At 63.6% G+C, this 57,671-nt stretch carries 43 protein-coding genes and 1 riboswitch (2 of these 44 only partly in view); of the genes, 15 read left to right on the forward strand and 28 right to left on the reverse strand.

What is annotated here, in order from left to right; translation table 11 throughout:
• The 6 genes from ccoG to ACVNHC_RS01060 all read right to left on the reverse strand — a co-directional run.
• A protein-coding gene (gene ccoG, locus ACVNHC_RS01035; RefSeq protein WP_206110548.1) for a cytochrome c oxidase accessory protein CcoG crosses the window boundary here: on the reverse strand, window positions 1-1,282 show its 5' portion. Its footprint begins 176 nt before the window's first position; 1,282 of the gene's 1,458 nt are visible here — the first part of the coding sequence; it begins with the start codon at window positions 1,280-1,282; its stop codon lies off the left edge, out of view.
• A 233-nt stretch (window positions 1,283-1,515) separates the two neighbouring features.
• Window positions 1,516-2,394 carry a cytochrome-c oxidase, cbb3-type subunit III gene (ccoP, locus tag ACVNHC_RS01040; RefSeq protein WP_058897709.1) on the reverse strand — a complete coding sequence of 293 codons (879 nt, stop codon included), beginning with the start codon at window positions 2,392-2,394 and terminating at the stop codon, window positions 1,516-1,518.
• A 3-nt stretch (window positions 2,395-2,397) separates the two neighbouring features.
• A complete protein-coding gene (locus ACVNHC_RS01045) occupies window positions 2,398-2,553 on the reverse strand; it encodes a cbb3-type cytochrome c oxidase subunit 3 (protein ID WP_019962961.1) in 156 nt (51 codons plus the stop codon).
• A gap of 10 nt (window positions 2,554-2,563) precedes the next feature.
• Window positions 2,564-3,298 carry a cytochrome-c oxidase, cbb3-type subunit II gene (ccoO, locus tag ACVNHC_RS01050; protein ID WP_058897710.1) on the reverse strand — a complete coding sequence of 245 codons (735 nt, stop codon included), beginning with the start codon at window positions 3,296-3,298 and terminating at the stop codon, window positions 2,564-2,566.
• 15 nt (window positions 3,299-3,313) lie between these two features.
• Window positions 3,314-4,969 carry a cytochrome-c oxidase, cbb3-type subunit I gene (gene ccoN, locus ACVNHC_RS01055; protein WP_050470924.1) on the reverse strand — a complete coding sequence of 552 codons (1,656 nt, stop codon included), beginning with the start codon at window positions 4,967-4,969 and terminating at the stop codon, window positions 3,314-3,316.
• Between the two features lie 234 nt (window positions 4,970-5,203).
• Complete coding sequence (locus tag ACVNHC_RS01060) at window positions 5,204-6,286, reverse strand: AbrB family transcriptional regulator (RefSeq protein WP_186424283.1); 1,083 nt, start codon at window positions 6,284-6,286, stop codon at window positions 5,204-5,206.
• 205 nt (window positions 6,287-6,491) lie between these two features.
• Between ACVNHC_RS01060 and hemN the strand changes: the two genes are divergently transcribed.
• A complete protein-coding gene (gene hemN / locus ACVNHC_RS01065; protein WP_186392568.1) occupies window positions 6,492-7,856 on the forward strand; it encodes an oxygen-independent coproporphyrinogen III oxidase in 1,365 nt (454 codons plus the stop codon).
• A 152-nt stretch (window positions 7,857-8,008) separates the two neighbouring features.
• Here hemN and ACVNHC_RS01070 read toward each other — a convergent pair whose 3' ends face one another.
• The 6 genes from ACVNHC_RS01070 to mscL form a co-directional block, all read right to left on the reverse strand.
• A complete protein-coding gene (locus ACVNHC_RS01070; protein WP_208977681.1) occupies window positions 8,009-8,725 on the reverse strand; it encodes a helix-turn-helix domain-containing protein in 717 nt (238 codons plus the stop codon).
• A 352-nt stretch (window positions 8,726-9,077) separates the two neighbouring features.
• Complete coding sequence (locus ACVNHC_RS01075; protein ID WP_208975598.1) at window positions 9,078-9,416, reverse strand: response regulator; 339 nt, start codon at window positions 9,414-9,416, stop codon at window positions 9,078-9,080.
• Window positions 9,417-9,574: 158 nt separating this feature from the next.
• Window positions 9,575-10,171 carry a response regulator transcription factor gene (locus tag ACVNHC_RS01080; RefSeq protein ID WP_050470921.1) on the reverse strand — a complete coding sequence of 199 codons (597 nt, stop codon included), beginning with the start codon at window positions 10,169-10,171 and terminating at the stop codon, window positions 9,575-9,577.
• Window positions 10,172-10,210: 39 nt separating this feature from the next.
• The gene (locus ACVNHC_RS01085) at window positions 10,211-11,383 is read right to left on the reverse strand and encodes a two-component system sensor histidine kinase NtrB (protein WP_457166210.1); all 1,173 of its coding nucleotides are present in this window, start codon (window positions 11,381-11,383) and stop codon (window positions 10,211-10,213) included.
• Window positions 11,384-11,476: 93 nt separating this feature from the next.
• The gene (locus ACVNHC_RS01090; RefSeq protein WP_019962971.1) at window positions 11,477-12,700 is read right to left on the reverse strand and encodes a pyridoxal phosphate-dependent aminotransferase; all 1,224 of its coding nucleotides are present in this window, start codon (window positions 12,698-12,700) and stop codon (window positions 11,477-11,479) included.
• 117 nt (window positions 12,701-12,817) lie between these two features.
• On the reverse strand, window positions 12,818-13,243 hold the full coding sequence (gene mscL / locus ACVNHC_RS01095) for a large conductance mechanosensitive channel protein MscL (protein WP_050470918.1): 426 nt from the start codon (window positions 13,241-13,243) through the stop codon (window positions 12,818-12,820).
• Window positions 13,244-13,488: 245 nt separating this feature from the next.
• On the opposite strand from mscL, the gene ACVNHC_RS01100 reads away from it, so the two are divergent.
• Complete coding sequence (locus ACVNHC_RS01100; protein ID WP_050470917.1) at window positions 13,489-17,016, forward strand: PAS domain-containing hybrid sensor histidine kinase/response regulator; 3,528 nt, start codon at window positions 13,489-13,491, stop codon at window positions 17,014-17,016.
• Here the strand turns inward: ACVNHC_RS01100 and ACVNHC_RS01105 are convergent.
• Window positions 17,006-19,480, reverse strand: coding sequence for a putative bifunctional diguanylate cyclase/phosphodiesterase (locus tag ACVNHC_RS01105; RefSeq protein ID WP_457166211.1), 2,475 nt, complete (start codon window positions 19,478-19,480; stop codon window positions 17,006-17,008). The genes ACVNHC_RS01100 and ACVNHC_RS01105 overlap by 11 nt on opposite strands.
• 295 nt (window positions 19,481-19,775) lie before the next feature.
• Window positions 19,776-20,450: a response regulator gene (locus ACVNHC_RS01110; RefSeq protein WP_050470915.1), complete on the reverse strand. Its 675-nt coding sequence runs from the start codon at window positions 20,448-20,450 to the stop codon at window positions 19,776-19,778.
• Between the two features lie 389 nt (window positions 20,451-20,839).
• Between ACVNHC_RS01110 and ACVNHC_RS01115 the strand changes: the two genes are divergently transcribed.
• Complete coding sequence (locus tag ACVNHC_RS01115) at window positions 20,840-21,829, forward strand: alpha/beta hydrolase (RefSeq protein ID WP_457166212.1); 990 nt, start codon at window positions 20,840-20,842, stop codon at window positions 21,827-21,829.
• Window positions 21,830-21,880: 51 nt separating this feature from the next.
• Window positions 21,881-22,750: a thioesterase gene (locus ACVNHC_RS01120; RefSeq protein WP_457166213.1), complete on the forward strand. Its 870-nt coding sequence runs from the start codon at window positions 21,881-21,883 to the stop codon at window positions 22,748-22,750.
• A gap of 318 nt (window positions 22,751-23,068) precedes the next feature.
• Here ACVNHC_RS01120 and ACVNHC_RS01125 read toward each other — a convergent pair whose 3' ends face one another.
• From ACVNHC_RS01125 to ACVNHC_RS01140, 4 genes are all read right to left on the reverse strand, one after another.
• Window positions 23,069-23,890, reverse strand: coding sequence for a hypothetical protein (locus tag ACVNHC_RS01125; RefSeq protein WP_457166214.1), 822 nt, complete (start codon window positions 23,888-23,890; stop codon window positions 23,069-23,071).
• 118 nt (window positions 23,891-24,008) lie between these two features.
• On the reverse strand, window positions 24,009-24,620 hold the full coding sequence (locus tag ACVNHC_RS01130; RefSeq protein ID WP_457166215.1) for a DsbA family protein: 612 nt from the start codon (window positions 24,618-24,620) through the stop codon (window positions 24,009-24,011).
• A 66-nt stretch (window positions 24,621-24,686) separates the two neighbouring features.
• Complete coding sequence (locus tag ACVNHC_RS01135; protein ID WP_457166216.1) at window positions 24,687-26,333, reverse strand: cisplatin damage response ATP-dependent DNA ligase; 1,647 nt, start codon at window positions 26,331-26,333, stop codon at window positions 24,687-24,689.
• A 115-nt stretch (window positions 26,334-26,448) separates the two neighbouring features.
• On the reverse strand, window positions 26,449-28,422 hold the full coding sequence (locus tag ACVNHC_RS01140) for a methyl-accepting chemotaxis protein (protein WP_457166217.1): 1,974 nt from the start codon (window positions 28,420-28,422) through the stop codon (window positions 26,449-26,451).
• A gap of 403 nt (window positions 28,423-28,825) precedes the next feature.
• On the opposite strand from ACVNHC_RS01140, the gene ACVNHC_RS01145 reads away from it, so the two are divergent.
• The gene (locus ACVNHC_RS01145) at window positions 28,826-30,874 is read left to right on the forward strand and encodes a DEAD/DEAH box helicase (RefSeq protein WP_457166218.1); all 2,049 of its coding nucleotides are present in this window, start codon (window positions 28,826-28,828) and stop codon (window positions 30,872-30,874) included.
• A gap of 271 nt (window positions 30,875-31,145) precedes the next feature.
• On the opposite strand, the gene ACVNHC_RS01150 is transcribed toward ACVNHC_RS01145, so the two are convergent.
• Together ACVNHC_RS01150 and ACVNHC_RS01155 are read right to left on the reverse strand one after the other, a co-directional pair.
• On the reverse strand, window positions 31,146-31,568 hold the full coding sequence (locus ACVNHC_RS01150) for a DUF4440 domain-containing protein (protein WP_050470907.1): 423 nt from the start codon (window positions 31,566-31,568) through the stop codon (window positions 31,146-31,148).
• A 47-nt stretch (window positions 31,569-31,615) separates the two neighbouring features.
• Window positions 31,616-32,656, reverse strand: coding sequence for a ligase-associated DNA damage response exonuclease (locus ACVNHC_RS01155; protein WP_457166219.1), 1,041 nt, complete (start codon window positions 32,654-32,656; stop codon window positions 31,616-31,618).
• Window positions 32,657-32,811: 155 nt separating this feature from the next.
• Here ACVNHC_RS01155 and ACVNHC_RS01160 point away from each other — a divergent pair, with 155 nt between their 5' ends.
• Together ACVNHC_RS01160 and pdeM are read left to right on the forward strand one after the other, a co-directional pair.
• Window positions 32,812-35,337 carry a ligase-associated DNA damage response DEXH box helicase gene (locus ACVNHC_RS01160; RefSeq protein ID WP_457166220.1) on the forward strand — a complete coding sequence of 842 codons (2,526 nt, stop codon included), beginning with the start codon at window positions 32,812-32,814 and terminating at the stop codon, window positions 35,335-35,337.
• Window positions 35,334-36,065, forward strand: coding sequence for a ligase-associated DNA damage response endonuclease PdeM (gene pdeM / locus ACVNHC_RS01165; RefSeq protein WP_050470905.1), 732 nt, complete (start codon window positions 35,334-35,336; stop codon window positions 36,063-36,065). The genes ACVNHC_RS01160 and pdeM overlap by 4 nt, the downstream gene beginning before the upstream one ends.
• Window positions 36,066-36,084: 19 nt before the next feature.
• Here the strand turns inward: pdeM and ACVNHC_RS01170 are convergent, their stop codons facing one another.
• From ACVNHC_RS01170 to ACVNHC_RS01180, 3 genes are all read right to left on the reverse strand, one after another.
• Window positions 36,085-36,819 carry a TIGR02186 family protein gene (locus tag ACVNHC_RS01170; RefSeq protein WP_457166221.1) on the reverse strand — a complete coding sequence of 245 codons (735 nt, stop codon included), beginning with the start codon at window positions 36,817-36,819 and terminating at the stop codon, window positions 36,085-36,087.
• A gap of 50 nt (window positions 36,820-36,869) precedes the next feature.
• Window positions 36,870-37,799, reverse strand: a complete 930-nt coding sequence (locus ACVNHC_RS01175; RefSeq protein ID WP_050470903.1) for a sulfite exporter TauE/SafE family protein — start codon at window positions 37,797-37,799, stop codon at window positions 36,870-36,872.
• Between the two features lie 119 nt (window positions 37,800-37,918).
• Window positions 37,919-42,250, reverse strand: coding sequence for a peptidoglycan-binding protein (locus tag ACVNHC_RS01180; RefSeq protein ID WP_457166222.1), 4,332 nt, complete (start codon window positions 42,248-42,250; stop codon window positions 37,919-37,921).
• Window positions 42,251-42,620: 370 nt separating this feature from the next.
• Here ACVNHC_RS01180 and ACVNHC_RS01185 point away from each other — a divergent pair, with 370 nt between their 5' ends.
• The 5 genes from ACVNHC_RS01185 to ACVNHC_RS01205 all read left to right on the forward strand — a co-directional run bounded on the left by ACVNHC_RS01185 (window position 42,621) and on the right by ACVNHC_RS01205 (window position 49,314).
• Window positions 42,621-43,085, forward strand: a complete 465-nt coding sequence (locus ACVNHC_RS01185; protein WP_050470901.1) for a MerR family transcriptional regulator — start codon at window positions 42,621-42,623, stop codon at window positions 43,083-43,085.
• A 240-nt stretch (window positions 43,086-43,325) separates the two neighbouring features.
• The gene (locus ACVNHC_RS01190) at window positions 43,326-45,116 is read left to right on the forward strand and encodes an acyl-CoA dehydrogenase C-terminal domain-containing protein (RefSeq protein WP_122519506.1); all 1,791 of its coding nucleotides are present in this window, start codon (window positions 43,326-43,328) and stop codon (window positions 45,114-45,116) included.
• 83 nt (window positions 45,117-45,199) lie between these two features.
• Window positions 45,200-45,838 (forward strand): glutathione S-transferase family protein, encoded by a 639-nt coding sequence (locus ACVNHC_RS01195; RefSeq protein WP_457166223.1) that lies wholly within the window; start codon window positions 45,200-45,202, stop codon window positions 45,836-45,838.
• A gap of 24 nt (window positions 45,839-45,862) precedes the next feature.
• Window positions 45,863-47,071: an acetyl-CoA C-acetyltransferase gene (locus ACVNHC_RS01200; protein WP_094462236.1), complete on the forward strand. Its 1,209-nt coding sequence runs from the start codon at window positions 45,863-45,865 to the stop codon at window positions 47,069-47,071.
• A gap of 23 nt (window positions 47,072-47,094) precedes the next feature.
• Complete coding sequence (locus ACVNHC_RS01205; protein ID WP_457166224.1) at window positions 47,095-49,314, forward strand: 3-hydroxyacyl-CoA dehydrogenase NAD-binding domain-containing protein; 2,220 nt, start codon at window positions 47,095-47,097, stop codon at window positions 49,312-49,314.
• Window positions 49,315-49,692: 378 nt separating this feature from the next.
• On the opposite strand, the gene ACVNHC_RS01210 is transcribed toward ACVNHC_RS01205, so the two are convergent.
• Complete coding sequence (locus tag ACVNHC_RS01210) at window positions 49,693-51,351, reverse strand: lysine--tRNA ligase (RefSeq protein ID WP_457166225.1); 1,659 nt, start codon at window positions 51,349-51,351, stop codon at window positions 49,693-49,695.
• 225 nt (window positions 51,352-51,576) lie between these two features.
• On the opposite strand from ACVNHC_RS01210, the gene ACVNHC_RS01215 reads away from it, so the two are divergent.
• The gene (locus tag ACVNHC_RS01215) at window positions 51,577-51,990 is read left to right on the forward strand and encodes a tellurite resistance TerB family protein (protein WP_050470895.1); all 414 of its coding nucleotides are present in this window, start codon (window positions 51,577-51,579) and stop codon (window positions 51,988-51,990) included.
• Window positions 51,991-52,012: 22 nt separating this feature from the next.
• Here the strand turns inward: ACVNHC_RS01215 and apaG are convergent, their stop codons facing one another.
• The gene (gene apaG / locus ACVNHC_RS01220; protein ID WP_019962998.1) at window positions 52,013-52,405 is read right to left on the reverse strand and encodes a Co2+/Mg2+ efflux protein ApaG; all 393 of its coding nucleotides are present in this window, start codon (window positions 52,403-52,405) and stop codon (window positions 52,013-52,015) included.
• Window positions 52,406-52,575: 170 nt separating this feature from the next.
• A complete protein-coding gene (locus ACVNHC_RS01225) occupies window positions 52,576-53,778 on the reverse strand; it encodes an O-succinylhomoserine sulfhydrylase (protein WP_457166226.1) in 1,203 nt (400 codons plus the stop codon).
• A gap of 40 nt (window positions 53,779-53,818) precedes the next feature.
• Window positions 53,819-53,898: riboswitch (SAM riboswitch) on the reverse strand.
• 141 nt (window positions 53,899-54,039) lie between these two features.
• Between ACVNHC_RS01225 and ACVNHC_RS01230 the strand changes: the two genes are divergently transcribed.
• On the forward strand, window positions 54,040-55,134 hold the full coding sequence (locus tag ACVNHC_RS01230) for a 2'-deoxycytidine 5'-triphosphate deaminase (RefSeq protein WP_457166227.1): 1,095 nt from the start codon (window positions 54,040-54,042) through the stop codon (window positions 55,132-55,134).
• A 74-nt stretch (window positions 55,135-55,208) separates the two neighbouring features.
• On the opposite strand, the gene ACVNHC_RS01235 is transcribed toward ACVNHC_RS01230, so the two are convergent.
• Window positions 55,209-55,856, reverse strand: coding sequence for an alpha/beta fold hydrolase (locus ACVNHC_RS01235; protein ID WP_457166228.1), 648 nt, complete (start codon window positions 55,854-55,856; stop codon window positions 55,209-55,211).
• Between the two features lie 104 nt (window positions 55,857-55,960).
• Complete coding sequence (locus ACVNHC_RS01240; RefSeq protein WP_457166229.1) at window positions 55,961-56,719, reverse strand: transporter substrate-binding domain-containing protein; 759 nt, start codon at window positions 56,717-56,719, stop codon at window positions 55,961-55,963.
• Between the two features lie 467 nt (window positions 56,720-57,186).
• On the opposite strand from ACVNHC_RS01240, the gene ACVNHC_RS01245 reads away from it, so the two are divergent.
• On the forward strand, window positions 57,187-57,671 hold the 5' end (the start) of the coding sequence (locus ACVNHC_RS01245; protein WP_457166485.1) for a glycosyltransferase family 2 protein. Its footprint extends 1,282 nt past the window's final position; the window shows 485 of its 1,767 coding nt (coding positions 1-485); it begins with the start codon at window positions 57,187-57,189; its stop codon lies beyond the right edge, outside the window.

Genomic DNA, 57,671 nt, shown 5'->3' on the forward strand with positions numbered 1-57,671 from the left:
AGTGGTCGATGCCGATTGCCTCGACCCTTGTGCCGCCGGGCATGCCTTCAACATTGAGCATGAAGGTGCGTTCATGGTTCTGCTTGTTCAGCAGGCGCACGGTGAAGCCGTTGCGCACCGAGCCGTCATTCTGCTGGACGAAGATCGGGTTGCGGTCATGCAGCACGCTGATCCCGGCAAAGTCCCGGCTGAGCAGCGCATAGAGCATGATGGCACCGGTGATGGCGATGACTGCCGCATAGATGATGGTGCGCGGACGCACGATATCATAGGTCGGGTCCTTGCCTTCCAGCCGCCGCTGGATGTTCTCGTCCGTGTCATAGCCGATAAGGCCCGTGGGCTTGCCGACGCGGGTCATCACCGCATCGCAGGCGTCAATGCACAACCCGCACTGGATGCAGTCGAGCTGCAGGCCGTTGCGGATGTCGACGCCCGTCGGGCAGACGTGGAAGCACTGGGCGCAATCAACGCAGTCACCAGCCGGCTGGCCAAGCGCCGCCAGTTCCTTGTTGCGCTTCAGCGGTCCGCGCGGCTCACCCCGGTCCCAGCGGTAGGTGACGTTCAGCGCCTTTTCGTCCGTCAGCGCCGCCTGAATGCGCGGCCAGGGGCACATGTAGATGCAGACCTGCTCGCGCATGAAGCCGGCCAGCAGATAGGTGGTCGCGGTCAGGATGCCGATCCAGATATAGGCACTCAGCGGTGCCTGGAAGGTGGCGAGTTCATAGACCAGCGTCGGCGCATCGGAGAAATAGAGAACCCAGGCACCGCCGGTCCACCAGGCGATCATCAGCCAGGACACATGCTTGGCGGCCCGCTTGCCGAATTTCGACAGGCTCATCGGCGCCTTGTCGAGGGCGATGCGCTCGCGCCGGTCCCCTTCGATCTTGCGCTCGACCCAGAGGAACAGGTCGGTCCACACCGTCTGCGGGCAGAGATAGCCGCACCACAGACGCCCGGCGACCGCGTTCATCAGAAACAGCGCCAGTGCCGCAATGATCAGCAGACCGGTGAGGTAATAGACCTCCTGCGGCCAGATTTCGATGAAGAAGAAATAGGCGCGCCGCCCTTCGAGGTCGACCAGAACGGCCTGACCGGGTGCATTCGGCCCCCGGTCCCAGCGGATGAAGGGAAGGAAATAGTAGATACCCAGCGTGATGAACAGGAGCGCCCACTTGATCTTGCGGAAAGTTCCCTTGACCGCCATCGGATAGATTTTCCTGGCGGACGCAAACCACTCTTCTGGCTCTCCGCCGGCTCCGCCGGCATTTGGCTCGACACGCATCTTTCCGTCCTTTCGTCCCGGTTTCCGGCCCCAACGGCACCCGGGCGATTCCGGGTGCAGCGCGAGGGCGCAGACCCAGGTTCATGCTGACCTTCAAGGCACACTAGACGGCGCGGACGCTTCGGGCCTTGAGCCTGATCAAATGCGGCAATATGTCAAAGGCCGGACGCTTGCGCGCCCGGCCTCCGGTTTTCTGCAGTTCTGCTCCTGGCCGCGCGGGCCGGGGGGCGAGGTTACTCGCCACCACCGAAGGAGTGGACGTAGACGGCCAGCGACTTGATGGTCGCGGGGTCCAGACGGCCTTCCCAGGCGGGCATCACACCATGGCGCGGGGCATTGACCTGCGCCTTGATGGCCTGAACCGACTTGCCGAACACGTAGTTCGCCGAAAGCAGGTTCGGTGCACCCATCTCGCGAATGCCGGCGAGATCCTCGCCATGGCAGGATGCGCAGTTGTCCTGATAGACGACCTCGCCCGCAGCCAGATCCACACCCGCTTCCGGCTCCAGCCCGGCGCGCGCAGCGACGAAGCTGGAAACCTGATCGACTTCCGTCTTGTCGAGCAGTCCATCGCGGCCGAAGGCCGGCATCTCGGCGAACCGGGCCTCATCATGACCCGACCGGATGCCGTACTGCAGCGTCGTGTGGATGTCGTCCAGGGTGCCGCCCCAGATCCAGACGTCGTCCTGCAGGTTCGGATAGCCCACGGCGCCTGTACCGCCGGAGCCGTGGCACGGGGCACAGTTGTCACCGAAAGCTGCACGGCCATTCGCCATGGCGAAGTCCAGCAGTTCCGGCTTGGCGGCGATCTCTTCCAGGCTTGCGTCATTCAGCCCCGCACCCAGCTGGGCACGGGCGGCCTGACCGGCCTCGACAGCCGCCAGCGCGTCTGCACGCTGGCTGTTGCCAAGGACGCCCGCGGTGTAACCGCTGAGCAGCGGCCAGGACGGATAGACCACCCAGTAGCCGATCGCCCAGACGATCGTGGCGTAGAAGACATAGAGCCACCACTTCGGCAGGGGATTGTTGAGCTCCTTGAGCCCGTCCCACTCGTGGCCTGTCGTTTCGACGCCGGAGACAGCATCGATCTCCTTCTTGTGATTGTCGCTCATCTGTCAGTCCTCCCGGAACGGGATCTTGGAGGCCTCGTCAAAGCGTTCTGCATTGCGGGGCCAGAGGGCATAGGCGAGCACACCTGCAAACATCAGCACGAAGTAGATCGTGCCACCCGTCTGGGCGAAGCTGGCCAGGGTCATGTAGGTCTCGTTCATGTGAGCCTCCTCAGCGCAGGTTCGCCTTGTCGTCGTAGATCGTGAAATCCACGAGCGTGCCAAGCATCTGCAGATAGGCGATGAGCGCATCCATTTCCGTCAGGTCCTTCGGATTGCCGTCGAAGTCGCGGACAACAGCCTTGGGATAACGGGCCAGGAATTCATCGACACCGTCCGCATCCGGATTGGCCTGGATGGCCAGATCAGCGGCTGCGTTCTCGATCATTTCGTCCGTGTAAGGCACGCCGACGATTGCATTCACCTTCAGGTGGTCGGCAATGCCACGGGTGTCGAGCTTGGCCGTCATGAGGAACGGATAGCCCGGCATGATCGATTCCGGCACGACAGAGCGCGGGTTGATCAGGTGATCCCTGTGCCAGTCGTCGGAGTACTTGCCGCCGACGCGGGCCAGATCCGGACCCGTGCGCTTGGAGCCCCACTGGAACGGATGATCGTACATGGACTCCGCCGCCAGCGAGTACTTGCCGTAACGCTCCAGCTCATCACGCATCGGGCGGACCATCTGCGAGTGGCAGAGGTAGCACCCTTCACGGATGTAGATGTTGCGGCCGGCCAGCTCGAGCGGGGAGTAGGGACGCATCCCTTCCACCTTTTCGATCGTGCTCTTCAGATAGAAGAGCGGGACAATCTCGACGAGACCGCCGATGGAGACCATCAAGAGGATGCCTACAAGAAGAAGAATAGAGTTCTTCTCGAAGATTTGGTGTTTTGCCCAGGCAGACATTGATTGCTCTCCCCCTTATTCGGCCGGAGCCAGATTGCCAGCCGTACCGGCTTCAGCCGCTTCGGCCTCGCCGTGACGGACGGTCATCCAGAGGTTGAAGGCCATGATCACGGCGCCGATCACGAAGAGCGCACCACCGAGAGCACGGATGACGTAGTAGGGGAACATGGCGTCGACGGTTTCGATGAACGAGTATTCAAGGAAGCCCATCTTGTCGTAGGCGCGCCACATCAGGCCCTGCATGATGCCCGACACCCACATGGCGCAGATGTACAGGACGATGCCCATGGTCGAGAGCCAGAAGTGCCAGTCCACCAGCTTCAGCGAGTAGAGGCCCTTCTTCTTCCACAGCCAGGGAACCAGGCAGTAGAGCGCACCGAAGGAGATGTAGCCCACCCAGCCCAGAGCACCGGAATGCACGTGGCCAATGGTCCAGTCGGTGTAGTGCGACAGCGAGTTCACGGCACGGATGCTCATGAGCGGGCCTTCGAAGGTCGACATGCCGTAGAAGGCAACCGACACGACCATCATGCGCAGCACCGGATCGGTCCGCAGCTTGTCCCAGGCACCCGACAGGGTCATCAGGCCGTTGATCATGCCGCCCCAGGAGGGCATCCACAGGATCACGGAGAAGGTGGCGCCCAGCGTCGAAGCCCACTGCGGCAGAGCCGTGTAGTGCAGGTGGTGAGGGCCAGCCCAGATGTAGATGAAGATCAGCGCCCAGAAGTGCACGATCGACAGACGGTAGGAATAGACCGGCCGTTCGGCACGCTTGGGCACGAAGTAGTACATGATGGCGAGGAAGCCGGCGGTCAGGAAGAAGCCCACCGCATTATGGCCGTACCACCACTGCACCATCGCATCCTGCACGCCAGACCAGACGATGTAGGACTTGGTCCCGAACACCGACACCGGAATGGTGGCGTTGTTGACGAGATGCAGCATCGCGATGGTGACGATGAAGGCCAGGTAGAACCAGTTCGCCACATAGATATGCGGCTCCTTGCGCTTCCACAAAGTGCCGAGGAACAGGAACAGGTAAGCCACCCAGACGATGGTCAGCCACAGGTCAGCGTACCATTCCGGCTCGGCATATTCCTTGCCCTGCGTCGCGCCCAGCAGGTAGCCCGTGCCGGCAATGACGATGAAGGCGTTGTAGCCGAGAATGACGAACCAGGGCAGGATCTTGCCGGGCATACGGGCCCGGGATGTGCGCTGGACCACATACATGGATGTCGCCAGCAGCACGTTGCCGCCGAAGGCAAAGATCACCGCGGAGGTGTGCAACGGACGCAGGCGCCCGAAATTGGTCCAGGGCAGATCGAAATTCAGCGCCGGAAAGGCCAGCTGAAGCGCGATGATGAGACCGACGGTGAAACCGGCGATGCCCCAGAACATGGCAGCCACGGTGCCGAACTTGACCGGCCCCATGTTGTAGTTCGGCTTGCCGCCGATTTCCTGCGGGATCTCGATCCCGCCGTCATCGAAGTAGTTCTTGAAGATGATGAAGGCACCGGCAGCAGCGAACAGAGCGCCGATTGCCGTATGGAATGCCATCACCTGGTCGTAAGTCTTCCCTGCCACGATCAGGCAGGCGAAGGCGAGCAGCACAAGGAATAGGGCGAAGGCCCCTTCCTCGAGCGATATGAGTTTGGCCTTTGATTGTGCCATTCTTCCGCCCCAGTCTTGAATGCCGCTGGCGAGGGAAGGGCCAGCAGTCCGACGCTGACCTTGCACATGGGATGGGGCCAGACGCGTTGATTCAGATCAACGGGGCGGAAAGGCTTCGGTTTGATGGCAAAAAGGTATCAGGCGGGAAGGCCGTGAGAGTGCCGCAAGGCATTTATCCCGGGCGCAAGCAGCCATCCGGCCCGGCTGGACGCTGCAAAGAGGGGAAAGCCTTGGTTACGCCCCGCCGCGCGGGCTGCGGCCAAGCACGGCAAGGGTCACGGGCGGGAGAATCAGGATCAACGCAATATAGCGGGCCAGCTGATGGGCAGCGACAAAGGCCGGATCCATGTCGAGCAGGTAGGCCAGCAGCATCATCACCTCCAGCCCGCCCGGCGCATAGGCCAGCAGCACCTGACCGGCCGGAATGCCCAGCGTCAGCGCAATGGCCAGCGCCCCCACCACCGACACCGTGAGTCCCGCAGCGAAGGCTCCGACGGAGGCCGCCAGAAGGCGCAGCAGCATGGCCGGGGAAATTTCGCAGAAACGGATGCCGATGGAAGCGCCCAGAATGACAAAGCAGGGAATCAGCGCCCAGTCCGGCACATGCGTATCCAGAAAGCCCGTTCCGCTCGCCAGCGCGCTGGCAAAGAACGCCCCCGTCAGCCAGCCACCCGGAATGCGCAGCCGCACCGCTGCAAAACTGGCCGCAACGCAGATGACAAGGCCCAATGCCGTGTCCTGAAGCGGCACGGGAGCGGCCTCAGCGCTGCCGCCCATCCCTGCCCCGCCCGCTTGCCCGATGAAGAGCGGCAGAGCTGCCACCAGGAAGAACAGCCGGATGATATGGGCCGTCGAGAAACGCGTCACATCGGTCCTGCGGTCGGAGGCAACCGCCATCACGAAGGTCAGGGCACCGGGGATGGCGGCAAAATAAGCCTCTTCTTTCGTCCAGCCGCAAAGCTGGCGGAGGAAGACATAGGTCGCAAGCATCACCAGTGCCACGACGACGGCAAGGCCTGCGAGCGAAACCGGCCAGTCGCCGATGCGATGCACCACGTCCGGCGTCACGCCGCTGCCCATGGTCATGCCCAGCAGCGTGTAGAGCGGCGGTTGAATGCCGGTTGGAAACTTCGCCCGCAGCCCGGCAAAGGTGGCGGCGGCAACAACGATCATCGCGCCCGAGAGCCAGGCCGCAGGCAGGCCGAGCCAGTTGAACCCGGCCGCGCCAGCCCCGCCGATGGCAATCGTCAGGCAGAATTGCGCCAAGGCTGTCCGGCGGGAAACGGTTGGTTCGGCGTCGATCTGGCTGGATGTCATCTGGCTGGTCGCGGATCAGGAAATCAGGGGGCTGGCAGGCATGCCATGTCACTATAGCGGCCTGCGGCAGGCCAACCAGTGCATTTGCAGCCGGGCTGAACCCTTGCACCTGCGCGCATGACGCATGGCTTGAAGCTGCAACACACCTCCAGGAACGTTGAGCAAGATCAAGGTTCCTCTCCCGGACATCTGCCAGATTGCGCTCATGAGCGACCATCTTGCCCGATATGCGGCCCGTAACGTGCCGCGCTACACAAGCTACCCGACCGCACCGCACTTCAGTGCGGAGGTGACACCCGGCCTTTACGGCAGCTGGCTGGCTGGCCTGCCTGAAGAGACGGACCTGTCCCTCTACCTGCATGTGCCCTATTGCCGGGAGCTGTGCCACTATTGCGGCTGTCACACCAAGGCGACCCGCAAGGACGCGCCTCTGGTGCAATATGCCAAATCGCTGGAAGCCGAGATCGAGCTGGTCGCCGGGCATCTGGGCGCCCAGCGGCGCGTGCGCCACATCCATTGGGGCGGCGGCACGCCGAGCCTTTTGCCGGAAGCAAGCCTGCTGGAACTCTCCGGCATGATCCGGGTGCTGTTCGATCTGACGCCAGATCTCGAACACGCCATCGAACTGGACCCGCGCTATGTCACCCGCCGCCTAGCGCTGACGCTGGCCGTGATGGGCATCAACCGCGCCAGCCTCGGCGTGCAGGACCTGAACCCGGATGTGCAGAAGGCCATCGGCCGGGTGCAGTCCTACGAGGTGCTGCAGGCAGCCGTCGATCACCTGCGGGATGCCGGACTGGATGCCCTGAATTTCGACCTGATGTATGGCCTGCCGCTGCAGACGCGCGACACGATTCTGGACACCGTGGCCCGCTCCGTCGCGCTGCAGCCTTCACGCATCGCCCTCTTCGGCTATGCCCATGTGCCCTGGATGAAAAAGCATCAGCGGCTCATTGACGAGACCACCCTGCCCGCGCCGGCCGAGCGCCTTGCCATGGCCGATGCGGCGCGCGAAGCCCTGATGGATGCGGGCTATGTGGCCATCGGCCTCGATCATTTCGCCCGGCCGGACGACAGCATGGCGATTGCACTTGCGGAAGGCCGTCTGAAGCGCAATTTCCAGGGTTACACCACCGATCAGGGTGAAGCGCTGATCGGCCTCGGCGTCTCCTCCATCGGCCGGCTGCCTGCCGGTTTTGTGCAGAATGTCAGCGACACGGGCACGTGGCAGCGCATGGTGGAAAACGGCCAGCTGCCGGTCAACAAGGGCTTTGCCCTGTCCGATGATGACCGGGCGCGGGCCGATATCATCGAACAGCTGATGACGTCCTATACCGTGGACGTGGCCCGGATTGCCGAACGGCATGGCCTGCCCCTCAGCCACTTCAGCGAAAGCCTCGCAAAGCTGGAGGAACTCAGCTCAGACGGGCTGCTAACCTGCAAGGACGCCTGGGTGAAAATCACGCCGGAAGGCCGGCCTTATGTGCGGATCGCGGCGGCTGCCTTCGATGCCTATTTCGGCAAGGCCGCCCCCAGCGCCGTGGTGCCGCGCCACTCGATGGCGGTGTGAGGATTGGAAAGGACGCCCAACCAGACAGCAGGCTGGGCCAGGGCAGGAAGCGAGGGCGGCGCCCTGTTTTTGCCCGCAGAAACGCCAACAGCCAGTCCTTGCGGACTGGCTACAGGGCTTACAATGATCGATGGGGTCTTGTGCTTGTCTGATCAGTGCTTGCCGGTGAGCTGGCAGACAGCGCAAACCCGGTTGAGGCGGATCTCGTCGTTGCGCTCCAGCGTGATGAGGCCGCGGCGCTTCATATCCGAGATCACACGGCTGACTGTTTCGATGGTCAGACCAAGGTAATCGGCAATTTCCTGGCGGGTCATGTGCAGCTTGACCTGACGGCTGTCCGGCAGGCCGTCTTCCACCGGCCCCATGCAGTTGTTGCCGCCGCGGTCCGGAACCAGATGCATCAGGAAGCTGGCGACACGCTCGGTTGCCGACTTGCGGCCAAGCAGAACCGCGTGTTCATGCAGATGCTGCATCTGCGTGATCAGGCATTTGGTCAGCTGGCGCTGAATGTCGGGAGAGACTTCGATCTGGTGCAGGTCCAGCGTGTGGACGCAGGCATCGGTCAGGGTTTCAGCTGTGCAATCCTGCTCTTCACCGGCGGGCATACCGAAGATATCCCCGGCGCGCAGCACCTCGACCACCTGACGGCGGCCATCGGGCAGCAGCTTGAACAGCATCACCGTGCCGCGGCCAACCTCGAAAATGCGGTCGGCAGGGTCACCCTGGTAATAGATCACATCATGCGGCTTGTAGCTCACGCTCTTGGCGCCAAAGCTGGCGAAGTGAGAGGTGACCTCAGGGGCAGGAACGCGGGATGCGATGGTACCGGCCATGGGTGATCTTGTGAGACTGCGTTCCAGATAAGCCATGTTTCCCTCCTGTGGCTTTCAACCCGCAAGGAAACACGGCACGGGTTTCCCCATGCACCACGTTTCCGGCAACCTGCCCCGTCCGGCGGGCTGCCTGTATTGCTGCTGATGGTGACAAACTATCTTGGAGATTTGCAGGGCGAAATCCGGTCGAGTGCGTAAGGCCTTATACTCAGGACAGGATGACGCATCCGTAGAATTCAGTAGTGTAAGGGAGTTGTACTCCGCCTCTCAGAGGGGAAACACCACAAAGCAAATAAATCCGGCAGCAGATCGCAACCGGGGAATTGATACAATTCCACTTCACAAGACAAAATAAACGCAGGATTTTGTCGCGGCTGCAATTCCGCCTTCAAAGATAAGGCGCCAGCTCTTCTTCGGACAGAGGCTTTCGCAGGAAGGCAAAGGGATTGATGCCGCTCAGCATCTCCCGCAGGCGGTTCCCCGGCTGTCCGGAGATGACAATGACCTTGGGAGGGTCGCGGAATTCACCCAGCCAGCGCACCACCTGTGCGCCACTGACACCGGGCAGGCCCAGGTCGACAATCACCAGGTCGCCGGAAACCGGCGGCTCGCCTTCAAAGAAGGACTCTGCGTCGGGGTATACGACCGCTTCGTGACCCATTCCCTCCACGAGAATGGACAGCGCGTCCGATACCCCGAAATCATCTTCGACAATGTGAACTGTCACGCAAATGGTCCACGATAGAGCGTGTGCATTGGGCACTGCTCTCTTTATACGGCCCTTTTGCCCAATATGATCTACGCACTATTACGAGGGATCTGAATCAAATTTTTGCAATCGATGTCATCAGCCCGCATTGCAGGAGCGGGCTGATGACATTCGTTTCAATGAGCAAGCACGATGCGGACGAGATCCGCCGCGTTCTTGGCGCCGAGTTTCTCCATGATGCGGGCGCGGTGCACCTCGACCGTGCGAGGGCTGATGCCCAGCTCCCGGCCGGCTTCCTTGTTGGAAGCCCCTGCCGTGATCCTGCCCAGAACCTCGCGCTCACGCCGGGTCAGCAGTTCAGCGCCGGGGAAGCTGCCGGTCTCACCATTTGCAGGTGCCCCCTTGTTCCGCTGCGCCTCGATGCCCTCGCGCACACGGGCAACCACCGTGTCGGCGTCAAAAGGCTTCTCAATGAAATCAAAGGCACCGTTGCGGATGGCCTCCACAGCCATCGGGATATCGCCCTGGCCGGAGATGATGAAGATCGGCGCTTCATAGCTGTCCGCGCTCAGGGCCTTCAGCACGTCAATGCCGGAACGGCCCGGCATGTGCACGTCGAGAATGACGCAAGCCGGAACACGCTCCTTGGCAACCGTGACGAAGCTGTCCCCGTCCTCGAAGGTTTCGACCGAAAAGCCCTCCATCTCGAACACGACAGACAATGCATCGCGCACGGCGGGATCATCATCAACGATGTAGATGGCTTCGGTCATCCCTAAAGTCCTCTTTCTTGCGTATAGCCCAAGGGCATATCACGACTTGCCGTCAGCGTGACGATCTGGATCAATATTGCAATTAATAGGAAGGCGGAGAACGAACGTTGCCCCTTCTCCCTCGGCAGCTTTTTCAAGGCTCAGATCACCGGCGTGATTCTGGGCGATGGTCCGGGAAATGGCGAGGCCAAGCCCCAGCCCCTTGCGTTTGTGGCCTGAGAAGGCGCGGAACAGTTCCGGAACCACCTCGGAGGGGACCCCTGGCCCGCTGTCCTGGACGCGGAACTCGATGTAATCGCCATGCCGCTCCACTTTGAGCCGCACGGTCTTTTCCGGCGAGCCCTGCACCGCCTCGCGGGCGTTGCGCAGAAGGTTGACCAGAACCTGGCGGATCTGCACCGGATCGATCGGCAGTTCCGGCAACTGCGGCTGGATTTTCATCTCGAAACGCACGCCGCTGTCACCCGATCCCAGTTCCACCAGTTCCACACAGGACCGGCTGAAACTCAGCAGATCCGTCGGCACCCGTTCCGGATCGCGCTTCTCCACCAGCTGGCGCATGCGCTGGATGATCTCCCCCGCACGCTCGGCCTCACGCATGGCCTTCTCGATCACGCCAAGAGACTGAGCATCGACGGTATCGGCATTGCGCGCCTTGCGGACAACGGCCTGAAGATACAACAAGATCGCTGTCAGCGGCTGGTTCAGTTCATGGGCAATCGCCGCGCCCATCTCGTCGATGGCGCTGATTCGGGTCATATGAACCAGTTGCGCCTGCGCCCTCGCTAGGCTCTGCTCCACCGACTTGCGGTGCCGCAGATCCCGCAGGATGCCGATGAACTGGCGGCCATCGGGCGTCTTCGCCTCTCCGACCGACAGCTCCACCGGAAACTCGGTGCCATCCTTGTGGCGCGCGGCGACTTCACGGCCGATGCCGATGATCCGCCGCTCGCCGGTTTCCAGATAGCGCTCCACATAGTGGTCATGCTCGCGGGCATAGGAGCCCGGCATGATCAAGGTAACATTCTGACCCACAGCTTCGGCGGCCGTGTATCCGAAAAGGCGCTCGCAGGCCTTGTTGAAGCCCAGGATGCGCATACGGTCGTTGATGACGATGATGCCGTCGACGGCCGTCTCCAGAACACTGGCCAGACGTGCGTCAGATACGGTCCAAGCCGCGCCCTGACCACAATGTCCCTGTCCCTCGTCCATGCCCTGCCGCCAAAATGTCCCGAGCGCGGCAAAGCACAACGCTGGGTAACAAGTCCTTACGTGGAAATCCGTAACGCATTCTACGAAGCTGCGTCAACGCTTTAGCCAAGCGGCAAGGCGCCTCATCCCCTCTTCCACATGATCGGCCCGGCGGGCAAAGCACAGCCGCAGGAAGCCCTGCCCGGTGACACCAAAGGCCGAAGCAGGCGCCAGCCCCACCCGCGCCTGAAGGGCCAGATCCATGGCCAGCTGGCGCGCATCCGTGTGCCCCTCGATGCCGAAGAACATGTAGAAAGAGCCATCCGGCACGGTGAAGCGCACGCCATCCATGGCCGCCAGCGCATCACAGACGATCTTGCGGCCCGCCAGCGCCCGCGCTTTCTGCTCCTCAAGGAAGGCATCCCCTTGCGGAGACAGCGCCGCAATCGCCCCGCGCTGCATGAAGGCAGCAACGCCGGACGTGGAATATTGCACCATGTTTTCAATGACCTGACCCAGCGCTTTGGGCGCGGACATCCAGCCGATGCGCCAGCCGGTCATGGCCCAGTTCTTGGAGAAGGTATTCACCTGGATCACCCGGTCGTCCTCTTCCACAATTTCGTGGAAGGAGGGCGCATGATTGCCGGCCCCATAGTAGAAACGGCCATAGACTTCGTCGGCAATAATCCAGATACCGTGGCGGCGGGAAATATCGAGAATCTGTTTCAGATCCTCCCGGCTCGCCACCCAGCCGGTCGGATTGGCCGGCGTGTTGATGAAGATGGCGCGGGTGCGCGGCGTGATTGCCGCTTCGAGACGCGCCACATCCAGCGACCAGCCGCCTTGCGTGAAATCGAGGGGCACGGAGACCGGCACCCCGCCCATCAGCCCGACAGAGGCGGCAATGTTCGGCCAAGCAGGCACCGGAACCAGCACCTCGTCCCCCTGCCCGGCGATCATCTGCACCGCGATCTGGATGGCCTGCATCCCGGACCCGGTGACGAAGAAGCGCTCCGGATCAAACGGGCGGCCGAAGACGCGGCCATGATAATCCGCCAGCGCCTTGCGCAGTTCCGGCAGGCCGCGCTGATAGGTGTAGAAGGTCTCGCCCGCCTTCATCGCCGCTTCCGCCGCCTCGCAGATGAAGGCCGGCGTCGGCAGATCGCCCTCGCCCACCCAGAGCGGGATCACATCCGGCAGCTCGCGCGCCGCATTGACGACTTCGACGATGCCGCTTTCCGGCGCATTGCGGGCAGGCGCCCGGAGAGCATCAAGGATGCGATCATTGGGGGTGTGCAAGGTCACGTCAGGCTCCGCCGGAAGGATGTGTCTGGTCATCGACCTTACAAATCCTCTCCGGCAAAAGCACATGAATCTGCGTGAAGCTGACTTCACCCAAAGCGATGATTGCCGCCGGGTGCCAGCCCCGGCGGGACAAGCTTATCCCGGCCAGGCTCACTTCTTCAGAAGGTCGCGGATCTCTTCCAGCAGCAGTTCCTGGCGCGGCGGCTTGGCCGGTTCTGCGGGCTTGGCCTTTTCTTCGCGCCGCAGCCGGTTGACGCCTTTCACCACGATGAAGAGGGCGAAGGCCACGATGGTGAATTTCACCATCGCATTGACGAAAAGACCAAGGTTCCAGGTCACGGCACCGGCAGCCTTGGCAGCGTCAACCGTCGGATAGGGGCCTTCCGGCATGCCCTGCTTGAGCACCAGGAACAGCTCGGAAAAATCCACGTTGCCGAGGATGAGGCCGATCGGCGGCATGATGATATCGTCCACCATGGAGGAGACGATGGCACTGAAGGCCGCGCCGATGACAATGCCGACGGCCATGTCGAGCATGTTGCCTTTGATGGCAAATTCTTTGAATTCCTTGAGCATTTCCGCCCCCGTGATCTGGTGCTCCTGGTCCGGGCCGTCCGCCCGGACTGCCTGACAGTGTTAACACATCCTATCCGCAAGGGAAGATTTGCGCAGGCACGCCCCCGCCGCAAGACGAATGGACAAGCCCGCGCGCCTATGGTCCGATCAGCACGGGAGGACGGAGACGCACGGAAAAATCCGGCGCATCCGGCCAGAGGCAACAAGCAGTCCGGTTCAACCGGACAAGGGCGGACAGGATTGCGATGCTGGACGGCTGGATCGTCACCTTAAGCGCACTGGGCTATATCCTGCTGCTCTTTGCCATCGCCAGTTTCGGGGACCGGCGCTCGCGCCTGCCGCTGGCGGTGAAGAGCCGGCCCTTCATCTATGCGCTGTCTCTCTCTGTCTACTGCACATCCTGGACCTTCTATGGCTCGGTTGGCGGGGCGACGCAGAACGGGCTGGAGTTTCTGGCGATCTACACAGGCCCGATCCTGCTCTTTGCCTTCGGCTTTCCGCTGCTGCGGCGGATCATCCGGGTCGCCAAGACGGAGCGGATCACCTCGATCGCCGACTTCATGGCCGCCCGTTACGGCAAGAGCCAGACGGTTGGCGCAACGGCGACGGTCATCGCCGTCATCGGCATCATTCCCTACATCGCCCTGCAGCTGAAGGCGCTGTCCCTGTCGGTCACCACCATGATCGGCCCCTTCGGCCCGCCGGACGGGGTGTCGCTGCTCACGTCCTTCGGCGACATCACTTTGCTGATCGCCATCGGCATGGCCGTGTTCGCCTGGCTGTTCGGCACCCGGCACATTGATGCGACCGAGCATCAGGAAGGGCTGATGCTGGCGATTGCGCTCGAAGCGGTGGTCAAGCTCTTCGCGTTCCTGGCGGTTGGCTTCTGGGTCACCTATGCCCTTTATGACGGGCCGCTGGATCTGGTGGCGGCAATTGCCACAAGCCCCAAGGTCGCCAGCGTCTTTTCCCAGCCGTTCCAGCCGGCGGAATGGATCGCCATCACGTGCCTGTCGCTCATCGCCTCGCTGCTGCTGCCGCGCCAGTTCCATGTGGTGGTCACCGAGAACAATTCCGAGGCAGAGCTGCGCCTCGCCACCTGGATGTTCCCGCTCTACCTCATCGCCATCAACATCTTCGTGGTGCCGATTGCCGCGGCGGGCATGCTGACGCTGGATCCCGGCATCAATCCGGACTCCTACGTCCTCGCCCTGCCGATGGCCTCGAACCAGGGTTTTCTCGCCCTCTTCGCCTTCATCGGCGGCCTGTCGGCGGCAACGGCCATGATCATCGTCGCCACGGTGGCGCTGGCGATCATGATTTCCAATGACATCGTGGTTCCGCTCATTCTGCGCCAGCGCGGCAGCGACGATATCGCCTCGACCCGGGGCAAGGATCTCAGCCGCATGCTGCTGCGCGTGCGCCGTGCCTCCATCTTCGTCATCCTGCTGCTCGCCTATGCCTATTACAGAGCGGCCGGTGACACCGCCGCCCTTGCCTCGATCGGCCTCCTCTCCTTTGCCGCGATTGCCCAGTTCGCTCCGGCCTTCTTTGGCGGGCTTTTCTGGCGCAAGGCAACGGCGCGCGGTGCGATTGCGGGCATGGTGGCGGGCTTTGGCCTGTGGCTCTACACCCTGCTGCTGCCGACCTTTGTCCAGTCCGGGCTTATTGCCGAAGCGATCCTCTTCGACGGGCCGTTCGGCATCGAATGGCTGCGGCCGCAATCCCTGTTCTACAGCCCCGCCGACCCGTTCCTGCACGGGGTAGCCTTCAGTCTTCTGGCCAATCTCACCTGTTTCATTCTCTTCTCGCTGACTCGGGCGCCCGAGCCGTCCGAACGGCTTCAGGCCAATCTCTTCGTGCCGCAGGAGCTGGCCTCGACGCCGTCCTTCCGCCTGTGGCGGACCCATGTGACGGTTGGTGATCTGAAAGCCACCGTCGCCCGCTATCTGGGGGTGGAACGCTCCGAGCGTTCCTTCCACCGGTACGCTCGTGAACGCGGCCTGACGCTGGATCTCAACGCTCCGGCGGATGCGCAGGTGCTGCGCTACTCAGAGCAGCTGCTGGCCTCGGCCATCGGCGCGGCCTCCGCAAGGCTGGTCCTGTCGCTGTTGCTCAAACGGCGCGATGCCACCATCAAGGGCGCCATGAAGCTGCTGGATGATGCCTCCGAGGCCATCCAGTACAACCGCGACCTTTTGCAGACGGCGCTCGATCAGGTGCGTCAGGGCATTGCCGTGTTCGACCGGGATCTGCGGCTGATCTGCTGGAACCGTCAGTTCCGCGACCTGCTAGGCCTTCCGCCTGAATATGGCCAGGTGGGCACCCCGCTCGACACCATCATCCGCTTCAATGCGGAGCGGGGCGAATTGAGAGGCAGTTCGGCCGATGCGATTGTGGCCGACAGGATCGAGAAGCTGGTCATCCGCCAGGAGACGTTCCAGGAGCGCCTGTCGATCACCGGCACCATTCTGGAGGTGCGCATCAGCCCCATGCCGGATGGCGGCATCGTTACCACCTTCACCGACATCACCGAGCGCGTGCTGGCCGAGGAAGCCCTGTCCAGATCCCACGAAACGCTGGAGCGCCGGGTGCGCGAGCGCACCGAGGAGCTGACACGCGTCAACCAGCAGCTCGTCCAGGCAACTCATGCCGCCGAAGAGGCCAACATCGGCAAGACCCGGTTTCTGGCCGCCGCCGGTCATGACATCCTGCAGCCGCTGAACGCCGCCCGCCTTTACGCCTCCGTGCTGGTCGACAGGTTCCGCGAGGGGGAGGCAGGGGATCTGGTGCGCAATGTCGAAGCCTCGCTCGAATCCGTCGAAGACATCATCAGCGCCATTCTGGATATTTCCCGCCTCGACACCGGCGCACTCAAGCCGGAATACGGCACCTTCCGCCTCGACGAGATTTTCCGCGCCTTGCAGCTGGAATTCGACCCGGTCGCGCGCGAACGGGACCTCAGGCTGAGTTTCGTGCCGACCTCGCTCACCGTCCGTTCAGACCGCCGCCTGCTGCGCCGCCTGTTGCAGAACCTTGTGTCCAATGCCCTGAAATACACCCTGACGGGCCGCGTCCTTGTCGGCTGCCGCCGCCATGGCTCACGTGTCGTCATTGAGGTTCACGACACAGGTATCGGCATTCCGGCCTCCAAGCAGAAAGCCATCTTCATGGAGTTCCATCGGCTGGACGATGGCATCCGCACGGCCAAAGGGTTGGGACTCGGCCTGTGCATCGTGGAGCGGATCAGCCGGGTGCTGGATCACCCCGTCACCCTGCGCTCTCGAATGGGGAAAGGCTCCTGCTTTGCGGTGGAAGTTCCCTCAGCCGCCCCTGTTCCCGTGCTGCCCAGCGTTGGTGAGCCGGTTGCCGTGACCAGCAGCCAGCTGGATGGCATGCTGGTTCTGGCCATCGACAACGAGCCAAACATTCTCGACGGCATGCGCCGCCTGCTGGAAAGCTGGAGCTGCGAGGTTCTGACCGCCAGCAACGACATGGAAGCAGCCCAGCACGTGACGCAGCTTGGCCGCACGCCCGACATCATGCTGGTCGACTATCATCTTGATCAGGGCAATGGCATTGAATGTGCCGTGCGGCTGCGCTGGAAATTCGGCCGCAGCATTCCTGCGCTGCTCATCACCGCCGACCGCAGCCGCGCCGTGCGGGCGGAAGCGGCGGAGCGGGACATCGGACTGCTCAACAAACCGGTCCGGCCTGCGGCCCTCAGGGCCCAGCTGGCGCGGGTCCGGGCAGAAATGCTGGTTACTGAGTGACGATCTTTCGCGACCCTACCCGGCTGGCGCCATAGTCAGGACGCGGCACGAGCGTGTCCGGGCAGTTTTCCACCGGCAGGCCGAAATAATAGCCCTGCAAGCTGCCACAGCCCATGAGGCGCAGCTGATTGGCCTGTTCTTCTGTCTCAACGCCTTCTGCCGTCACTTCCATCTTCAGGCTGCGCGCCAGGATGATGACCGCTGAAATGATCGCCATGCTCTCCCCGCCATCGCCCAGTTCGCTGACGAAGGACTTGTCGATCTTGATCTTGTCGAAGTGATAGTGGCGCAGGTAGCTCAGCGACGAATATCCTGTTCCAAAGTCGTCCAGAGCGATGCGCACGCCCAGCGCCTTGAGCTGACTGAGGATCTCGGCCGTTGACCCTGCGTCCTGGATCAGCACGGATTCGGTGATTTCCAGGATCAGCCGCTGTGCCGGCAGTCCCGATTCCTCCAGCGCCCATTTCACCGCGTCAACAAGCCCCGCCGCCGCGAACTGCAGCGGCGACAGATTGACCGCAATGGATATCTCGTGCTTGCTCCCGGCAGCCCGCTTGCACGCCTCCCGCAGCACCCATTCCCCGATCGGAACAATCAGCCCGGCCTCTTCGGCGATGGGAACGAAGACGGCGGGTGAAACCGGACCGATGAACGGATCGTTCCAGCGCAGCAGGGCCTCGCAGGACTGGATGTGTCCGGTCTGCGCCGAGACAATCGGCTGGAAAGCCAGGGCGAGGCCGCCTTTTTCGACGGCCCTGCGGAGCGCGGCTTCCATTTCGCGCCGCTCACGCTGTTCCCGGTCCATCTCGGCTTCGAAATACAGGGCCTGCCCCCGTCCGCTGCGCTTGGCCTTGTAGAGCGCGATATCCGCGCAGCGCATCAGGTCATCGATGGTGTCCGCCTGACGCGGCGCGCAGGCGATGCCAATCGTTGCGCCCACGGTGTAGCTGCCGCTATCGGTCAGCAGCGGCGCCTTCAGGCTGTTGATCAGTTCGTTCGCCAGCGCCTCGGTGCTCTGGCGGCTTTGCCCCACATGCAGAATGGCGAATTCATCACCGCCAATGCGGGCAAGATCCGCGCGTCCGGCACAGATTTCGCTGAACCGCTGCGCGACCAGATTGAGGATCTCGTCGCCCACGGGATGACCGCGCATGTCATTGATGGCCTTGAAGTTGTCGAGATCCACCATCAGCAGGCTGACATTGCTGCCATCGGCCAGCGCGTTCTCCAGGCTCTCGCCAGCCCGGCCCAGCAGCCAGTTGCGGTTGCCCACTCCGGTCAGCGCATCATGCTCAGCGAGATACTTGACCAGATCGTGGGCGCGGCGGGCATCGGTGATGTCAGACCCGACGCCGCGATAGCCGGTGAACTTGCAGGCTCGGTCGAAATAGGGCCTGCCGGTGAGAGACCACCAGCGGCGCTCACCATTGACGATGGTCAGCACGGGCATGTCGCGGAAAGGCTGACAGGCGTTCATCACCTCCCGCACCTCATCCCAGCCATCCCCCTGCTCGGCACTTGTCTGCAGGGCATCGATCAGGCCGTATCCCTGCAGGTCTTCCGGGGCGCGCCCGCAAACCTCGCAGAACCGGGCAGATGTCCGTTTCAGACTGCCCGCGCTGTCGGTTTCCCACAGCCAGTCGCTGGCGCTTTCCTCAAACTCGTTGAGCAGCAGGCCGATCACCTGTCCCCGGTGTTCGAGTTCCTGCTCCGTTATCACACGGGCCACAAACACCCGGGAAACCGCCAGAATACAAACCACCACCATAAAGGAATAGGCCGAGAGCAAGCTGGCAAGCTCGACCATCGGCCCCTTGCCGATCTGCATGATCTGGAACACCGATCCGCACCAGATCGTCACGACCCAGGCAAGGCCTGCCAGAGGCACCGTCGCCAGCACAAAGCCGCCCGCGCAGATCAGTCCGGCAATCAGGCAGGCGGAAAGGATGAGCGTGTCCTCAGAGCCGTAGTAAAAGGTCATGAACAGTGCCAGGCACCACAGGATGCCCAGTACGCCGGCCTGTATGGTCGCGGAAACAATGCCCCTGGAGGACGCCGTCGTAAATGTCCGCTTCCGGCTCTTCTGCCAGACGGCGACACCGCGGCCGATGACAAACATCATGGCTACTGACCAGGCGAGCAACAGGTAGAGCGGCGTCACACCGAAATTCAGATTGATGATGATGAGAGCGCTGAAGACGTTCCATGACGTAATATACGGCATGAACCGGACAATCGCCGTGATCTGCTGCGCGCGTATCCGGCCGCTCAGCTCATCCTCATCCAGCAGTCCCCGGAAGATGAAGCGCACGGCGTCGGTCAGATGATGAAGTGGACGCCTCAGAAAATCAGCGATGCTGAGTTCCCCGTTCATGCACACGTCTTCCCCTGCTGCAGCCCGCCCGGCATCACCGGGCTCTGCTGCTCCGAATGCGACCTGCTTCTCGGCCTTCGCCTGGCTCATCCACTATCCGGTCAATATTTGCGCACAGGGTACATGTGTCGCTGGGGAACGTAATGTCTCATATCTCCGTAAAGAGGGGGTAAAAATCACGATTTGAATTAAACAAAGCGAAGATTTCCAATTGAGATCAACAGGAAACGGCTCAATCAATTTAATCAACTTGATAAAATACCTGTCCACGCTCTCCAGCCTGCCCAGCATTGCTCAGTAAGCATGCCTAAAGGATGGGCACGCCCGCAGAACAGCGGTTGACTGTTCGCGAAATCTGGCAGGGCTGAAATTCAAAACAGCAGGATCAAAGATCCTGGCTTGCTTCCGGTATCTGCCAGCTTCCGGCTTCGATCTTGGAGGCCGCAATCACCGCTTGCGTCCGGCTTTCAACGCCCAGTTTCTGCAAGATGGCAGACACATGCGCCTTGACGGTTGCCTCGGATACGGACAGCTCATAGGCGATCTGCTTGTTCAGAAGACCTTCCGACAGCATCATGAGGACGCGCACCTGCTGCGGCGTCAGACTGGCCAGCCGGCGCGCCGCATCAGAATCCTTGTCGGCGATGGTGAGGTCGATTTCCGGCGGGGTCCAGAGCGAACCGGCCATCACCTGCTCGATCGCATTGCGGATGACTTCGATGCCATGGGACTTGGGAATGAACCCCGACGCCCCAAAGCCGATGGCCCGGCGAATGGCCTGAGGCTCTTCATTGGCCGAGACAATCACCACCGGGACCGAAGGGTGCTGGGCGCGCAGGAACATCAGGCCCGAGAAGCCGCGCATGCCGGGCATGGACAGATCCAGCAGCACCAGATCCACGCCACCGGCATCCTCCAGGCGGGCGGTCACATCCTCCAGCGTACCGGCTTCGTCGATCACCGATCCGGGATAGAGCAAATCAAGCGCCTGCCGCAGCGCGCCGCGAAACAAAGGATGATCATCCGCAATGATGAAATGGTAATTGTTGCTGTCCGCCAATGCTTTCCCCCCGATTTTACACCCCGGCACGTCTGCCGGCGTCTGGGCCGCTCCACAGCTCCCGGCCCCTTATCACATACTGTCCGGACGGACCGGAATGCTGACGCATCCGCTTCCCGGATCCGCTCGAACGCCATTCCATCCGGTCAGGCCAGCGCACACCGCACAACGGGCGCGGCCATCCCGGTCAGAAGGCTCTGCCTTCACAGTGCACATCACCTTGCACCAGATCAAGCCTTGCCCGAAATCTCCCGCAAGTGACATGGGAGAAACGGCAACGCGCTGCAACTTCTCCGGATTGCCCCCTGACGCCCCCAGACTGAAGCAGATTGGCAGACACGATCTGACACTTTAGCTTTCCCGCAGTCACCGGAACCGGAGAACCCTTGATGCTGAGCCTTCACCATTCCCTCTTCCTGCCCGAAGCCGCGAGCGAAGAAACACGCGCCTTCAATGAGGCTCTCGCGGCACGGCTGGCTGCCGAGCCGGATCAGTGGAGCTTCCCCCCGCAGGTGGTCCGCGACCGGCGGGAGCAAGGCATAGGCCCCTTCCCGGCCCCCGTCCGCAGCCCGCGCGCTGAGGATATCTGGATCGAGGGTCCTGCACGTGGCGGGGCAGCGGGCAAGCTCCGCCTCCGGCTTTTCCGGCCACAGGACAGCCGGCCGGAGGGGGCGTTCCTGCATATTCATGGCGGCGGCTGGACGTTCGGCGGGGCGGACCTGCAGGATCTGCGCCTGGCCGAGATGGCGGACAGGACGGGACTTCTGGTTGCTTCCGTGGACTACCGGCTTGCTCCGGAACATCCCTATCCTGCCGCACCGGATGACTGCGAAGCCGCAGCCCTCTGGCTCATCGGGCCGGCCGCGCAGGAATTCGGGCTGTCACGGTTCTCCATCGGCGGGGACAGCGCAGGCGCCAATCTGGCTGCTGCCACCCTGCTGCGCCTGCGGGACAGGCACGGTCTGACACCCTTCAGTGCCGCCGTCTTTATCGCCGGCTGTTTCGATCTGAGCCTGACGCCGAGCGCCAGATCCTGGGGCACGGAGAAGCTGGTTCTGAACACGCGCGATATCGAAATGTTCGTCCGTTTGTATCTGCAGAACGGCGAAGACCCCAAGTCTGCGGACATTTCCCCCCTGATGGCAGACCTGAGCGGCATGCCGCCCGCCTATTTCGTGGTGGGAACCCGGGATCCCCTTCTGGATGACACGTTGTTTCAGGCATCCCGATGGATATCCTCCGGGAACTCCGCCACGCTGGACGTCTTCCCCGGCGGATGCCATGTTTTCCAGAGCTTTCCTCTCGGAATAGCGGACCAGAGCAAATCTCTTATTGATAATTTCCTTAGCGTAATTATGAATAACTCTACTATTACCTGAAAGTAAGTTACATATTTTCCCGGCTACAGCAACCATCAGGGCCACCACACGATGCTGACTGAAGAAACCCTGTTCTCCTATGTGAGCCAAAGCGATTGTACAGAACAGGGTGTTTTGAGCGAACATGGTTGCGTCCAACGGCTCGATGAGGCGGACAGACAGTTCCGGCTCATCTGCGCGCTGAGTGAGTCTCTGGTCGGCGCCCGCCGCGTGCGGCATATCCGCTTCCACACTCCGGCCCCCTGCAGCACGCTGCTCGTGGTTTCCTCTCTCGTCTGTTTCGACGGCCCGCATATTCTGACCATCGTCCATCAGATGAAGAACGCCGTGACCGGAGAGGTTCTGGCCACGGCTATCGATGGCTATACCCCGCCTGCCGGCACCGCCCGCACGTTCCGCAGCAAGTTCAAGGATGTGGTTCAGGCCATGCCGGAAGAAGCGGCGCCCCGTGCCTTGCCCCCTTCTCCATTGGCCAACAAGGCAACGCTGGAAAGCATTGTCGAGGGCGGCGGATCGGTCATTTACCGGGGAACCGTGCTCCCAAGGCATCTTGGGGCGGACAACAAGGCAGATGATGGCTTTGTCGCGCAATGCATCGGCGAGGCGCTGCCTCATGTCTGGCAACAGACTCCCCTGAACCTCGGCTGGCAACAGGAAACAGGCAGCCAGCGCCGTCTTTTCGAGATGAAACTGACCTGGATCAGTCCGCTCAAGGCAGGCGAAAGCTTTGTGATCGCCGTCAGCCTGACCGGCACCCAGGCAAACATGCTGGGCGCGCGTTTCTTCGTGTTTGAAAGCCGCGCCAGCCGCCTTTGCGCCATCACCGACACCGCTTTCGGCCCCGTTTGCCGGGAGAGCGGCGAGCCAGCGGGACTTCCTGCGGGCACTCAGGAAGCCCTGTCACGCCTGCGGGCAGACTGAGCAGAGGAGACAGCCTGTCCCGCCGGAGCAGGCGGTGTTTAGACCGGACGCAACGAAGAGGAACGCACCTTCGTTTTGCCGCAGCGCCCCTCTCCCCCCTTGAGGGGGAGATGTCTGCGTTAGCAGACAGAGGGGGGTAGCTGCGCCTCAATACGGCAGAATCTCTCGCATAAGCGGACAGTCCGTTACCCCCTCTGCCCCCTGCCGGGGGCATTTCTCCCTCAAGGGGGGAGAGGAACGGGAGCCTGACTGGCAGTTCGTTGCAAACACTGGCGCCGGAGCCTGCAACGCGGCCGTGAGATGCGAGGGAAAGGCCGTCTACTGGCCCGTTTCTCTTTGCAGATCCCGCATCAGACCGAAGAACCGGCGCATGGCCTGCTCCGTGAAGGAAAGCATTTCGTCGAGCTGTTCTTCATCCTTTTGCGACAGTTCCGGCGCCGGTCGGGTGTTGCCGCGGGGGGCTTCTGCGGATGGGCGGCCCGGGACGCCGCTGTCCGAGTTGCCCTTGAGAGCCGCAATTTCTTGCCGCAGGGCCGCGTTTTCCTGCCGCAGCTGGTCGATTTCACCCAGATAAGCGGCTTCTGCATCCGGAGAAGGCATGCAGCGCCACACCCCATTGGCCGGTTTGCAGAAGGCGATCGTTCCGGCCACCCTGTCCAGCCGCAGGTAGCTGCCGTCCACTTTCACGAGCGCGTAACGCCGCGGATCAGCGACCGGAGCCTCAGTCTGTGCGGCCTCCTGCGCCGGATTTGCCTGCTGATCCGCCTGCTGGTCCGCCACCGGGACAGGTGCCGCTGCAGGCCGGCTGACCGGCACTTTTGCTGGTGAGTCCCCTTGGGATTTGCCTGCAGCGCTGTTCGCGGTCTTGCTTGCAGGAACGGCGGGAGCAGGCTTGGGCTTCGTTTTAACCTGGCTCTGGCTCTGGCCTTGAGCTTTTGCCTTGGCGGCAGGCTTGCCCGAGGGCACGGTCTTTGCGGGAGCCCCTTGACCTGCCACCTGGCCGGCCGCAAGGCCGCCCTGCGGTGCCGCGCTTTTCGCCTCCGCCACTTGTCCATGCAGGAAGCCGGACAGGGCCAGAAGAGCCACGGCGAGCGTTCCTGCGCGCAGCCGCGCAGATGATGCCAGTTTCGGATCAGCCATCGCCCATGCCTCCATTCGCCGCGCGCCGGGGGACTCGCCCACATAAGCCGCATGTTAGCGGGGGACTATGTCAAAAGCACGCCGTTGCGGCAGTTCTGCCCAGGAAGCTTGTCCCGCCTCAAACGGGCCGGAAAGCATCCCGGCCCGAGACAAGCGCATCTTCCAGCAGGTCCAGCCTGTCCTGCCCCCAGAAGGGCTCACCTTTCAGTACGTAGCAGGGCGAGCCGATGACGCCCAGATCGATGGCACGGCGCTGGTTCTCCTGATAGGCTTCCCGAATGGCCGCGCTGCCAGCTGCTTCAAGCAAGGCGTCTGCATCAAGGCCCATCTCCCTCAACAGCCCCGTCAGAACCGCTTCGTCGGCGATGTTCAGGTCTTCCACCCAGACGGCCTGGAAGAACCGTGCCGAACAGGCCGCCACCGGGCCGCCCGCCTCGGCAACGGCAATGGCGCAGCAATCGGCCAGGGTGGGATCGGCGGGAAAGAAGGCAGGCTTCAGTGTCAGCGGCACGCCGCGCTTTTCCCTCCAGCGCTGCAACTCGACAAAACGGTAGGCCTGACGCACCGGATGGCGCTTGGCCAGCGGCAGACCGCCAGACACCTCGAAAACCCCCGCCAGATTGACCGGCCGGAACCGCACCTCCTGCCCATGCGCTGCCGCAAGGTCCACAAAGGCCTGATGGCCGAGATAGGCCCAGGGCGAAACGTGGGTGTAAAAATAGTCGATCACTGGCTGGTCTCCCGTCGAACCGGCTTTTCCGGTCAGGGCGAACCTTGCCGGTTTCGCGCCGGAGACTCAAGTCACGCTGGCAGCTGCTGGCAACAGGGCCTCGAGGATCTCGATCCGGTCAGCCTCATGCGGCGGCTTGTCCCAGCGCAGGCGGGCGATGCGGGGAAAGCGCATGGCAAGGCCGGATTTGTGCCGGCCGGAGCGGTTCAGCCCCTCGAACGCCACCTCCAGCACCAGCCCGAGGTCCTGCGTATGCGCCACCTCCCGCACCGGGCCGAAGCGGTTGATCGTATTGTTGCGGACGAACCTATCGATTTCCAGCAGCTCCTCATCGGTAAAGCCCGAATAGGCCTTGCCCACCGGCACAAGCTCCTCTCCCCGCCAGACGCCGAAGGTGTAATCCGAGTAGTAGGACGAGCGCTTGCCGTGGCCGCGCTGCGCATACATCAGCACTGCATCCACCGTGAAGGGATCGCGCTTCCACTTGAACCATTCCCCGCGCGGACGCCCTGCCACATAGGGCGACTGCCGCCGCTTCAACATCAGCCCTTCCACGGCACCTGCATCAGCCTCCGGCAGATGCGCGGAAGGCTCCTCCCGCCAGCGGGCCAGTTCCTCCCAGTTCGCAAAGGGCACCAGCGGCGACAGGTCAATGCGCGGCGGGGCTTGTGCGATCAGGAAAGCCTCCAGCCGCGCCCGCCTTTGCTCAAACGGCAGGGCGCGCAGGTCTTCTCCATTGTCCATCAGAAGATCATAGGCCCGGATGGCAGCGGGCAGTTGCTGCATCAGCTTTGGCGCAGCCGTCTTGCGGTTCAGCCGCTTCTGCAGCTCGGAAAAGGGCTGCACCGCACCATCGCGCAGGATCAGTAGTTCCCCGTCGATACAGCCCTCGAAGGTGAGGCTCTCCAGTACATCGGGAAAGGCGGCGGAAATGTCATCGCCGGAGCGGGAGTAAAGCCGCGCCACACGCCTGCCCGCCGCATCTCGCCCGGCTGAAGCCTGCACGCGGATACCGTCCCATTTCCATTCGGCCAGAAACTGAGCCGGATCCAGCGCCTCCATGTCCCGTGCCTCATCCAGCGGGTGCGCCAGCATCGGCGGGCGGAAGGGTGCCGGGTCCCGTGCCTCGGGCCTGCCGTCCCGCCCCTCCACCCAGGCCAGCAGCGCCGTATAGGGCGGCGTCTGCGCGTTCCAGACCTCCTCGATCTCACCCACGCTGACAGTTCCAAGCCGCGCCAGCGCTGTCTTGGCGAGGCGGGCGGACACCCCCACCCGCAAGCCGCCGGTGACAAGCTTCAAAAGCGCCCAGCGGCTCGTCTCATCCAGAAGGTCCAGCCATCCGGCAATCAGCTGCGGCACCTCGCTGCGGCCAGCGCCAGAGAGCCGCTGCACCACGGCGGAAAGTCCCGGCCCCTCACCAGCCGCCTCTGCGGCCCGGTCCGGTGCAGGCCACATCAGCGCCACCGTCTCGGACAAATCGCCGACGAAATCATAGGACAGCGCGAAAAGCACCGGATCCGTCTGTTCCCCCGCCAGCGCCCGCAGCATTGCAGGCTTGGCGTGGCGGAACTCCAGCGTGCCCGTCAGCGCCGCAAGGGCATAGCCACGGTCAGGATCGGGCGTGCGGCGGAAATAATCCACCAGCAGCGCCTCCTTGGCATTGCGGGAACTTTCAAAGGCAAGACGGTCCAGAAGGCGGGAAAAGGCGCGCATACGCGGATGATAACGCGCCTGGGGCCCAAGTCCACGAAGTTGGCTGGCGGAACAGCAAAAGGACGCCGGCGGGTTTCCTCCGGCGTCCTTCATGTTCAAGATCCTGCGATGAAAGTTACCCGGCCATCTGGCGCTGCAGAGCTGACCGCCGGGCTTCCACGTCCTTGACCATATCTGCCAGGAAGGCATCGACCGCCCTGGACAGGTTCTCGGAGACGGATTTCACATCACGGGACAGGCTGTCGACCATCTCCGCCTCGATGCGGGTGTCATGTGCGGTCTGGGTCACATTGGCGACGCTGGCCGCAACCTGATCCGATCCGTCAGCGGCAATGGTGATGCTCTGGGTGATCTCGCGCGTCGCAGCACTCTGTTCCCCGACCGCATTCTTGATGGCCATCGTCATTTCCATCACGGATGCGATGGAGCCCGTGATGCGCTGAATCGAGGTCACCGCCTTGCCGGTCATGCCCTGCACCGAGGTGATCTGGGCGGCGATTTCCTCCGTCGCCCGGGCCGTCTGGTTGGACAGTTCCTTCACCTCGGCAGCCACAACCGCAAAGCCCTTGCCGGCCTCTCCGGCACGGGCCGCCTCGATGGTGGCATTGAGGGCGAGAAGGTTCGTCTGCTCCGCGATGGCACGGATCATTTCCACGACAACGCCGATCTTGTCGGTTGCTTCCGCAAGGCTCGACACATGCACATCGGTCTCGCGGGCCACTTCGGTGGCTGCGGTAATGGCGACAGACGACCGGTCGGACTGGTTGAGAATCTCCGAGATGGCGCTGGAGAGCTCTTCAGCCGCAGCGGCCACGGTCTGGACACTGCGCGAAGACGTGGCAGAGGCTGCCCGCGCCTGATCGGCCGCAGCAAAGGCCTGACCCGACACTTCCGTCACCCTCTGGGCACTGCCGGCCATCGCTTCCGTCTTTTCGGCCACGGCCTGCATGCTGGCATCGATCATGTTGCGGAAACGGTCGATGATGGCCTCGACCTGCGACTGGCGGCCGCCTTCGAGCGAGCGCTCCTGCTCCATTTCCTTTTCCAGCGCCTGACGGCGGCGGGCATTGTCCTGGAACACGGTGCCTGCACGGGCAAGATCGCCGATTTCGTCGCCCCGCTCCAGCAGCGGCATGGTGAAGCCGGTCTCATCCTTCGCCACCCGGCCCAGCGCTGCGCGGATCTGGCGCAGGTTGGCAAGGATTGCACGCAGATTGAGAAGGCTGATGATCACCGTCACCGCGATGGCCGCGGCAGACATGAGCCCGGCAACCAGCGCGCGGGAATAGGCTTCGCTTTCCATCACCGCCACGGTCTCGCCAGCTGCCTTGAGCAGGTCCAGCGTTTCGGTGCGAATGATGTCCAGCCGGGCCGTCGCCGCATCAAACCACTGCTGTCCCGTCACACCCTGGCCATTGTCGGTCTGCGGCAGTGTAAGAAGCACCTTGCGCCAGTCTTTGACCTGCTGGATGGAGCTGCCGGCCATCATCCGGTCGAGTGCAGCGGCCTGTGCTGGCGTTGCCAGCATGTGAAAGCTCTGCAGATAGGCTTCTCCGGCAGCCACCCGGTCAACAAAGGACAGGAACACGGCATAGTCCGTCACTTCGCCCTTGCCGGCCGCCGTGAGCAGGCGCGCACCGATCGCGCGCTCCAGCCCGCCGGCTTCCTTGGCCTGAATAAGCGACGTGAACGGCAGAAGCTCCGCTGCAAGACGCGGCTCGCCCGTATCGAGCGCAATGTTGGAAATCGTGCCCATCAGCCCGGAGATCAGGCCCGTATAAGCCTTGAGGTTGTCGGCACCATTGACCGAACGGGCATCAACTGCGGACCGGTGGCTGGCAACGCTGCGCGGCAGATCTGCCAATGCACCGAGCCCGGCAGAGGCATCCACGCCGGAACCGGCAGAGCTGGTCAGGAAAGCTTGCAGCGCCTGCAGGTCCGTGTCCGTCGCGCTTCTCTGCTTGCTCACGATCCCTGCAGCCGCAACTTCATAGCCGGAGGCAATCAGCACCGCCGTCTGTCCGCGCTCCTTCTGCAACTCGTCCACCACGGCTTCGATGAGGCCCGACACCTCAACGAGAGGCTTCATCTGCTGCATCTTTCGCAGGTAGATAAATTCACCCCAAAGATAATTTCCTGCATAGAGGATAACGGCCAACAATGGCACAACAGCCATCATGGCGATTTGCAGGCGTATATTGCGCATCGAAATTCCCCGTCCTTAATTTCGAACTACGAGACATAGAAAATGTCGGTAGACAGGGGGAGTTAACGGCGCACTAACCTGACGTCTTCTGATGCTGATTTAGCACCATTTAGGTGTTTTGGCTTACTCTGCCCGCTCGACTGCAAGCTCCGCCACGCAACCCGTGTGCGAGAGGTTTTTCGCAGCCAGTGGACGGCAGGCCCATTTTGCCGTATAGGGGGTTCCAACATGACGGGCACGCCGGACACATGAAGGCTGCTCCGCCCCCTTTTCACGAAAGACACACATGATCGAGACGCACGCCGTTGCACCGGCGCTGGCCGCCGCTTTGGCAAAACGAGGCTATTCCAGCCTCACCCCGGTTCAGGAAACCATCCTGACCGACGCTCCCGCCGACGCAGACCTTCTGGTTTCCGCCCAGACCGGCTCCGGCAAGACTGTTGCCTTCGGCCTCGCCCTTGCTCCGACGCTGCTTGGAGACGATGAACACCTCGGCCCTGCCGGTGCGCCGGTGGCCCTTGCCATCGCCCCGACCCGCGAGCTGGCCCTGCAGGTCAAGGCTGAGCTGACCTGGCTTTATGAGCAGGCCGGCGCCCAGACCGCGTCCTGCGTTGGCGGCATGGATCCGCGCGCCGAGCGCCGGGCCCTGGAACGCGGCGCCCACATCGTCGTCGGCACGCCGGGCCGCCTGCGCGACCACATCGAGCGCGGCGCCCTCGATCTTTCCGGCATCCGCGCCGTGGTTCTGGACGAAGCCGACGAAATGCTCGACCTCGGTTTCCGTGAGGATCTGGAGTTCATTCTGGACGCCGCTCCGGAAGACCGCCGCACGCTGATGTTCTCGGCCACCGTGCCGAAACCGATTGCCGACCTCGCCCAGCGCTTCCAGCGCAACGCCGTGCGCCTGACCACGATCAGCGGCCGCGAGCAGCATGTCGACATCGACTATATCGCCATGCCGGTCGTGCCGAACGAGCGCGAGAACGCCATCATCAACATTTTGCGCTTCCATGAGGCCCAGAAGGCCATCGTGTTCTGCGCCACCCGCGAGGCGGTGAACCGGCTGACCTCGCGTCTTGCCAACCGGGGCTTCTCGGTCGTGGCGCTGTCGGGCGAGTTGAGCCAGGCCGAGCGCAGCCACGCGCTGCAGGCCATGCGCGATGGCCGTGCCCGTGTCTGCGTCGCCACCGACGTGGCCGCGCGCGGCATCGATCTGCCCAACCTTGATCTCGTCATTCACGCCGACCTGCCGACCGGCAAGGCCGCCCTGCTGCACCGCTCTGGCCGTACGGGCCGCGCCGGCCGCAAGGGGTCGAGCGTTGTCGTCGTGCCCTTCCCGCGCCGCCGCGCCGCAGAGCGCCTGCTGCAGCTGGCCGGTGTGAAGGCCGAATGGCGTGAAGCCCCCTCCGCCAATGCCATCCGCGCCCAGGACAAGGCCCGTCTTCTTGCCGATCCGGTTCTGAACGAACCGGCAGAAGAAGAAGATCTGGAGACGGCCCGCGAGCTTCTGGCCGTGCATGATGCCGAGCGCATCGCAGCGGCCTTCGTGCGCCTGTACCAGCTGCGCCTGCCGCCCCCGGAAGAGCTGACGGAAGACAGCTTTGAAGCCCGTGGCCCGCGTGAGCGTGGTGACAGGGGCGACAGAGGAGACAGGGGCCCGCGTGATGACTTCGGCGGCGGCAAGAGCTTCGAAGTCCGCAACAAGTTTGAAGATGGCGTCTGGTTCCGCCTTTCCCTCGGCCATAAGCACCGCGCTGACCCGCGCTGGCTGCTGCCGATGATCTGCCGCGCCGGACACGTCACGAAGAAGGAAGTCGGTGCCATCAAGATCGGCAACACCGAAACCCTCTTCGAAATCATGGGCGGCCATGCAGAAAAATATGCCGACGTGATCCGCCGCGATGGCTCCGGCGAGCGCGGTGTGGTGATTGAGGCCGCCGACGTGCGCGGCGGCTTTGCCCCGTCCTTCCGTGGCAATGACGAGGACGGCCCGAGCCGTTACGAGCGCGCCCGTGAACGCAACACCGGCCGTGGCGGCTTCGGTGGCGCTGCACCCGCCGGACGTGGCGGCCCGGCTCCGCGCCGCAAGCGTTTCGAGGACGATGAACCGCGCCCGACGCATCCGGCCTTTGCCCCGATGGACGAAGCGCCGCTCGACCGTGGCCCGAAGCGCGGCAAGCGCGGCCCTGATGGCGGCGGCTTCGGCGGCGCACCAGCCGGTGAAGGCTTTGCCCCGCGCAAGGGCAAACCTGCCTTCAAGGACGGCGGCCCGAAAAAGGCCGCCCACCGCAAGGGCGACGGCGTGAAGAAGAAGTCGAAGAAGCAGGAAGGCTGAGGCAGGCGCCCGGTGAACTCACGTCATCGGGAGCTGGTATAGGCCGCGCCACACACTGAGGTCACCCCGGACGAAGCGCAGCGCAGATCCGGGGACCACTCGCTTGCAGAGCAATCAGATTCGCCCTCGCAGCGGGACATAAGACGGGGCAGGTCTGGCGCAGCGCTCCTGCCCAAACCCGCCTCTCTGCAAACGAGTAGACCCCGGCTCGCGCTACGCTTGGCCGGGGTGACTCAGAGCAAGATGACAAAGACTTAAAATCAGCTGCCGCTTACTGCTCGTTGACGATCATGGCAATGCGCCAGACCTCGCCATCAGACACGAGGTGATAGTGGCAGGTAAATTCGAAGACGCTCTCGCCATCAGCACTTTCCTGACGCCAGTCGAGGGTGACCAGCGCCGTCGGGCCGGAGATGTGGGCAGAAACCACGTCGAACTCGGAATAGGAGATATTCTCCTTGTCGAGCGCATCCAGCAGGGCGTCGATATTCTCCGCCAGCTCTTCCTCGTCATCAAAGACATAGCCCTTTTCCATCTGCCAGATGGTGGCAGGCAGGGAAAAGCAGTCGATCAGAGCCTCTGCATCGGCATCGTTGAAACCGGCGAGATAATCCTCGAAAAGTTCCGCAATGGCTGCTTCCAGCTCCTGCTCGGCAGGTTCTGCGGTGTCTTCGATCTCGTTCTTGTCCGCCATGGCCGTCTTCCTGGAAGGGCGCGGCAGGTCTGCAGCGCGCCTCAAGCTTAAGTGTCAGTGTCAGCCGGGGCAGAATCGGTTTCGGTTTCATCTTCCCCGTAGCCGATCATATGGAGAGGCCGGGCCTTGCGTCCAACGGTTTCACACCAGTGCACCAGTGCCTCTTCGGCACCATGTGTGACCCAGGTTTCCGCCGCCCCGGTTTCCAGCACAGTGCGGGTGAGATCGGGCCAGTCCACGTGGTCGGAAATGACCAGCGGCAGTTCGGCCCCGCGCTGGCGGGCTCTGGCACGCACGCGCATCCAGCCCGAGGCCACCGCCGTCACCGGATCGCCGAAGCGCCGCGCCCAGCGTCCGGCAAGCTCTCCCGGCGGGCACAGCACGATTTCCCCGGCAAGCTCCTTGCCAAGCTGCCCCACCGGCTCAACCGGCCCCAGCGCAATGCCCCGGCTTTGATAATAGGCGGTGATCTTTTCCAGCGCGCCGTGGAGATAGATGGTCCGGTCATATCCGGCGCGGCGCAGTTCCGCGATGACCCGCTGCGCCTTGCCCAAAGCATAGGCGCCGACGAGATGGGTGCGCTCCGGAAACAACGCCAGCGAAGCCAGCAGCTTGGCCATTTCCGCGCCCGCATCCGGATGGTGGAAGACCGGCAGGCCGAAGGTTGCCTCCGTTACGAAGACATCGCAGGGCACCAGCTCGAAAGGCGTGCAGGTTGGGTCGGCCTGCCGCTTGTAATCGCCGGAGATGACCGCACGCGCAGCGCCCGCCTCCAGCACCACCTGCGCCGATCCGAGAACGTGCCCGGCAGGCTTCAGCGTCAAAGTCACGCCGCCCAGATCAAGCCTCTGACCATAGGCCAATGTCTGCCGCTGGCCACAGAAGCCCTCGCCATAGCGCAGAGCCATGATGTCGAGCGTTTCTTCCGTCGCCAGAACTGCCCCGTGTCCGGCCCGCGCATGGTCGGCATGGGCATGGGTGATGATGGCCCGCGCCACCGGGCGCACCGGATCGACATGGGCGTCCGCCTCAGGGCAGAAGAGCCCTTCCGGCGTCAGATGCAGAAGGCTGGATGCGGCAATGGACATGGGGCAGAAGCATAGGGCCTTCGCGGCCATTTGCCAGAGGCCGGAAACCGTTCGATCCGAAAGAGCTTGGAGCGGCAACTCTCTGACCTATAATCATCCGGCAAGGCCTTTGGCCACTTCCCGCAACGCCTCGGCCTTATGCGCAACCCTTGATCATGACCGCCTTCCCTCAGGATCAGCTTCTGCCCGAACGGTTCCGCGCCTGGTTTGCCGCGCGCGGCTGGAGCCCGCGCGAGCACCAGCTGGCCTTGCTGGATGTGCTGGGCCGCGGGCAGTCCGCGCTGCTCATTGCCCCGACCGGCGCAGGCAAGACGCTGGCGGGTTTCCTGCCGAGCCTTGTCGAGCTGACGGAACGGGGACGGCCAAAGCCGGGCACGGTTCAGGCGATGCGGCAGGGGGTGCATACGCTCTACATTTCCCCGCTCAAGGCGCTCGCCGTCGATATTGCCCGCAATCTGGAAACGCCGGTGGCGGAGATGGACCTGCCGGTGCGGATCGAGACGCGCACCGGCGACACCCCCACCCACAAGCGCCAGCGGCAGAAGCAGGCACCGCCCGATATCCTGCTGACAACGCCGGAACAGATCGCCCTGCTGCTGTCCGACCCCGCAGCCTCCGGCATGTTCAAGGGCCTGAAGACCATCGTTCTGGATGAACTCCATGCGCTGGTCACCTCCAAGCGCGGCGATCTGCTGGCGCTTGGGCTTGCCCGCCTGCGCCGTATTGCCCCGGATGTGCGGCTCGTCGGCCTGTCGGCAACGGTGGCAGAGCCGGATGACCTGCGCGCCTATCTGGTGGCACAGACGGATCCGGATGGCCGCTGCCTGAGCGAGCTGGTCACCGTCACCGGCGGGGCTGCACCGGATATTACCATTCTCGATACTGCGGAGCGCGTGCCCTGGGCCGGGCATTCGGCCCGCTATGCGCTGGATGACATCTACCGGCTTCTCAAGGCGCACCGGGTGACGCTGCTCTTCGTCAACACCCGCTCGCAGGCCGAAAGCCTGTTTCAGGATCTGTGGAAGATCAACGAGGACACCCTGCCCATCGCCCTGCACCATGGCTCGCTGGATGTGGGACAGCGGCGCAAGGTGGAAGCCGCGATGGCCTCGGGTCAGCTCCGCGCCGTGGTTGCCACCTCGTCCCTCGACATGGGCATCGACTGGGGGGATATCGATCTCGTCATCAATGTGGGCGCGCCGAAGGGGGCAAGCCGCCTTGCCCAGCGCATCGGCCGCGCCAATCACCGCATGGACGAGCCCTCGCGTGCCGTTCTCGTCCCCGCCAACCGTTTCGAGGTGCTGGAATGCCGGGCCGCGCTCGAAGCCTCCACCAGCGGCGGGCAGGACACCCCGCCCCTGCGGCGCGGCGCGCTGGATGTGCTGGCCCAGCATATTCTCGGCATGGGCTGCGCCGGACCTTTTGATGCCGGAGAGCTCTACGCCGAAATCCGCGAGACGCAGACCTACCGCCATCTAGACCGCGAAACCTTTGCCCGCGTGCTCGATTTCGTGGCCACCGGCGGCTATGCGCTGAAAAGCTATGACCGCTACGCCAAGCTGAAACAGGGCCCGGACGGGCTGTGGCGCATCACCCATCCGCGCATTGCCCAGCAATACCGGCTGAATGTGGGCACCATTGTCGAAGCCCCCATGCTGAAGGTGAGGCTGGTGCGCGGCAAGGAGCAGGGCCGCCGCACGCCGCTGGGACGCGGCGGCCGGGTGCTGGGCGAGATCGAGGAATGGTTTCTGGAGCAGCTTGCCCCCGGCGATACCTTCCTCTTTGCAGGCGAGATCCTGCGGTTTGAAAGCATCATCGAAAGCGAGGCCTATGTCTCGCGGGCCAAGGCCGAAAAACCGATGGTGCCCTCCTATCAGGGCGGCAAGTTTCCGCTCTCCACCTATCTGGCCGATGGCGTGCGGCGGCTTTTGTCCGAGCCGGACCACTGGCCGGCCTTGCCGGATCAAGTGCGCGACTGGCTGGAACTGCAGCGGGCCAAGTCCCTGCTGCCCAGCCGCAGCGGCCTGCTGGTGGAGACCTTCCCGCGTGCCGGCAAGCACTACCTCGTCTGCTATCCCTTCGAGGGGCGCCTTGCCCACCAGACACTCGGCATGCTGCTGACCCGGCGGCTGGAGCGGCTGGGCGCCAAGCCGCTGGGCTTTGTCGCCAATGACTACGCGCTGGCGATCTGGGGGCTGGGGGATCCGGATCTTCTCATCCGCACCGGCCGCCTGTCTCTCGATGCCCTGTTCGAGGAGGATCTTCTGGGCGACGACCTTGATGCCTGGCTGGCGGAGTCCAGCCTTTTGAAGCGCACCTTCCGCTACTGCGCCGTCATTTCCGGCCTGATCGAGCGGCGCCATCCGGGGCAGGAGAAATCCGGCCGTCAGGTCACGGTTTCATCCGATCTCATCTATGATGTGCTGCGCCAGCACGAGCCGGACCATATCCTTCTGCGTGCAACATGGAACGATGCAGCAGAAGGACTTCTGGATATCTCCCGGCTTGGTGAACTTCTTTTAAGGATCAAGGGTCGAATCACGCATACTCATCTCGCAAGAGTTTCGCCCCTTGCGGTTCCTGTTCTGCTGGAAATCGGAAGAGAACCCATTTATGGCGAGGCTCAGGAAAGCATCCTTGCAGAAGCAGCGGATGATTTGATCGGGGAGGCCATGGCATGACGGCGCTCAGACAGCCGGGACCAATGCGGCGCACCACGCCCGTGTGTCACGATATTGCCGTTGCCGGAACCCAGCTCGGTCTGCATGACAGCGGCGTCGCCTGGTGGGCCGAAGAAGCCACCCTCATCGTCGCCGACCTGCATCTGGAAAAAGCCTCCTCCCTCGCCCGCCGCGGCGTTCTGCTGCCGCCCTATGATACGGCGGCCACGCTGGAACGCCTGGCACTGGTGATCGAGGCTTTCGACCCGTCCCGCATCATTGCCCTGGGGGACAGTTTCCATGATGCGGAAGGCTCGGACCGGCTGCCCGCACCTTACCGCGCCTTCCTTGCCACGCTGCAGCTCAACCGCGAATGGATCTGGGTCACCGGCAATCATGATCCTGTGGCGCCTGTGCGGCTCTGCGGGGAATGCGTTGACGATCTCACCCTGGGCGGCCTCACCTTCCGGCATGAGCCCTCAGAAGGCAACGGCGCTGCAAAGGGTGAAGTCTGCGGCCATCTGCATCCGGCGGCCAAGGTGCGCCGCTATGGCCGCTCCATCCGCCGCCCCTGCTTTGCCACCGATGGCACACGGCTGGTCCTGCCGGCCTTCGGCGCGCTGACGGGCGGTCTGAATGTGATGGATCCGGCCTTTGCGGCCGTTTTCCCGCCCCGCCGTTTCTCGGCTTTCCTTCTGGGAGCGGACAGGCTCTACCCCTTCACAGCCGCCAAGCTGATCGCAGACTGATCCCGCCAGCGGCTTACGCTCAATCCCTGCGGAAGACGACACCGGCAAGCCAGCCGGTGAAGACCGCCAGCGCAATCGCCGCAAGCCCGTAAAGCGCAGGCTGCTCATGCGCCATGTCGAAAGTCATCTGCTCGAAGCCGGTCTTGGCCACCGTCAGTCCCTTCTGATCCTGCGCCAGCATTTCTCCGCCCCTTAGAAGAAACGTGTCCACCGTATAGACACCGACCGGCGTCGTCGCAGGCAGTGAAATGGTCGTGCGGAACATGGTCGGGGTCAGAAACTCCACCTTGCCCGGCTGGTCCACGTAGGTGCCATGCTCCTTGCGCAGCCGCAGAAAAGCGTGGCGGAAATGGGCTCTCTCGGCGAGCGGCATCTCGGAATCGGCCCTCATGGGCAGATTGACGTAGCTTGCCCCGATGCTGTTTTCCTCCAGCATCTGCCGCGGGCCCAGTTCGCTCGCCGGATCGGTCGAGGACATGACGTAGAATGAGGGCACGCCGTAAAACGTCTCGGCTTCCCGGTTGACCCACAGCACACCGAGAAAACGGCCCTTGCGGCGCGTCGTGACGTTTTCGGGCGGACCTTTCAGCACCACCGCGAGGTCATAACCGGCATCGGGCGCAGAGACGCCGGGCGGCAATTCCACCTGGCCGAAGACGACGATCTTCGCGCCGGTGAAATTCGAGGCGATGCTGACCGTGTCCGCTGACAGGGCCGTTACCAGACCTTCAGCGCGCGCTGCAGACGGCAGCAAGGCCCCTGCTAGCACACACACAGCCACAAGATGACGGGACAGCGAATGCATCACAGGCCCTCCCCCTTGCGCACGGCGACCGAGTAGAACTCGTCCGGCATGACGACAAGATCCACGGCGAACCGCACGCCAACCGCCAGCACCAGCAGCGCCAGGAGAAGGCGCAACTGGTCACCGCGCAGCTTCTGGCCCATGCGGGCACCGAACTGCGCCCCGATGACGCCGCCAATCATCAGCGTCAAGGCCAGCACGATGTCGATCGTCTGGGTGCTGATGGACAGGAACAGCGTGGCAAAAGCCATCGTGAAGAGAATTTGCATCAGCGAGGTGCCGATGACGATGCTGGTCGGCATGCGCAGCAGATAGATCATGGCGGGGACCATGAGGAAGCCGCCGCCGATGCCCAGAACCGTGCCGATGAAGCCGATGCCGGCACCAAGCACGATGATCGGGATGACGCTGAGATAAAGCTTCGACTTGCGGAAGCGCACCTTCAGCGGCAGGCCATGGATCCAGTTGTGCTGGCCGGGCTTGCGGGCCGCGCGGGCCGTGCCTGCCCGGCGCTGGCGGATCGCCCGCAGGGATTCCACCAGCATCAGGCCGCCAACGGTGCTGAGGAACGTCACGTAGGACAGGGCAATGACCACATCGAGCTGGCCTATGGCCTGCAGCTTGCCGAAAAGCCAGGCGCCGGCAGCCGAACCGGCAATACCCGCCGTAAGCAGGATGCCGGCCATCTTCATGTCGATGGCCCCGCGCCGCCAGTAAGTCAGCACGCCGGAGGCCGACGAGGCCACGGTCTGCGTGGTGACGGTGGCCACGGCCACGGCGGGGGGGATGCCGGAGAAGATGAGAAGCGGCGTCAGCAGAAAGCCGCCGCCAATGCCGAAGAGCCCGGACAGAAAGCCCACGGCGCCACCCATGCCGAAGATCATGAACATGTTCACCGAAATCTCGGCGATGGGCAGATACAGTTGCACGGGCTCAATACCGGCTTGCGGCAGCCGCGCGGGGCGCGGCGCCTGAACGGAAAGACACGTGTTAAAAGGGCTGCTTTTGCAGCCCTGTCAACCTTGGAATTTCAGCAATCTGCTCACATTCAGATTGAACGTCCGAGCAGAGCCCTGATCAGACCAGCATCCACGTTTCCGGTTACCGGAAGGTTGGCGCTGCGCTGAAAAGCTTCAATCGCAGAACGGGTCTTCGGGCCCATGGAGCCATCAGCCACGCCAGGATCGAAACCGAGCTTCTGCAGCAGAGCCTGAACCTGGATAACTTCGTTCACTTCCCCGCCCGCAGCTGCATTGACCGGCATGGCCAGCGCCGCCTCATCCCACGCCGGATCCAGCAGAACCGTGTTGGCTGCCGGGTTAAGGTCCTTGAGCCTGAATGTCTCCACCGCAAGGCGGGCAGCGGCAAGGCCGCTGGCGTCGAGCATGTTGGCCACATCGTCACGCTTGCGGGCGGCTTCCGCGTCACCGCCGCGCGCGGCAATGGCGAACCACTTGTAGCTTTCGACTAGATCCTTCTCGACGCCAATGCCCCGGGCATAGAGGATGCCCAGATTGTAGAGGCTGTCGGCAACCCCGTGTTCAGCGGCCGACTTGAACCACTTGGCAGCCGCTGCCATGTCCGGCTGGGCTTCGGCGCCCTCGGCATAGATGACGGCGAGATTGTGCATGGCCTTGGCGTTACCGGCTTCCGCAGCCTTCAGATAGAGGTCGCGTGCCTTGGTGATGTCGCGCGGCACACCACGGCCCTTTTCATAAAGGCTGGCAAGGCGGTACTGCGCGGGAGCGAGCCCCTTGGCCGCTGCGCGCTCATACCAGCGGGCGGCTTCCGCCAGATCCGGCGTGACACCCTTGCCTTCGGTGTAATGAACCCCGATCTGGAATTCCGCTGCGGCGTTGCCGGCGGCAGCGGCGCTGCGCAGGGCCATCGGACCCGCCGTTTCCGGCGGCAGGGCACCGGCGTCGGCACCGGACTGCGGATCGGCGGCCGCGAGGCTGGCGGACGGCTGCTGCGGCCCGGTGACAAAAGGTGTATCGCCGAACTTGCCGCTGATCGCAGGCGGCGCGAAGGCGAGATCAGGTGCCATTTCCGGGGCCTGAACAGAAGGCTGGGCAGAGACCGCCGGCGGCACCTGGGCGGCAGGCACCTGCTCCAGCGGCATGGCCCCACTGGATGGCGGGGTCACATTGCGGGCGGGCGCTTCTGCCATCTGCGTCTGTCCGGCCGTTGAACCGGGCTGCGCCGTGGCCTCGTCGAGAGCCTTGGCAATGTCCTGCTCGGTCAGCTCCAGAACGGGCTGCGTGCCGGTGCCATCGGAAGCTTCCGCCAGCTGCTTGCCTTCGTCCTGAGCATCCGGAGCCGAAGCCGTATCGCCGCCTCCGGTCGACAGACGGAAGACCTGCAGCGTGCCGATTGCCAGAACGACCGCAGCCGCCGCCAGCAGGATCGCGCGCTTGCGGCCGGTGCCGAACAGGCTGCTGCCGCTGCCCGCTGCGGCTTCGTCGCGGATATCGGCAGCAAGGTCCGCCAGATCGAGATCACCTGCAGCCTTGCCCTCATCTGCGGGGGCCTTCTGCGGCTTGCCGACCATAGGCTCGATCTTGGCGCGGGTCCCCCCCTCCGCAGCCGCTTTCTCCGGCTTGCGGGCATCATCCTTCGCGGCAGTCCTTGCCACAGTCTTTGCCGTATCCCGGCGAAGGGCGCGGCGGAACCAGCTGGCGCGGCTATCGCTGGCAGCGTCCTCGCCTTCATCCTGCTCCAGCTTGGCCTGCTGCTGAACTTCGGCGGATGCTGCATGGGCTGCGCGGCGGGCGGCTGCAATGAAATCAGCCTTGCGGTCGCGGGTGCGGTCGCGCGGGCGCTCTTGTTCGCCTGCGGCTGCGGCACTCAGCGGCAAGCCCGGCAGCGGAGCACGGCGGGCGCTGCTGCTCTCACCGGCCGGGCGGGAGGCAGCGCCACGGTCCAGCGTGCTGCGTTCCAGCGAGTCGAGCCGGTCGGTGATGCCGGTCAGAATGGACTGAACGCCATCAAATGTGTTGCGCGTGCGCGTCTCGGAGCCCTGCGCAGCATCCATGAGACGGCGCAGATCGTCGCGCAGCGCGCCGATGGCACCGTCATATTCGTCCGTGGCCGGAGCCTTTTCGATCACGGCACGGCGGGCGGCCTTTTCGGCCACCTCAATCACTTCCTCGCGGGTGGCGCGCAGATTGCTCTCGATGCGCGACAGCACCTTCTCAATGCCGGCAACGCTGGACAGGCGCCCTTCCGTTGCCTGCAGCTGATCCGCCAGCGCACTGATCTTGCCGGTGATCTGGTCAAGGCGCCGGTCATCGAAGCTGTCTCCGCCCCGGGAGACGGCGTCCGCCAGTTCGCTGATGCGTGCCTCGAGCGCAGCAACGGAAGGCGCGGGCTGCTCGACCGAACGGCGGATCCCGGCGATCTCGCTGCGCAGCGCGGCCATGTCCTCCGCCGTGACGCTGTCACGCGGCGCGGACAGACGGCCGGACAAATCCGAAATCTGCCGCTCAAGCTGGGCCAGCATCTGCGCTTCAAAGGCACTGCCTTCGCCGAAGGACGGCAGGCTCACCGGCTGGCTGGAGCGTTCCTCGATCCGGGCAATCTGGCTGTGGATGCCGTCGAGACGGTTTTCCAGCTCGGCAAAGGCGCGGTCATAGGCAGGCTGCGCCGTGCCGCCCTGCTCGATGCCGGAGAGCCGGTCCATGATTTCGTCGAGACGGTTGTCCACCTGGCCGAAACGGGCATCGTCACGCCCTGCGCGTCCGTTCTCGCGCGACAGCATGCCGAAGATCTCCTCCAGCCGCCCGTTGAGGCGGTCAAGAGCCTCGGCATCCGGCATGCGGTCTTCCATCGCGGACAGCCGGTCATCGAGGCCGCGCTGCTCGCGCGCCAGGATTTCCAGCTCGTCCAGGCGGCTGGCGACAAAGCGGATGCGGTCGTCTACCGAACCGATGAGACCGGTAAAATCAACCTGCTCCACCAGCTTGCGCATGTCGCGCAGTTCCTGCCGCAGCGGCTCGATGTCAGGCCGGGCATGGGAGCGCAGCAGGCTTTCCACCCGGTCGGAGATATCGCCCACCCGGCCTTCCAGCACCATCAGATGCTCGGCGCGCGGCAGCGAAGCAAGGCCGTCCTCGATCTCGACCAGACGGGCACTGAGATTGCGCACGACGCGCGGATCAACGGCAGAACGGGTCAGTTCGTCCAATCGCTGCACCACATGGGCATAGCCCATTTCCAGCGACTTCAACGTGCCATCCACATTGGTCTGGCCGATCAGTGTCTTCAGGCTGGAAATCTCGCCGCGCAGTTCCTTCGCCAGACGGTCGTTGCCACCACCGGCACGCAGGCCCTCGACCATTTCCGCCAGACGGCGCATCTCACGCCGGTCGCTGTCATCGCGCCGGGCGGCAGGCATGTTGCCGATGGCTTCGCGCAGGGAGCCGATTTCCTGCCGCACCACATCCAGCGCCTCTTCCTGCGGGTGGCGCAGGGCGTCGATGCGGCGGGCCAGATCCTGATAGAGATGGCGGGACTGCTTTTCCCCCTCACGGGCGGCCTGCTCAGCCGCAGCGCGGCGCGGGGCGGGGCAGGAGCGGGTGTCCTGCGCCTCGAAATCTTCCTCGATCAGCCGCTCCAGCGGGCTGCCGCGGCGGCGTGGCTGTGCCGGGTCACGGCGCGGGGTGCGGGCGGCAAAATCGTCTTCGTCATCCAGTTCCGCACCGGCTGCCAGTTCGTCGAAGTCATAACCGGGCACACCACGGCCCTTCTTCGGTGCCGGGGCACGCTGGGGCTGGGGGCGGCGGGCCTGAGGCCGGACAGAAGCACGGGCGGGCGCCTCGTCCTCGTAATCCTCATCCTCGAAATGAGAGCCGTAAGCCCCGCTGCCGAAGTCTGCTTCATCGTCCGGCGCTTCATGGGGCCGGACGGGCGAGGACAGGGTTTCCACGCGGCGGTCCAGACGCTCCAGCGCCTCGAGAACGGCGTCGATCCGGCCAGACGCGGCAGGGCGGGCGGGAGCAGCCTCACGGCGCGCACGCGCGGAGCGCTCGCCATGCTCTGCGGTGTCATGGGCCGGACGGCGGCGGCTTTCTTCGGGCTTGCGGCGGGCGCGCTGGCGGCTGTTCATCAGGCGGTCGAGCTCGCTCGCCACCTCTTCCAGTTCCTGCGCGGTTTCAGAGGCGTGGCTGGCCCGGCCAAAGTTGCCGGCAGCGGTGGATGTGCGCGTCAGACGCTCGACACGCTCCTGCGGACGCTCTGTGCGCGAGCCATAGCCCTCGTCAAAGCCGTCATCCTCTTCGTCATATCCCGGACCATCCCAGCCGTCATGGCTACGCCGGGCATATCCCGCGTCATGACGTACGCTGCCGCTTTCAGGCTTGCGGGTTTTCCAAGAGGACATTGACTGGACCTGGCCTTGCGGTCGTGCTGACCATTGAACACAAGAGATGCTGCAGAAGCCCGGAACGCGATACTGACTTGGCAACGAAGCAATTGATGAATCTTTGTCGTGTTAGGGTAAACACCGCGTTAACTGGCACTGCATGTTGCAACAGCAGCCCCCCGGAAACGCGCTCTGGCGGGGCTGTTTGTCAAAAAATTGCGTAAGGTCACTGGACCATTCCGTATGCGTAAGGTAAGGCAGAGACAAGCAGGCAGTCTCGGGCCCTCCCTCCTCAAGGGCCGTGACGCCGGGGGCATCCGCCCGCATGCACGTCAGATTTTCCGCAGTACAGCAGGTTCGGCCACATGCGGACGGACAGGACAAGGCAATGAGCGAAGCACTTTCCATTCAGGACGGCAACGAGATTGCCGATGTCGTTGCCGCAGCCGACGACAGCACCAAGAAGACCCAATTCACCATCGGTGACCTTGCCAAGGAATTCGGCGTCACCCTGCGCACCCTGCGCTTCTATGAAGACCGGGGCCTGCTGAACCCCAAGCGTGACGGCCTCAACCGCGTCTACACCCGCCGTGACCGCGCCCGCCTGAAGCTCGTCGTCATGGGCAAGCGCGTCGGCTTCTCCCTGTCCGAGATCCGCGACATGCTGGATCTTTATGACCTGCGCGACGGCCAGGTGACCCAGCTGCGCGTCGCCCTCTCCCGCTTCAACGAGCAGATTGCCGTGCTGGAAACCCAGCGCAAGGACATCGATCAGGCGATTGAAGAGCTGTCGCGTACCGTCGCCATCGTCTCCGGCATGCTGAAGCACAAGGAAAACGAAGGCGGGGAGTGATCCCGGCCCGGCCGCCATTTTCTCCTGGCGGCGGCAAAACAGCGCGCCTGACCATCAAAACCGGAGCCTTCGCTCCGGTTTTTCGCGTTTCATGACACAGTTTTCATTCATTTCACGCAAAAACAGGCGTACCTTCCCCAAGGACATGGCTTGCCCGCCCGAAAATTGAGACGTATATATCGGGAGAGGTGACGTTTACGGAAACGTCAACTGCCAACGGTTACGTTCTGGGAGGAATTGATGCCGGCTTACCGTGCTCCCGTCGAGGACACCCTCTTCCTGCTCAATGATGTGTTCGGCTACGAACGCTACAGCAATCTGCCGGGCTTCGCTGATGCGACGCCGGATCTGGTGGAAGCCATCCTGCGCGAAGGCGCCAAGTTCTGCGAGGAAATCGTCCAGCCCCTGAACCAGACCGGTGACCGGGAAGGCTGCGTCCGCCATGAAGATGGGCGGGTGAGCGCGCCCAAGGGCTTCCAGGCTGCCTATGACGCCTATTGCGAAGGCGGCTGGGGCGGTCTGTCCGTCAGCCCGGACTTCGGCGGCCAGGGCCTGCCGCATACGCTGGCGATGATCATGGCCGAGTACATGTCCTCCGCCAACATGGCCTTTGCCATGTATCCGGGCCTGACGGCCGGCGCCATCGCCGCCCTCACCCTGCATGGCACGGATGCGCAGAAGGAAATCTATCTGCCGAAGATGGTGGCGGGCACCTGGACCGGCACCATGAACCTGACCGAGCCCCATTGCGGCACGGATCTGGGCCTCATCCGCACCAAGGCGGTGCCGCAGGGCGACGGCAGCTATGCCATCTCCGGCACCAAGATCTTCATTTCCGCCGGCGAGCACGACATGGCGGAAAACATCATCCATCTGGTGCTGGCCCGCATCGAAGGCGCACCGGACGGGGTGAAGGGCATCTCGCTCTTCGTGGTGCCGAAATTCGTTCCTGCCGCCGACGGCACGCCGGGCGAGCGCAACGGCGTTTCCTGCGGCTCCATCGAGCACAAGATGGGCATCCACGGCAACGCCACCTGCGTCATGAACTATGACGGCGCCCGCGGCTGGCTGGTTGGCGAGGAGCACAAGGGCCTGCGCGCCATGTTCACCATGATGAACGAGGCCCGCCTCGGCGTCGCGGTACAGGGTCTGGCGCAGTCCGAAGTCGCCTATCAGAACGCCGTCATCTACGCCAAGGACCGCATCCAGGGCCGCGCCCTGACCGGGCCGAAGGCGGCGGACAAGGCAGCCGATCCGATCATCGTGCATCCGGACGTGCGCCGCGTGCTGATGTCGATCCGCTCCTTCAACGAGGCCGCCCGCGCTCTGGTGCTGTGGACTGCCCTCAAGGGCGACGTGTCGCACCGCTCCGAAGACGAGGCCGAGCGCGTCAAGGCCGACGACATGATGGGGCTGATGACACCGGTTCTGAAGGGCGTGCTCACCGACACCGGCTTTGCCAATGCGGTCAACGCCCAGCAGATGTTTGGCGGCCACGGCTACATCGCTGAATGGGGCATGGAGCAGTTCGTCCGCGATGCCCGCATCGCCATGATCTACGAAGGTGCCAACGGCATTCAGGCGCTGGATCTCGTCGGCCGCAAGCTTCCGGCCAATGGCGGGCGGGCCGTCATGGCCTTCTTCGAAGAGGTCGGCGCCTTCCTGAAAGCCCACAAGGAAGACGAGGCGCTGGCGCCCTACACCAAGCCGCTGAAGCAGGGGCTCGATCATCTGCAGGCCGCGACCATGTGGTTCATGCAGAATGCGATGAGCAACCCGGACAACGCAGGCGCTGGCTCCACCGACTACATGCATCTCTTCGGGCTGGTTGCCCTTGGCTACATGTGGGCGCAGATGGCCAAGGCGGCGCAGGCCAAGATCGCCAGCGGCGAGGAGACGGAGCGTTTCGAGGCCAAGCTGACCTTCGGACGCTACTTCATGGAACGGACCATGCCGGAAACGGGCGCGCATCTGGCCCGCATCACCAGCGGTTCCGCCACCATGATGAGCCTTGCGGCGGACGCATTCTAAGCCTTTGATACGCCATAGCCCCGGGCGCCATGCCCGGGGCAGCCCCGCCAAAGAAAAGCCCGCCGCTGCGGGCTGGAGGTTTCATGGCCGAGTATGTCCTGCATTGTTTCGCCCAGTCCGGCAACGCCTACAAGGTTGCCCTCATGCTCCAGCTTGCCGGAGCTGAGTGGGAAGCCCGCTTCTGCGACTTCTTTAATGGCGCCACCCGCACGCCGGAGTTCCGCGCCGAAGTGAACGAAATGGGCGAGATTCCGGTGCTGGAGCACAAGGGCCTGAAGCTCAGCCAGTCCGGCGTCATCCTTGATTACCTCGCCGAGGAACTGGGCGAGTTCGGCGCCCACACGGAAGACGAAGCTCGTGAAATCCTGCGCTGGGTGCTGTTCGACAACCACAAGCTCACCAGCTACACCGCAACGCTCCGCTTCCTGCGCCAGTTCGCCAAGACCGGCGAGACGCCGGTGACGGCCTTCTTCGAGGCGCGGGCCAAGTCGGCCTACGCCATTCTCGACAAGCATCTGGAGGGGCGCCGTTTCGTGGCGGCGGACCGGCCGACCACGGCGGATCTGTCCCTCTGCGGCTATCTCTTCTGGCCCGAAGAGATCGGCATCGACTTTACCCCCTATTCCAACATCGCCCGCTGGCTGGATGCGATCCGCGCCCTGCCCGGCTGGGTGCACCCTTATGAACTCATGCCGGGGCACCCGCTGCCCGCCAAGGCCTGACAAGAACCACATCAGGAGGAAACCATGCCCGAGGCCTATGTATTCGACCATGTGCGCACCCCGCGCGGGCGCGGCAAGAAGGACGGCAGCCTGCACGAGGTGACCGCCGTCCGCCTTGCCGCCACCGCACTGGAGGCACTGCGCGACCGCAACAAGCTGGACACCCGTCAGGTGGACGATCTGGTGCTGGGCTGCGTCGATCCCATCGGCGAGGCCGGCGGCGACATCGCCCGTGCGGCGGTGTTTGCTTCCGGTTATGACAACTCGGTCCCGGGCATGCAGATCAACCGCTTCTGTGCCTCCGGCCTTGATGCGGTGAACATGGCCGCCGCGCAGGTCATGTCCGGCCAGCATCAACTGGTCGTGGCGGGCGGCGTGGAAAGCATGAGCCGCATCGGCATCGGCGCATCCGGCGGTGCCTGGCCGGTCGATCCGCAGGTGGCCCTGCCCTCCTATTTCATGCCGCAGGGCGTCTCGGCAGATCTCATCGCCACCAAATACGGTTTCACCCGTGACGACTGCGACGCCTATGCGGTGGAGAGCCAGAAGCGGGCGGCGAACGCCTGGGACAAGGGCTATTTCAACAAGTCCGTGGTGCCGGTGAAGGATGTCAACGGCATCACCATCCTTGGCCGTGACGAGCACATGCGCCCCGGCACGGACATGCAGTCGCTTGCCTCGCTCAACGCCTCCTTCGAGATGATGGGCGCCATGGGCGGCTTCGATGCGGTGGCCATTGCCGCCCATCCGGAGCTGGAAAAGGTGCGCCACGTGCACCACGCGGGCAATTCCTCAGGCATCGTCGATGGCGCTGCCGCCGTGCTGATCGGCTCGCGCAAGGCCGGCAAGTCGGCTGGCCTCAAGCCCCGCGCCCGCATCCGCGCCTTTGCCAACATCGGCTCGGAGCCCGCGCTGATGCTGACCGGCCCCGTGGATGTGACGGAAAAGCTGCTGGCCAATTCCGGCATGAAGCTGAAGGACATCGACCTGTTCGAGATCAACGAGGCCTTCGCCTCCGTGGTTCTGCGCTACCGGCAGGCCTTCGACCTTGATCCGTCCGTGGTCAACGTCAATGGCGGAGCCATCGCGCTCGGCCACCCGCTGGGCGCCACCGGCGCCATGATCCTCGGCACGGTTCTCGATGAACTGGAACGCCGCGACCTGAACACTGCCCTTGTCACCCTCTGCATCGGCGCCGGCATGGGCACGGCGACGATCATCGAGCGCGTGTGACAAGAGACCGGAGGAGACAAGCCATGACCTACAAGAACTTCACTCTTGAAACCGGCGCCGACGGCATCGCCCTGATCACCTGGGACATGAAGGACAAGTCGATGAACGTCATCGACCTGTCCGTGATGGACGATCTGGAAGCGATCGTTGCCCATGTGGCCACGGCGGATGCCATCAAGGGCGCCATCATCACATCCGGCAAGGCCGCCTTCTCGGGCGGTGCGGACCTGACCATGCTGGAAGGCCTGCTCAAGGGCTTCCATGCCGAGCGTGCGAAGGACCAGGAAGCGGCCGCCAAGGCGCTGTTCGAGGGCTCCCGCCGCCTGTCGCTGATCTACCGGAAGCTGGAGACCTGCGGCAAACCCTTCGTGGCCGCCATCAACGGCACCTGCATGGGCGGCGGCACCGAGCTGGCGCTCGCCTGTCATGCCCGGGTTGCCGCGGAGGATGACAGTTTCAAGATGGGCCTGCCGGAAGTAAAGGTCGGCCTCTTCCCCGGCGCAGGCGGCACCCAGCGCGTCATGCGCATGACCGATGCGCAGGCCGGCCTTCAGTTCCTGCTGCAGGGCCAGACCCTGCGTGCCGCCAAGGCCAAGCAGATGAAGCTGGTGGACGAGACGGCAGCGCCGAAGAAGCTGGTGGAGACCGCCCGCAAGATGCTGCAGGCAGGCGTCAAGCCGGTGAAGCCGTGGGACGAGAAGGGATTCAAGCTGCCGGGCGGCCCGGTCTATTCCCCCGCCGGTTTCCAGTTCTGGCCTGCCGCCAATGCCATCTACCGGCGTGAGACCCACGACAATTACCCCGGCGCCCGCGCCCTGCTGAAGTCCGTCTTCGAAGGGCTGCAGCTGCCGATGGATCTCGCCCTGCAGGTGGAAAGCCGCTACTTCGCCAATGTGCTGCAGAGCCCCGAAGCGGCGAACATGATCCGCTCGCTCTTCGTCTCCATGCAGGAGCTGAACAAAGGCGCCCGCCGTCCGCAGGACGTGAAGCCGAACAAGATCAAGAAGATCGGCGTGCTCGGCGCCGGCTTCATGGGCGCGGGCATTTCCTATGTCACGGCCAAGGCCGGGATCGACGTGGTGCTGATCGACCGCGATCAGGCCGCCGCCGACAAGGGCAAGGCCCATTCGGACGAGCTGATGAGCAAGGCCGTCTCGCGCGGCCATGCCACGGCGGAGGAAAAGGAAAAGCTCCTCGCCCGCATCACCCCGACGGACAACTATGACCTTCTCGCCGACTGCGATCTGGTGATCGAGGCCGTGTTCGAGGACCGTGAGGTCAAGCGTGTGGTGACGGAAAAGGCCGAGGCGGCGATGAAGGCCCGCGCCATCTACGCTTCCAACACCTCCACCCTGCCGATCACCTCGCTGGCGGAAGCCTCTTCCCGCCCGAAGAACTTCATCGGCATCCACTTCTTCTCGCCCGTCGACAAGATGATGCTGGTGGAAGTGATCCTCGGCAAGAAGACCTCCGACAAGGCGCTGGCCATGGCGCTGGACTACATCAAGGCCATCAAGAAGACGCCGATCGTCGTCAACGACAGCCGCGGCTTCTACACCTCGCGCGTGGTCATGACCTATGTCCGCGAAGGCCTGATGATGCTGGCCGATGGCGTTCCGGCGGCCATGATCGAGAATGCGGGCAAGATGGCCGGCATGCCGGTCGGCCCGTTGTCGCTGGGCGATGAAGTGGCGCTGGATCTCGCCTGGAAGATCGTCTCGGCCACCCGCAAGGACCTTGGCGTCAACTATGTGGAAGGCCCGCTCGACAACATCCTTGAGGAGATGGTGGTCAAGCGCGAGCGTTTCGGCCGCAAGAACGGCAAGGGCTTCTATGACTATGCAGGCAAGGAAAAGAGCCTGTGGCCCGGCATTCCGGAGGTCGTGGGCAAGCCCAAGGCAGCCGATCACTTCAACATCGAGGAGCTGAAGCAGCGGCTTCTGGTGATGCAGGCGCTGGAAACCGCCCGCATCTTCGAGGAAAAGTGCCTGACGGACGTGCGCGAGGCCGATGTCGGCTCGATCCTCGGCTTCGGCTTTGCCCCCTATACCGGCGGCACGCTGAGCTACATCGACATGATGGGCACCCATGCCTTCGTGGAGCTGTGCAAGAAGTTCACCAAGAAGTGGGGCCCGCGCTTCAAGCCCAACCGCCTGCTGCGCGAAATGGCCAAGACCAACGAGAGCTTCTACGGCAAGTTCCCGCCCAAGGCCGAAGCCGCCGTCACGGCGGATGCAGCCTGACAGGTTCTGCAAGTTAGCCTCGACGCCCGGCCCTGTGCCGGGCGTTTTGCTTTCTACGCTGTTCACCTACGCGAAGCAGTGATGGAACGGGCATGTCGCGGGGCTGCCCGTCTGGAGAGATCACGGCATGGATGCCATGGTCGAGCCATGGCATGACGGAGCGAGTGGTTCAGGTTTCGAGACAGCTCTTCTGCGGATACGGCCCCACATGCTAGGCGAGATTTCCGCACAAACCTCCCCATTTTCGTCATGCCATGGCTCGACCATGGCATCCACGCCGTTACCCGTCACCACGAAAAACAATGCGCCCGTCCCAGAAACAAAACCGCCGCAGCCCTTGCAGGCTGCGGCGGCTCAAAACATCAAAACTTCAAAGGCTCAGGCAGCCAGTTCGCCGCTGAGGGCCTTGGCGATCAGGGCGCGGGTCTCGGCGATGCCGTAGAGTGCCACGAAGGAGCCGAAGCGCGGGCCCTGTTCGAGGCCCAGCAGCACCTTGTAGAGCGCCTGGAACCAGGCCACCGACACGCCGGGGCCGCCGTCCGGGCTCTTCTTCGTCTGGTCCTGATAGCGCTCGATCTTGCGCGCGACATCCAGCACGGCATCCTGAATGGTGTTGCCGTCGGCACCCGCCGGCAGGGCAGCCAGCGCGGCATCGAGCGCTTCGAGAGCGGCCCGCTCCACATCGTCCGGCGCACGGAACTGCTTGAACGGCTTCACGAAATCGTCGAAGTAGCGGATGGCATAGGTGACGAGTTCATCCAGCTTCGGATGGGTGTCCTTGGTCACGCCCGGCGCATATCGGGTGATGAAGGCCCACAGCACGTCCTTGTTCTCGGCGTTGGAGGCCGAGACGAGGTTCAGCAGCATGGCAAAAGGCACCGGCGAGCTGGTCGCAGGCACGTTGCCGGAATGGATGTGCCAGGCCGGGTTCATCAGCTTCTGTTCCGGCGTCATCTCCGCGAACTTGCCTGCGAAGGCGAGATATTCGTCCACGGCACGCGGGATCACGTCGAAATAGAGCTTCTTCGCGGTCTTCGGCTTCTGGAACATGTAGAGCGCAAGGCTCTCCGGCGAGGCATAGGTCAGCCACTCATCGATGGTCAGGCCGTTGCCCTTGGACTTGGAGATCTTCGAACCGTCATCGGCGAGGAACAGTTCGTAGACGAAATGCTCCGGCGGGGTGCCGCCCAGCACTTCGCAGATGCGGTCATAGACCGGCATGTTCGGGCCATGGTCCTTGCCGAACATCTCGAAGTCAACGTTGAGCGCCGCCCAGCGGGCGCCGAAGTCCGGCTTCCACTGCAGCTTCACCTTGCCGCCGGTGACCGGCAGGGTCACGTCGGTGCCATCCTCATCCTCAAACGTGATGGTGCCTTCGCGGGCGTTCACGTCCTTCATCGGCACATAGAGCACGCGGCCGGAGATGGGCGAGATCGGCAGGAACGGGCTGTAGGTGGCGCGGCGCTCTTCGCCGAGCGTCGGCAGCATCACGTCCATCAGTTCCTGATACTTCTCGACGGCCTTCAGCAGGATGCCATCCAGCTTGCCGGACTTGTAATACTCGGTCGCGCTGGCGAACTCGTATTCAAAGCCGAAAGTGTCGAGGAAGCGGCGCAGCATGGCGTTGTTGTGGTCGCCAAAGCTCTTGTAGTCCCCGCCGAAGGGGTTCGGCACAACCGTCAGCGGCATCTGCAGATAGGGCTTCAGCGCTTCCTGATCCGGCACGTTTTCCGGGATCTTGCGCATGCCGTCCATATCGTCGGAGAAGCACAGCAGGCGGGTCGGGATCTTGTCTTCGGTGAGGATGCGGAAGGCCGTGCGCACCATGGTCGTGCGCGCCACCTCGCCGAAGGTGCCGATGTGGGGCAGGCCCGAGGGGCCGTATCCCGTTTCGAACAGGACCGGGATCGAGGGATCACGTTTCTCGATGCGCTTCACCAGTTTGCGGGCTTCCTCGAACGGCCAGGCCTTGGAGGTCCGGGCCGCCTCGACAAAAGCGGGCGACAGGTCAAGCGAAGGGAGGGAACGTTCACTCATAATCTCAGATGGTCCGTGATGTTTTCGGGAATCCGGTTCCGTTGCCCGCGAGATCCTGCGGGCGGCCGGAGCGCGGACACTAGAAAAGCCGCGGGCTTGCGTCAATCAAACTCTGCCCGCGAGAAGGCCGCGCAGGCACAAATATTTGCGGCCCTTCTTGAAGGCGGCCTGCCGAAGCATTACCCATTGAGCCTTGAAACTGTTCAACAGGACCGTGCAGCCACAATGAGCAAGCCGTTCAGCATCCAGGAAGCCCTGATCTATGTCATGGTCATCACATCGGCCTCCGATGGGCTGATGACCGACAATGAGCTTGCCACCATCGGCGACGTGACCCGCATGCTGCCGGTTTTCGACGGTTTCGACCCGGCCAACGTGCTGCCGGCGGCCCAGCGCTGCACCCAGCTGCTGCAGGCCGAGGATGGCATGAATGACGTGCTGACCATCATCGCCGAGACCCTGCCGCACCTGCTCTATGACACGGCCTATGCGCTGGCTGTGGAGGTGGCGGCCTCCGACATTGCGGTCTCGAAGGAAGAGCTGCGCATCCTGCAACTCCTGCGCGACCGGTTCCGCCTCGACAAGCTGACCTGCGCTGCCATCGAGCGCGGCGCCATCGCCCGCTACCGGCTCGCCTGAGCAGCCTCCGGCGGAGTGGGTTTCAGTTCAGAAACCCGCGCCGGTTCGGGGTGTCCAGCGAGAAGGGCGGGATGGAGACATTCATCATGCGCCCGTCCGGCAGCTCCATCAGATAGGCACCTTCCATGATGCCGGAGGGCGTGGTCAGCGGGCAGCCGGAGGAATATTCAAAGGCTTCGCCCGGCTTGATGACCGGCTCTTCCCCGACCACACCCGGCCCTTCCACTTCCTGCATCTGACCGTTGCCGTCCGTAATCAGCCAGTGGCGGCGGCGCAACTGGACCGGCACATCCCCGAGATTGACGATCTCGACGGTATAGCCCCAGACATAGCTCCCCTCTTCCGGCGAGGACTGGTCCGCCAGATAGAAGGGTTCGACTGTGACCTGTATCCCGTTGGTAACGGCCCGGTACATGGCCTTCCGGCTCCTCAACAATTCGTGAAGCGGATCAGGCTGTTGCCGGCTCCGCGTGTCATTTTCAAGATATAGAGCGCCGCAACGCACACGAAAAGTGCAAGCGTGAAAATGACTGACGGGGTGGAGTGCTTTCAAGCACTCCACCCCGTCCTGATATCGTCCCGTGCTCAGCGGGCTGCCGCCAGTGCCCGCTCGATATCCTCGAGAAGGTCCAGCGGATCTTCAAGGCCCACGGACAGGCGCAGCATGCCTTCGGTGATGCCCAGTTCCAGCCGCGCCTCTTCGGCAACGCTCTTGTGCGTGGTGGTGGATGGATGGGTGATCAGGCTCTTGGCATCGCCCAGATTGTTGGACAGCTTGATCACTTCCAGCGCATTGGTGAAGGCGAAGGCTGCCGCCTTGCCGCCCTTCAGCTCGAAAGCCAGCATGGTCGAGCCGCCGCGCATCTGCCTGCGGGCGACGGCGGCCTGCGGATGGTCGTCACGACCCGGATAGATCAGGCGGGCAATGGCAGGATCACCCGCCAGACGGTCGGCAATGCGGGCCGCGCTGGAAGACTGCTGGGCAACGCGCAGCGGCAGCGTCTCCAGCCCCTTCAGCAGCACCCAGGCGTTGAACGGGCTCATGGCCGGGCCGGTGTGCTTGACCAGCGGCAGCACTTCTTCCTCGATCCACTTGGCATCGGACAGCACGACGCCGCCCAGGCAACGGCCCTGGCCGTCAATGTGCTTGGTGGCCGAATAGACCACAACATCGGCGCCCAGCTTCAGCGGCGACTGGAAGATGGGCGTGGCGAAGACGTTGTCGATGATGACGCGGGCGCCAACGGCATGAGCGATCTCCGCGACGGCGGCGATATCGATCACATCCAGCGTCGGGTTGGTCGGGCTCTCAAGGAACACGGCCTTGGTGTTCTCCGTCACTGCAGCGCGCCACTGATCCAGGTCCGTGCCATCCACCAGCGTGCTGGTGACGCCAAAACGCGGCAGCAGGGTTTCAACGATGTAACGGCAGGAGCCGAAGAGCGCCTTGGCGGCAACCACATGATCACCGGCCTTGACGGAAGCCATCAGCGCCAGATTGACGGCGGCCATGCCGCTGGCGGTGCCGATGGCCGCTTCCGCCTCTTCCAGCTCGCACATGCGCTGCTCGAACATGGCAACGGTGGGGTTGGAATAGCGCGAATAGACATAGCCCGGATCCTCGCCGTTGAAGCGCGCTTCTGCTGCTTCCGCATTGGCGTAGACGAAGCCCTGCGTCAGGAAGATGGCTTCGGAGGTCTCGCCATGCTGGGAGCGGACAGTACCACCATGCACAAGACGGGTGGCCGGACGCAGGGGGCGGAAGGACGGGGTATCGGATGCGCTCATCGGTCTTCGCTCCAGAAACAAAAAACCGGCCATAAAGGCCGGGTGTTTCTCCCCGGCCTCTTTAGCAACTTCTTTAACGTGGCTGCAAGCCGGCCGGCTCAAATCACCACGGATCCTGTCTGCAAATACGCCTTTCATGGCCGGTGGTCAATCTTTGCCAGCCATGGACCCGCCATGAAAGGGTTGGCCAAGACCCTGCCATCGGCTAATGACAGCGCAGAGGAAGATAACGCCCCTCCCGGGCTCCATGAAAGGCTTGCCATGCGCCCAGACGGCATTCTGCCCGCCCACATGATCGAGGACATGTTCCGCGCCGGAACGATCCGCAGCGAGCTGGCGCCTGTCGACGGCCAGATTCAGCCAGCCAGCCTTGACCTGCGCCTCGGGGGGCTTGCCTACCGGGTGCGCGCCAGCTTCCTGCCGGGCAATGGCGTCGCCGTCGCCGACAAGCTGGATGCCTTCGCGCTGCATACCATCGACCTGACGCGCGGCGCGGTGCTGGAAACGGGCTGCGTCTATATCGTGCCCTTGCAGGAAAGTCTGGCGCTGCCCGATGCCATCTCGGCGACCGCCAACCCGAAAAGCTCCACCGGGCGGCTTGATGTCTTCACCCGCGTCATCACCGATGGCGGGCGCGCCTTTGACACTGTGCCGGCCGGCTACAACGGGCCGCTCTATGCGGAAATCTCGCCGCTCACCTTCCCCATTCTGGTGCGCAGTGGCTCCCGCCTGTCGCAGATCCGCTTCCGCGCCGGTGAACCGCTGATCCCGGACAACGAGCTGGAAGGCGTGCATGCGCGCCTGCGCCTTGTTTCCGGCGGCATGGAGCGCATCGGCGGCGGCGTGCAACTGTCCATCGATCTGGAAGGCTCCGGCGATGGCAGCCTCGTCGGCTACCGCGCCAAGCACCACACGGGCGTCATCGACGTGGACCTGAAGGATGCGCATCACCCGCTCGACTTCTGGGACCCGATCTACCGGCGCGGGGCGGCCGAACTGGTGCTCGACCCGAACGAGTTCTACATCCTTGTCAGCCAGGAAGCGGTGCATGTGCCGCCGGATTTTGCCGCCGAGATGGTGCCCTTCGATCCGCTGGTGGGAGAATTCCGCGTGCATTACGCCGGTTTCTTCGATCCCGGCTTTGGCCACAGCACCGCGGGCGGCACAGGCTCACGCGCCGTGCTGGAAGTGCGCTCGCACGACGTGCCCTTCATTCTGGAGCATGGCCAGACGGTCGGGCGGCTGGTCTATGAGCACATGGCCGAGCGCCCGCATCAGCTCTATGGCGAGGGCATCGGTTCCAACTATCAGGGGCAGGAGCTGAAGCTCTCCAAGCACTTCCGCGCGCTTGACTGATATCAACTCCCGATGAGGCTGACTCATCGGGAGTTGCTCAAGCCCGGTGCGGCAAGCGCACCGGGCTTGCAATCTCAGGCGGCCAGAACCTTGCGGGCGAACTCCTCAACGGCCTTGGCGGTGGCCGTGATGTTGCTGTCCCAGGTCGCGGGCGACTGGCCGCGGGGCCCGAGGTCGTGGTTGCCGTCTTCGAGGAACAGGATCTCGCAGGTGCCCGGCAGGGTCACGTCTTCCAGCTCGGCCTGACTGCCGAAGGGATCACGCTCGCCCTGCGCAATGAAGATGGGGCGGCGGGCCTGTTCCAGCGGCTCAAGGCGCCAGACATCGGACTTGCCCTGCGGGTGGAACGGATAGCCGATGCAGACAACGCCCTTCACACGGCCCGGCAGCGAGGCGCCGGCCGTGAGCATGGCGGCAACGCGCCCGCCCATGGACTTGCCGCCAATGAGGAACGGGCCTTCCACCTCACCCATCAGCGCCTGCATGGCCTTCTGATAGGCACCGACCAGCAGTTCGGCCTTCGGCGGCGGAGCCTTCTTGGCCGTGGTACGGCGGGCGGCCATATAGGGAAACTCGAACCGCACCACGGCAATGCCTTCGGCCGCAAGGGCTGCGGCCAGCCGGTTCATGATGGCGGAGTCCATCGGCGCACCGGCGCCATGGGCCAGAAGCAGGGTTGCATCCGGCGTGCCTTCCGGGCGGGTCCAGAGAAATTCGGTCATCAGGCTGTCCTGTTGTGGCGGCGGATGGGCTCCGCGCGCAAAGAGTGACCCGGCTTAGCCAGAACCGGCCGGTCTGGCAATGGCTTTGCTGGCGGTCTGAAGCCTCAGTAGAACCCCACCGGGAAATAGCGCAGGTAAAGCTCGCCATAGATGCCCTTGTCCTGCACCTGGCGCAGGGCATAGTTCAGCGCGTCCAGCAGCGCCTGGTCGTCACGGCGCAATGCAATGGAAAGCCCGTCGCCAAAGTAGCGCGGCTCCAGCCAGGGGCCGGGGGCAAAGCGGCAGCAGCCATCCGCCTCCTTGCTGGCCAGCCAGAAGGACAGCGCCATGCCGTCGCCGAAATGCACGTCGGCCTTGCCCTCCTTCAGCGCAGCCCTTGCCTCCCCTGCTGTGGGGAACGGCTCGACGGCAAGGCCCGGGAAGGCGGCCTTCAGGAAGGCCTCGTGGCGGCTGCCGGCTTCGACGCTGATGCGCTTTGCAGATGGCATGTTGGGATCAAAGCTGTCCGTGCCCTGCCCCAGCACGAACCGGGCGGGCAGGCGCATGTAGGTGTCGGAGAAGGCCATCTCCCGCCGCAGAGCTTCCGTCTTGGCAAGGCCGGAGAGAATGGCATCGCCCTCCCCCGCCATCAGCGCATCCGGCAGAGCCTCGAAGGCCTTCACCCTCAGACTGCAGGAGGCCCCAAGCTCCTCGCAGACCGCCCGCGCCAGATCCACATTGAAGCCGGTCAGGCGTCCTTGCGGGTCACGGAAGGAAAAGGGAGGAAAATCATCCGAGGCGAGGAATTCAATCTTCTCCGGCGGCTGCGCGGGACGTTCGGCCAGCGCGCGCGGATCGCGGAAGTTGGGAATGAAAATGGTCATGCCCGCTCCGTTCAGCGGCGAAGGATTCGCAGTTTCCTGAGCTGGTGCCTGGGCCGGTATAAAACCAATCGCAATTGAGACTAAAAAATATAAAACTGTTGATTGTGGGAATATCTTCTGCCGTACTCCTTGCGGGAGCCGGATGAGTGTGTGTCCGGCGGCCTCGGAAGGGGCGGGCGATGTCTGTTGTGGCAGAGGAGACTGCGTCAGACACTGTGAAGCTGCCAAGAATGGCAGCAGACGCCGGCGAAGCATTCCTGCAGTGTGAATCTCCCTCGCCCCGCCCGCAGGCAGCGGCCCATCAGGCCTCTTCCGAAAACGGACCAGTCCCGAAAAATGAAAGAGCCGCGCCGCAGCAATTGCTGCAAGAGGAGATGCATGTCCTTGTGTCACGGGGTCTTTCTGCCTCTGCGCTGCGGTCTGCCTGTCAGCTGGCATCCTATCACGGTGTCCATCCCGTGCACTACATGATGCGCAATGCCATCCTCACGGAAGAGGCCTATTACAGCGCAGTGGCGGAAGTCTGCGGCGTTCCCTTTCTGCCAGTCGGCAGCTTCCGCCCGCTGCTGGTCAATGGCCACGTGCTGCAATGCGGCCCGGGTGAAGCCGGGCCGATGATGATCGGCCTCGGCCGGGAGGGGCCGGTCTATGTGGTTGCGCCCGAACCTGAGCACGTCGCCGAACTGCGCGCCTTCTTTCTGCGCCATCCGGACTGGAGTGCGGCCGTGCGCATCGCCACGCCTTCGGCCCTGCGCCACGCCCTGACGGTGCTGAATGCGCCCGCCGGCGAACTGGAAGCCCGCTTTCCCCACATGTCGGCCCGCACCCGCGTGACGCCCCGCCAGCAAATCGGCGCGGGCGCCATGGCCGCCAGCTTCTTCGCCGGCATGGTTCTGCCCTTTGATGTGCAGATGCTGCTGCTGAGCCTTGTTGTGGGCCTCACCTGCATTCT

The sequence above is a fragment of the Pannonibacter sp. Q-1 genome, assembly GCF_054073275.1.

Excerpts from the sequence above, each read along its gene's own strand:
- ACVNHC_RS01145 (WP_457166218.1), top strand. The coding sequence starts at position 28,826 with ATGATCGAGACGCACGCCGTTGCACCGGCGCTGGCCGCCGCTTTGGCA.
- ACVNHC_RS01090 (WP_019962971.1), bottom strand. The coding sequence starts at position 12,700 with ATGACCAGACACATCCTTCCGGCGGAGCCTGACGTGACCTTGCACACC.
- ACVNHC_RS01155 (WP_457166219.1), bottom strand. The coding sequence starts at position 32,656 with ATGTCCATTGCCGCATCCAGCCTTCTGCATCTGACGCCGGAAGGGCTC.
- mscL (WP_050470918.1), bottom strand. The coding sequence starts at position 13,243 with ATGCTCAAGGAATTCAAAGAATTTGCCATCAAAGGCAACATGCTCGAC.
- ACVNHC_RS01200 (WP_094462236.1), top strand. The coding sequence starts at position 45,863 with ATGCCCGAGGCCTATGTATTCGACCATGTGCGCACCCCGCGCGGGCGC.
- ACVNHC_RS01180 (WP_457166222.1), bottom strand. The coding sequence starts at position 42,250 with ATGTCCTCTTGGAAAACCCGCAAGCCTGAAAGCGGCAGCGTACGTCAT.
- ACVNHC_RS01235 (WP_457166228.1), bottom strand. The coding sequence starts at position 55,856 with ATGACCGAATTTCTCTGGACCCGCCCGGAAGGCACGCCGGATGCAACC.
- ACVNHC_RS01140 (WP_457166217.1), bottom strand. The coding sequence starts at position 28,422 with ATGAAGCCTCTCGTTGAGGTGTCGGGCCTCATCGAAGCCGTGGTGGAC.
- ACVNHC_RS01210 (WP_457166225.1), bottom strand. The coding sequence starts at position 51,351 with ATGAGTGAACGTTCCCTCCCTTCGCTTGACCTGTCGCCCGCTTTTGTC.
- hemN (WP_186392568.1), top strand. The coding sequence starts at position 6,492 with ATGAGCGACCATCTTGCCCGATATGCGGCCCGTAACGTGCCGCGCTAC.
- ACVNHC_RS01205 (WP_457166224.1), top strand. The coding sequence starts at position 47,095 with ATGACCTACAAGAACTTCACTCTTGAAACCGGCGCCGACGGCATCGCC.
- ACVNHC_RS01115 (WP_457166212.1), top strand. The coding sequence starts at position 20,840 with ATGCTGAGCCTTCACCATTCCCTCTTCCTGCCCGAAGCCGCGAGCGAA.
- ACVNHC_RS01150 (WP_050470907.1), bottom strand. The coding sequence starts at position 31,568 with ATGGCGGACAAGAACGAGATCGAAGACACCGCAGAACCTGCCGAGCAG.
- ACVNHC_RS01045 (WP_019962961.1), bottom strand. The coding sequence starts at position 2,553 with ATGAACGAGACCTACATGACCCTGGCCAGCTTCGCCCAGACGGGTGGC.
- ccoO (WP_058897710.1), bottom strand. The coding sequence starts at position 3,298 with ATGTCTGCCTGGGCAAAACACCAAATCTTCGAGAAGAACTCTATTCTT.
- ACVNHC_RS01125 (WP_457166214.1), bottom strand. The coding sequence starts at position 23,890 with ATGGCTGATCCGAAACTGGCATCATCTGCGCGGCTGCGCGCAGGAACG.
- ACVNHC_RS01195 (WP_457166223.1), top strand. The coding sequence starts at position 45,200 with ATGGCCGAGTATGTCCTGCATTGTTTCGCCCAGTCCGGCAACGCCTAC.
- ACVNHC_RS01135 (WP_457166216.1), bottom strand. The coding sequence starts at position 26,333 with ATGCGCGCCTTTTCCCGCCTTCTGGACCGTCTTGCCTTTGAAAGTTCC.
- ACVNHC_RS01120 (WP_457166213.1), top strand. The coding sequence starts at position 21,881 with ATGCTGACTGAAGAAACCCTGTTCTCCTATGTGAGCCAAAGCGATTGT.
- apaG (WP_019962998.1), bottom strand. The coding sequence starts at position 52,405 with ATGTACCGGGCCGTTACCAACGGGATACAGGTCACAGTCGAACCCTTC.
- ACVNHC_RS01185 (WP_050470901.1), top strand. The coding sequence starts at position 42,621 with ATGAGCGAAGCACTTTCCATTCAGGACGGCAACGAGATTGCCGATGTC.
- ACVNHC_RS01225 (WP_457166226.1), bottom strand. The coding sequence starts at position 53,778 with ATGAGCGCATCCGATACCCCGTCCTTCCGCCCCCTGCGTCCGGCCACC.
- ACVNHC_RS01215 (WP_050470895.1), top strand. The coding sequence starts at position 51,577 with ATGAGCAAGCCGTTCAGCATCCAGGAAGCCCTGATCTATGTCATGGTC.
- ccoP (WP_058897709.1), bottom strand. The coding sequence starts at position 2,394 with ATGAGCGACAATCACAAGAAGGAGATCGATGCTGTCTCCGGCGTCGAA.
- ACVNHC_RS01085 (WP_457166210.1), bottom strand. The coding sequence starts at position 11,383 with ATGGACGAGGGACAGGGACATTGTGGTCAGGGCGCGGCTTGGACCGTA.
- ACVNHC_RS01230 (WP_457166227.1), top strand. The coding sequence starts at position 54,040 with ATGCGCCCAGACGGCATTCTGCCCGCCCACATGATCGAGGACATGTTC.
- ACVNHC_RS01160 (WP_457166220.1), top strand. The coding sequence starts at position 32,812 with ATGACCGCCTTCCCTCAGGATCAGCTTCTGCCCGAACGGTTCCGCGCC.
- ACVNHC_RS01080 (WP_050470921.1), bottom strand. The coding sequence starts at position 10,171 with ATGACCGAAGCCATCTACATCGTTGATGATGATCCCGCCGTGCGCGAT.
- ACVNHC_RS01070 (WP_208977681.1), bottom strand. The coding sequence starts at position 8,725 with ATGGCTTATCTGGAACGCAGTCTCACAAGATCACCCATGGCCGGTACC.
- ACVNHC_RS01060 (WP_186424283.1), bottom strand. The coding sequence starts at position 6,286 with ATGACATCCAGCCAGATCGACGCCGAACCAACCGTTTCCCGCCGGACA.
- ACVNHC_RS01240 (WP_457166229.1), bottom strand. The coding sequence starts at position 56,719 with ATGACCATTTTCATTCCCAACTTCCGCGATCCGCGCGCGCTGGCCGAA.
- ACVNHC_RS01100 (WP_050470917.1), top strand. The coding sequence starts at position 13,489 with ATGCTGGACGGCTGGATCGTCACCTTAAGCGCACTGGGCTATATCCTG.
- pdeM (WP_050470905.1), top strand. The coding sequence starts at position 35,334 with ATGACGGCGCTCAGACAGCCGGGACCAATGCGGCGCACCACGCCCGTG.
- ccoN (WP_050470924.1), bottom strand. The coding sequence starts at position 4,969 with ATGGCACAATCAAAGGCCAAACTCATATCGCTCGAGGAAGGGGCCTTC.
- ACVNHC_RS01190 (WP_122519506.1), top strand. The coding sequence starts at position 43,326 with ATGCCGGCTTACCGTGCTCCCGTCGAGGACACCCTCTTCCTGCTCAAT.
- ACVNHC_RS01105 (WP_457166211.1), bottom strand. The coding sequence starts at position 19,480 with ATGAGCCAGGCGAAGGCCGAGAAGCAGGTCGCATTCGGAGCAGCAGAG.